Below are 57,671 nucleotides of genomic sequence, written 5' to 3' on the forward strand. Positions count from 1 at the left end.
AAAAATTAGCAGGAAGAGATGATGAAAAAATTATTATTAGCCCTATGTATCAGTGGATTAGCTTTAAATACATACGCTGCCAAGCCTGAGTGGGCGGGCCAAGGCGCAGATAAGCATCAAGCTAAAAAAGAGGCCAAGCAAGCGGCTAAAAACTACAAAAACAAAGATAAGGATACCGAAGAAGAGCAATCCATCGTAAGTGATACGAAGTCTATTCTGGATGATCTCTTTTCTGACAAAGAGAAAGAGACCATCAAAGATTATTACAATGAAAATGCCAAATCAGGAACAGGTAAATACAAAGGCAAGATGAAGGAGCTGCCTAAAGGTTTGCAGAAAAAGTTAGAACGTGGCGGTGAACTCCCTCCAGGTTGGCAAAAGAAAGTAGCCCGTGGAGAAGTGTTAGATAAAGACTTACGAGATAATGCTGAATATCTGCCTGACGATCTTCTTTCTCGTTTACCCAAAGGTGATGCGGCGACTGAGATTATCAAACTCAAAGATAAAGTCATTAAAGTGGGCAAAGGTGAAGGCACAGTAGTCGACATCATCGATATTGCTGATATCCTAACGGGCGGCAGTGCTAAGTAAACACTGTTCGACCTGAGTGATATGAGTAGATAAAGAATGACCCCAGCGATCAATGCAGCTAAAAAAGCCAAAGTAGCCTATCAAGTTCATGAATATGAACACGATCCCAGTGCTGAATCCTACGGCGAAGAAGCTGCGCAAGCGCTGGGTTTAGATCCTGCCCAAGTCTTCAAAACCCTCCTAGTCGCGATCGGTGGTGACAACAAAAAACTCGCTGTTGGCGTTGTACCTGTGTCTGGTCAGCTAGATCTGAAAGCTATTGCTGCAGCGCTAAAAGCAAAGAAAGTCACTATGGCAAACCCGCAAGATGCAGAACGCGCAACGGGTTATGTTGTGGGGGGCATCAGCCCACTAGGCCAAAAGAAACGATTACCGCTTATTTTGGACGCAAGTGCTAGCAACTTTAAAACCATCTGTATGAGTGCGGGCCGCCGTGGTTTAGAGATCGAGATGTCAGCAGAGGATCTGCTCAAACTAACGTCAGGAAAAATGGCGGCCATTGGGCGTTAATCGGAATTTTTATTCACGAAATAAGCGTTCATTCGATTCACGTACCGCTTTGATATCGGCGCAATACTCTGCAGTAGGGCGGAGTAGTAGGCGCTTAATACCGATCTCTTCGCCAGATTCTAAGCAGTAGCCATATTCACCGTTGCGAATGCGCGCTAGGGCTGAGTCGAATTTTGGTAGTAGCTTACTTTCCCGATCGACAATTCTGAGCGAGAGGCGAGATTCTTCCTCATATTGAGCGCGATCAGCATCGTCATTCATCTCTGGGCGCTCATTCAATTGAGCTTGGGCGTTTTGGATGTGAGCGATGGTTTCCTGTTTTTGCTGCTCTAAGTATTGCTTGAAAAACTCCAATTGACTGTCATTCATGTAGTCCTCAGAACTGGCATTCAAGAGTTCTTCTTTTGTTATTGTCATGCTTTCCTCAAAACTTGGTCAAAATGATATAATGTAATGTTATAGCATTTATTTTTGTGGCCGTGGAAATTTTTATGATGTTCAGAATCTATGGCTAAGTTATCGGAATCGCTAGCTCCAGTGAATTTCCATGGTATGGTGGTCTGACTATCAGTTGTGGATGTTTGAACCATCATGAATAAGGATGTGCAGACCCTTAAAGTTTTTATATATACCTTAATCGCTTTGATTGCTTTTGCCGGTAATTCTGTTTTATGCCGCTTAGCATTGGGAGATGAAACTATTGATGCTGCAAGTTTTACTTCTATTCGATTGCTGTCAGGCATTGTTGTTTTACTGGCTATATTCATCTTTATGAATAGAGGAAAAGCCAATGCAGCAAAGGGCAGTTGGAAAGGTGCGTTTTTTCTCTTTGCCTACGCTATCACTTTCTCTTATGGCTATATCACTCTAGAAACAGGCATAGGAGCCTTGGTTTTATTTGGCTCGGTTCAGATATCTATCATTCTAATTAACATGCTTAAAGGCAATAAACTCCATTTAATGGAGTGGATAGGAACGATCGTTGCGTTTGCTGGGTTTGTCTATTTGATCTTCCCTAGTTTAGCGACACCTTCGGCTGTTGGGTTTGGCCTGATGACAATGGCTGGCGTGGCTTGGGGCTTCTATACCTTAGCAGGGAAGGGCTCTAACAATCCTTTGGGGGATACGACCTATAACTTTTTACGCACACTGCCTTTTGTATTGATTTTGGTTTTATTGAGCTTTGATGATGCGTCTTTATCTACAGAAGGCATTTGGTTGGCGATTCTGTCTGGTGGCTTAGCCTCGGGGATTGGTTATGCTATTTGGTATCAGGCTTTAGGCTCGTTATCAGCGATTCAAGCTGCGGTTGTACAGTTGCTAGTCCCAGTGATTGCAGCAGCAGGTGGTGTTGCCTTTGCGGGTGAAGAGGTTACCTGGCGTTTAGTTATCGCCTCAGTTGTAGTTCTGGGTGGGATCATGATCGTGATTACAGGTAAACAGATTTTAGAACGTGTGAAACAGTAATGCAGAACATAGTGTTATTGCTTTAATAGGACTTGCTGACTAACTGGTTCCTGCCGTTTTCTTTAGCTTGATATAAAAGCTTATCGGCTCGTTTATAAAGATCGCTGACTTGGGTTTTATCGGAGAGGTTTTGTGTGCAGGATAATCCCATTGATACGGTGATAAATTGATTAGCGCTGTTCTCTTTATGAGGGATTTTTAGCTTTTCGATTTTTTGTCGAATACGATTCGCAAAAATATCAGCGGCTTCTTTGCTTTCTTGAGTGAAGACAACCGCAAACTCCTCCCCGCCAACGCGGAAGCAATAATCCTCCCCTTGACGAATATTATCTTTAAGCGCCTGGCTTACTTTTTTTAGAACATCGTCACCTTTTAGATGGCCATATGTGTCGTTATAGGCTTTGAAATGGTCAACATCGAGGATAAGCAGGCAAAAGTAAGTTTGCTGCCTTTTAGCGCGCTCTAGGACTGCTTGAGATAAGTATTGGAAGTTACGGCGATTGAATAGGTCGGTTAGGGCATCGGTAACCGCGAGTTTTTCAATTTTTTCTTCTAGCGTGCGAGCCTCAGTTATATCGATATGTACTCCGTTCATGCGAATGGCATTGCCATTTTTATCTCTAAGGAATACCCGACCAACATCATGTATCCAGCGCCATTTGCCATCACCGCATATCATGCGAAATTTAGCGTCATAAATTTCGGTTTCACCATTCAGGTGTTTTTCGATCAATTCAACCGTAGGTTCTAAATCATCAGGGTGAACGATAGAGGACCAGCGCTCAAGACCATCGATTACCTCAGAGAAGAGCGAATCATCCTCTCTGAACTCATCATCTTTATATCTCTTCTGAGTAACCCAGGTTTTATTAGCAATGATTCTGCCTTCTTGTGGATAGAAATCCCAACAGCCAATGTTGGCACCATTTACGGCATCATCTAAGCATTTTATGGTTTCTTGGTTTTGCGCTAATTGGTTTTTTAACTCTTGTTGTGCGGTTACATCGGAAAGGGTACTTAAGATATTTTCACCATGTTTAACTAATCGCATTTCGAAATACAGATCGTCTTTTTGATAGTGAAAGTAGATTGGTTGATCGGTTGAGGCATTAGAGCATTGCTGAAATAGTTCTCGTAGCTGTTTAGCTTGCTCTTGATTGAATAGATTGAAAATCGATGAACCTTTTAAAGCACTTTCAGATAAACCACGAAGCTCTATCTCTTTGCGATTTAAGAAGAGATAACGGCCCTCATCTGAGGTTAGCTCTGCAATACCTTGTGGCTGTTGATTGAGTATTTCTAAAAGATCCATAGCGTCTCAGGTACAAAATTGCGACTACAAGTTCCAATTTATTATAGGCAGAATTTGTATACCAGCTCGATTATTTTGGGCCTAAATAATTTTTTACCCATTGCTTAGGTGTGACACCAAAGTGCTTTTTAAAGACTTTGGCCAAGGAGGACGCATTTTCATAGCCTACTTGGTTGGCGACGAGCCCCACGGGGCGATTATTTTTAAGTAAACCTTTCGCTAGCGCCATTCTTAGCCCAGTCACATACTCCATAGGCGCTTGACCTACTGTATCTTTGAAGAGCGCGGCAAACTTCGAGCGAGACATAGCTGCGTTCTCGGCCATCTCTTCAACCGTCCATTCATATTCAGGCTTCTCTTTGATCTGTTGCATCAGCTTGCTGAGTAGAGGATGGGAGTCGGCCGCAATTAAACCTAACTCGACCGTGCCGTTATCAATCACGTAGCGAAGTACCTGCACCATAAATACATCACATAAGCGATCGATCATCAGTTGCTTGCCATGCTGTTCTGCAAATGCCTCTTCGAAGATTTGATGAGCTGTATTCGAAATAGAACCGGCTTCCTCTATATGGATGCAAAGAAACTTAGGTAGATAGTTGGCTAAGAGTTTTTGGTGGGCAGGAGGTAACTTAACAGTCGCACAGACTAGTTTCGCATCTTCAGATGGGGCTATCGTGAGTTTGTGATTAGTTCCGCTGGGGAAAAAAATCACATCGCCGGTATGCAGCTCGATCCTGTGATCTTCATCTGTCGTGAGTGTTAACGATCCTGATTCCAGAAAATGTAAGTAGCCCGATTCCTTATCGTCATCAAATCCGGTAATACCGCAGAGGCTACCACTGAAAAAAACCTCGGCATTGATCTCTAGGTTTTGCAGTAATTTGCTCAGTGTATCCATAAAACCTCCTTTTTGGACGATTGGCTCTTTTTGCTGGATTTAGAGCGGCCTTTCCCTCGGTAGTTCCCCGTAATCTATATCTCAAGAACAGCGCAACATATTTACCAATATGTCTGAGTGTTCATTAAACCATTAACCGAGGAAAAAGAAATGAAATTTACAAAGACTTTGAAACTAGCAACAGCTGCCGGCGCACTTCTTCTTAGCAGCATGAGCTTTGCGGCATCTGTAAACATTGGCACTAACGATGTTGCTATTCATGGTTACGACCCAGTTGCTTACTTTACTAATGATAAAGCGGTTGAGGGTTCTGCAAAATTTACAGCGACTCATGATGGTGCAATCTACCGTTTCGCAAGTGCTAAAAACCGTGATCTGTTTAACGCCAATGCCGACAAATACGCACCTCAATATGGTGGTTACTGCGCGATGGGTGTGGCTTTAAACAAAAAGCTAGATGTTGATCCACAAGCATTCCATATCGAAAACGGCAAGCTGTATCTGAACTTGAACAAAGACGTGCAGAAAAAATGGCTTACTGATGTACCGGGCAACCTAAAAACAGCAGATCGTATTTGGGCAGGTATTGAAGATCTATCTGTAGCAGCTGCAAACGCCGAAGACTAATTCTCATGCCTGAGTCGAGACTTACGTTTTCAGAAAATGGACATGAGTACTCGCAACCTTTAGCGCTGATCTGGTTCAGCGCTAAATGGTGCGGTCCCTGCCAACAGATGATTCCTGTCGTTAATAGTTTGGCAGAGCGATATGCCGGTGAACTTAAAGTTCTAAAAGTGGATGTAGATCAACAGCAGGAGTTAGCTGCGAAATTCGCGATTAGAGCAGTTCCCACGTTAGTACTCTTGGCAAAAGATAGGGCGCTGGATCAGCAGGTGGGGTCGGTGCCATTAAAGCAACTTGATGAGTGGGTTGCACAACATTTATCAATTCAGAAAGAACTGGAGAAGTGAAATGGATAATAAACAACGTATTGCTACAGCAGCGTTAGCCGTTGCTCTGACTTCTATTGCAACTGTACCTGCAGCTCATGCTGGTGGAAAAGAAAAATGTTACGGCGTTGCGCTAGCTGGACAGAATGATTGTGGCAATTTGGCAGGTACTCACTCTTGTGCGGGTCAATCCAAAGTGGATAACGACCCAGGTGAGTGGAAGTTGGTCGCGAAAGGTACTTGTAAAGATATGGGTGGCCTACTGAAAGCTGAAGCTAAGAAGCGTTATCAGGAAGCTCAGCAGAAGTCATAAGGTTTAATCAGGAGAAAGAAGATGTCCAGTTTAAGCACAGCTAATAATAGCGATGAACGAGGTTTATCAAAGATTGGAGTCGGGTTGCGTCATCCTCACTATAAGGAGGCGTTACTAGGGACATCTTCCATTGATTTTGTGGAGATACACGCGGAGAACTTCTTTGCTGAAGGTGGAATGCTACCTGAGTTGTTGAGTGATATAGCCCTTCAATATCCAATTAGTCTGCATTCGACTTCAATGGGTTTAGGTTCTGCCGTGGGTATTAACGGAGATTATCTGCAACGTTTAAAGCAACTGTCACAGCAGATTAACCCCATATTGATCTCTGACCACGCTTGCTTCACTTGGAGCAATATCAATGGAAAATCTGTGCATGCTGGGGATCTTCTACCTCTTGAATTTACTCAACAGAGCTTGCAGGTAATGGTTGATAACGTGAATCAGGTCCAGCAGTTATTAGGGCGTCAGATTTTAGTTGAGAACTTATCTGCTTATGTGGAATTCAACTTTTCTGATATGAGTGAAACCGAGTTTCTATCTCAACTGGAAGATAAAACGGGATGTGGCTTATTGGTGGATCTCAACAATTTGCTAGTAAATGCGCGCAATTTTAATGATCAAAAGCCATTAACTGTAGCCCGAAAGTGGTTACGAGAAATCCCTGCTAATGCTGTGGGCGAGATCCATCTGGCAGGTTTTACCAAGGTGAAAGAGGGTGAATTGATCATTGATGATCACAGTCAGCCAGTATCACCTGAATGTTGGTTGCTCTATCGCGATGCGGTTGCCTTGTTTGGTGCAGTTACCACCCTAATCGAATGGGATAACAATTTGCCTTCTTGGAGCACACTGCTTGATCAAGCTGCAAAAGCGAGATCTATCTCCACGGAAGTTCACTATGACACTGGGAGGCTCTCTTATGCTGTCTGATTCAACATTGCTCGTTCGTCGTCAAGCTGCATTGATGACGTTAATTTTTTCGAAAGATGAAAGCGATACAGCGACTGACCGAATAAGTCAGGGGTTAAAAATTTATCAGAATAATCTCCTGATGACTGCGGCAAGAGCGATCTCTTTGAAGTATCCAGTACTGGAGAAAATGGTGGGTAATGAGACGATTATCGCTTTTACCGATCAGTTACTTAAAAAAGAGTTACCTAATACAGGGGATTGGGCTGATTGGGGTGTGATGTTGCCCGCGCTCATCTCAGAAAGTCCTCTGGCTGATGATCATGCCTATCTGTCTGAAATCGCCCGTTTGGAGTGGTTTGTACATCAGGCCGCGAGAGGAAAGGCTACTCATTTAGAAGTGGAGACGCTTTCAAGCTTAACTGAAAGTGATTTGGACGCCGTCTCACTTCATCTATCGCCGACTTTACAGGTCATGGAAAGCCATTTTCCTGTGTATGAATTATGGAATTTACATCAGGTACCAGAGGGCTCTGAGTTCGATGAGGGTGAGCTTTATCGCTTGCTGGTGGGAAATTCGGCTCCTCATTATTCAATGGTATTTCAACAGGATTATCACGCGCGTATTAAAACGCTAACGGTTCAAGAATATGCGTGGTTTAAAGATGTTCTGGCAGGCATGAGTGTTGAGCGTTTATTAGGTAAGCACCAAGAGATTGATTTTGTTAGCTGGATTGAACAGGCGATAAGCCAGCAATGGTTGGTTGCCATCAAGTAAATCGAAATTCAGTTATTAAAGGTTTTTGAGAGGTTTGAGAGATGATTTCTATCGTTAGTAAGTTTTATAAAGGTTATTTAGCTGGGGAAGGTAAATTGGCTAAAACTCATGATCTTGTGTCGTTAATTGCTCGTTTTTACGTAGCGCAGGTGTTCTTTAATGCCGGTCTGACCAAAATTCAGGATTGGGATACAACGTTATTTCTATTTGAAGAGGAGTATCAGGTTCCGTTTTTACCTTTTGAGCTGGCGGCTTATTTAGGCACTTTGGGCGAGCTGATCTTACCTGTTTTGCTAGTCACTGGTATTTTGACGCGCTTTTCTGCTCTTGGCCTATTTTTTGTGAATGTAGTCGCTGTGATTAGTTTGGTCGAAATTGCACCAGCGGCACTGTATCTACATTACATCTGGGGACTCGTGCTTGCGCAAATCATTATATACGGTGGTGGTGTGCTTTCTGTCGATCACGTTTCCAACAAGTTTCTACTTAACCGCCACAAGGCTGAAATGGAGCCTAGCCTATAGGCTTTATCTGTAGGTACTTTTAGAGAGGAAGTGACTGAACAATCAGTCACTTCTTTGCTGAAAAATTTCACTTTTTATTGAGGTTAATATGAAGCAGATCACTACATCCATCGTTGCCGGATTTGGCGCTGCTGTTGCTATAGGTTTGTTAGCCCTGCTGGAAACATCATTTAAAGACATTGCGTTTTTAATGGCGCCTTTTGGGGCAACTGCTGTGCTGGTATTTGGGGTACCGCATAGCCCGTTGGCCCAGCCGAAAAATGTGATTTTAGGACATTTGATTACTGCCTTTATCGGCATTTTCTTTAGCCAGTTTCTTGAAGTGAATCCGCTAACTCTTGCTATTGCGACAGGACTTGGTGTGAGTGCTATGTTGTTGAGTAAAACAACACATCCGCCGGCGGGTGCTAATCCAATCTTAATTATGTTATCCAGTCAGGGGTGGGCCTTTCTAGTAACACCAGTTTTGATTGGCTCGATTATGATTGTGCTCGTGGGAAAGATTTTTCAGCAGACGCAGACAAGATTGCAGCCTGCTGAATAATGGCTAACTACAAGGCTGTTTAACTTGTTTGGTTAGCATGGTTTCAAAGACATCGGGTGTGACGGGTTTACTAAAATAGTAACCTTGGGCCATATCGCAGTGTTTATTCTGTAGTAAATTCATCTGCTCTTGAGTTTCTACCCCTTCCGCAATAACTCTTAAACCAAGACCGTGAGCCATATCGATGGTGGCGTAAACTAGCTCTAAATCGGCAGGGTCGACAGAGATATCACTGATAAAACTACGATCGATTTTGAGGGTGTCAAATGGATAACTTCTCAAATAACTGAGGGAGGAATATCCAGTACCGAAATCATCCATAGATATGCTGACGCCTTGCTCATTGAGTTTTGCAATCGCTTCATCAATATCCGCGTGTTGTGCCATTAATACACCTTCGGTAATTTCTAGCTCTAGGTTAGAGCCGAGAATTTGATGTGTTGTCATCTGTTCAGTGATGTAGTCGATCAATTGAGGGTCTCTAAACTGACGCGGTGATAGGTTGATAGCAATATGGAATTGCGGCAGCAATGTTTTGATCCAGTGAGTGCTCTGATGCATCGCTTCCTTAAGTACAAACTTACCGATGTTTACGATTAAACCGGTATTTTCAGCAACAGGAATAAACTCAGAAGGCGGTATATTTCCTAATGTTGGCGAGTTCCAACGTAATAAGGCTTCTGCACCGACAATTTGTTGTGTATCTAGGTCGATTACGGGCTGATATAGGACATGCAGCTCTTTACGCTGAAGAGCATTGTGTAATTGCTCTTCTAATAACAAACGGCGCTCAGCCCCTATATTCATCTCTTCGGTGAAGTAGTGATAGCTATTACGGCCTTGCGCTTTAGAGTGATACATTGCCGAATCGGCATTACGTAGAAGCTCAGCAGGGTCCGTTCCATCGTTCGGATAAATAGATATGCCAACACTCATAGTCAGCATAATCTCCCTGCCATCCACATTCAGCGCTTTACGGAATTGGGATACTAGGTTTTGTGCAATTGGCTGAGCTTGTTCGGCATTCTCTAAATGGTTGAGTAGGACAATAAATTCATCGCCACCCAAACGGCCAACAGTGTCTATCTCTCGTACCGATTGCTCTAATCGCTTAGCTGCTTCAACCAGAATTTTATCACCCGTGGCATGTCCGAGCGTATCGTTAACTTTTTTAAAGTCGTCCATATCGAGGAAGAGGACAGCTACAGAGTGCTTCTTTCTTCTCGCTTCAAGGAGCATAGTTTCCAAACGGTTAAGAGAAAGGAAGCGATTAGGCAGGTTAGTTAAGCTATCAAAGTGCGCTTGGTGAAGAATCTTCTCTTCTTGCGCTTTCTGTTGTGTAATATCCTGTTTTACCGCTAAGTAATATTTAGTTTTGCCTTCTGAATCGTGCACGGGCGCAATATGGGCTTCCTCCCAGAATATCTCTCCATTTTTGCGCTGATTTTGGAACTCACCACGCCATGCTTTGCCTTGAATTAGGTGCTGCCATAATTCTGCGTAACGACCAACCGGTGTGCGACCGGACTTTAATATTCTGGAGTTCTGGCCAAGAATCTCTTCTTTATCGTAGCCAGTGACCTTCTCAAAAGTAGAGTTTACGTACTCTATCTGACCATCCAGTGTTGTTATTACAACTGAAACGGGGCTCTGCTCTATGGCTTGAGATAGGGTTAGAATATGTTCTTGGGCTTTGCGCTCTTCAGTGATATCTCGGCTAATGCCTACTAAGCCTTGTAGTTGGCCATCTGTATCCCAGAAAGGCATTTTAAGGGTGTTTAAGAGTATTCGATCGCCCGATTGGTTATCACTCCACTGCTCCTGACTATTAGAGGCAAGGTGGTCGATAACGTTTTGTTCTTCTTGCTCATTTTTAACCGCTTGTGCTTCTACAAATAACTCATAATCAGTACGGCCGGTAATTTCTGCTTCGCTTTTACCTGTAAAGTCTTGGAAAGCGGTATTACAGCCGAGGTATTTACCTTGCGTATCTTTAATAAAAATATGATCAGGTAATGCGTCGATTAAACCTTTCAGAAGACCCCGTTCACGGTTTAGGTTTTGCCGGCTGATCAACACTTCTCGTTCAGCGTCTCGTCGGTCCTGTTGTCTTCGAAGAATTAGGCCGAGGAGCATGGTGCCGATGGGGTAGAACGTCAGAATGGTGGGTGCTATCGCAGCGATGATCTTGAAACGCAAATCAGCAGGCATGAACAGAATCAAACCTAGTACAACGACTTGTACCACAAGGCCCAGCAGATACAAACGCCACCAGTTCAGGGGTTGTTGATATTTATCACTTAGATACCGCCAAGTTAAGCCGATGGCAGCCGAGAAAATAATCACTGATGAGCCAACATAAATTCCTGCCCCTCCCTGAAAAATTCGCAGACTTACCGCCATTACTACGGCGATACAGGTAGGTACAATTCCAAAAAATAGACCGCATAAGCTGATTAACACCCAACGAGCATCAAAAAATACCCCAGGTTCTAATTCCCAAGGAGTCAGCATGACCGCCATAGCAAGCAGGCCGACTAATACGCCAGAAATACTGTCTCGAAGTAGGTGATTACGAATGTTTTGCAGGCCAAGCGAGTCATAAACGATCCCCATTGCGAGCAGTAGGGCGACGTTATTGATTAGGCCTGTAAAACTAGAAGTGTCCATGAATACTAATGTTCTCTCAATACCTGATGACTCAAAAACAAGGCTATCTAAAATAGTTGATTTAAAGCCATAAAAAAAACATGTGAATAAGAATAATCATATAAATAATAAAGTGTTAGGGTGAAGATCAATAAAATGATTATCCATTCCAATCCCTACGACTCAAAAACCTGATGTGTCTAGTAACAGGCTCCCTCGGTTTTGTATTCCCACTCGAGTAAACATGATTTAAAACGCATTGGTACATTTTCGGAGTGGTCGTAATTTCAGTATAGAAAGGAAATCAGACTCTGCAGCTTGAATTGAAGATAGCTTTATGAAAAATAAAGAAATATTAGGAAGGAGAAGGGCGGCTGGAGCACCTTAGTAGAAGATAGGTCATTCCAGCCGTGGAAATATTACTTAAAGTTAGCGCCAAACATCTCGCCAATCGCTTGGCTAAGCGCTTCACTGCGCTCTTCGTTACGGAATTGCATCAGGATCAGTGCACGTAACGCTGGCATAAACATCAAGTCCGATAGCACACGAGAGAAGCCTGCTTGGCCTGCTTTACCTATTGCGAGCTTTTCTAAGAATAAGTGCAGTGTTGCTGGTTCTTGAAGTGCTTCGTGGCAGCGAGTTGCAATCGAGACGATCACTTCTGCTTCTAGGGCATAATCACTCTGTAAGATCTTATTGATGATCTCTTGTTTTCTAGGTGTATTGCGCGCATTTGAGATGCCACGGGTAATAGCTGCAATGTGATTGGCGTTCGCTGTCCCACGTTCTAGAGTTTGTTCGGCACGTAAGCTCAGGGCTTCAAATAGCTGGTGGTCCGGCTCGATGCTTTCTATGCAGGTACATAGCACTTCGAATGGCACATCGGGTAGAAGCGGGATGGCTTTAGTTAACAGTTTACTGTTGTTACTTTTCTCGTGGCGAACAACCAGATCAGCGATACCTTGATAACCGAGGGATTGCCAGTTATCAAAACCGATTTGCCCTGCAAAATACTGTTCTGCATGTTCATAGTATTGTGAAGCAGGTTCGCTTGAGGCTAGCGTAGAATAGGCATGGAACAGAGCCATTTTTTCCTGGTCAGGTTTGAAAGAAAAAGGATTATCTTTCAAAGCATCCTCTGGCATCTCACCCGTTTTCTCATGTTGTAGGATGCCACCAGCGTTTTTAAGTAGACGGCTAAGTAGATCATCACGTACAGCTTGGATCAGAAAGCCTTGCTCATCTAAAGGTAGCTTTAAAAACCAAGCCGCGCCTTGTTCTTTGTTTTTAGGATTCCAGACCATTAAGGCTATCCATGCGTGCTGTAAATATGGATAAGGATAAGGTGTCTGCTGGTTCTCTATCTTTTCAAACTGTTCAGTCGAAAGTTTTTGTACACGACGGCCCATATCGAAAAAACGGACCTGACCGCCACTTTGGCGAAGAAGTTGAGATAGTGAAGAGATATCAGACATGATGGGCACCTTAGGAATCAGGCCCGCAATTTTAGCAGTTCTGGAGTGGGTATCAATATAGACCAGAAGTGCTCATTCTTTAGATAGAATTAATACAGTGAGTTAGATAATGTAAAACTGATTTTTACCCATTTTTTTGGCTTGATACATCGCTTTATCCGCCAAAGTAATCGCCTCCTCTGCGTTTATATCTTCTAAAGCGTAGATATAAAGGCCGATGCTGGCCGATAGATTAGCAGTGCTGCTCTCAATGGGTATGTCTTCATTGATAATGGTTAGTATCTTTTGAATCACTGCAATGGCTTGGGTTGAGGATTCAATTTCAGACAGAATTAGTAAGAATTCATCGCCGCCTAATCGACCTAACATATCTGAGCCGCGGATTACTTTAGATATGCGATTGGATATGTCCTGCAAACATTGATCGCCGATATCATGGCCGTAGGTATCATTAATCGGCTTAAAATCATCCAGATCAATAAAGATGATGGCAACCTTATGTTGTTTACGTTTAGCCGCAGCGAGCACAATATCAAGTTGATGGAGTAAAAACCTACGGTTAGGAAGGCCAGTTAAATTGTCATGACAGGCTAAATGACGAAGTTCTTGATTGGCTATTCGGATCAGTTTGTTCTGTTTCGAAGTCGTGGCCATGACATAGACAGCAAATAAGAAACCTCCCAGTATGATCAATACCATTCTAACGATGAGTTTGGAGAGTAAGACTTCCATTTTGTGAGATGAATCTTGCCAGATCTCTTCATTTTGAGCTTGTTGTAAACTAATAAAACGATCTAGAAGTCCTGCAATGGTCGTTTTGTCTTTCAGTACTTTACCTAGCTCAGATCTAAAATCTTGAACTCGATTGTTGTTGAGTAGTTCAGAAAACGTTCTCAACTCAGGCGCTCTGTTAGCAGCTTCTTTGTCTAGTTTTGTAATGATGATCTGCTCGGGGTGATCCAAGTCTGTATTCAACAAAGTTAAACGTGATTTGTGGTATTCACTTCCCTGACTGTAAAACGTATTGAACAGCTGTTTCCGCTCTTCTGGCGTTTCAAGTAAGGTCATCTGCCAAAGCAAGATAGCTCTTTCTCTGACGGCTGCGCGCATCGCCATAGCGGCGCGTAGTTGAATGTCGTTATTGCTGCTGGCAGTGGTTAATTCGGCGCGTAAACTGGCATATTGCTGGTAGGAAAAAACCGAAGTGTAGATAAACGCTAGAAAGATAGCGCTGAAGCCAATTAGGTAGAAAAAGAATCTAAAGCCTGATTCCCGCTGTTCCATGTCTTTTCGCCAGTCATGTGGTGAATAACAATTAACAGTCTAGTTGATTTTGATTTATTCGGGATTGAGGGAAAGAAATAGAGATTGGGTGAGTAAGCGGAGCATACTCACCCAACAATTGATCGTTTATTGTTTACATTCACCCGCGACAACGAAGCTAACTTCAGGCTTCGCACAAGCAGAACAGCTGTTGGAATAAGTTTTGGTTGTACCATCTGAGTGATGTCCGCAGGCTGGTGTGTAATCCATGGTACACATCTGCGGTCGAGGATCTTCGCAAACCAAAGCTCCCTCTGGCATAGATGGCTGGGATTGACAGCCGGCTAACATCAGTGCAGCAATGCTCATCAAAATTAACTTTTTCATACTGAGTCTCCTGATTGGGCATTGTCTGAAGCAGATTTCCTTTTAACTTTTTCACGTAAAGTTTGCATCGCTACAAATAGAGCAGGAATAAAGAATATACCGATGACTGTTGCTAGAAGCATACCGCCAAACACAACAAACCCTATGGATATTCGGCTAGCAGCACCTGCCCCAGAAGCCGTTAGCAAAGGCATTACACCTAAGATAAAGGAGAAAGCGGTCATCAATACAGCACGATAGCGTAAGTTAGCTGCTTCATTAGCCGCCTCGATAATACCTTTGCCTTCTTCACGCAATTGCTTAGCAAATTCCACAATCAAGATAGCAGACTTACTCGCAAGACCAATCAGCATAACCATGCCGATCTGGGCATACAGGTTGTTGGTCAAACCTGGGATCAGCCATAGCGGCAGAATCGCACCTAAAATGGCGACAGTAATAGATAGCATCACCGCAACCGGAATAGTCCAGCTTTCGTATTGAGCGACTAAGAATAGGTAAGCGAATAGGATAGCTAGCGAGATGATGATGATTACAAAACCGCCGGCTTCTTGCTCTTGTTGAGTACTACCTGTCCATTCAAGAACATAACCATCAGGCAAAGTTTCTTTGGCTAGTTGTTCCATCAACTTAATACCGTCACCTGTCGCCATGCCGGGAGCGAGGGTTGCAGTCAACGAAGCTGAACGTGATTGGTTGTAGCGCGTTAAAGATTGTGGGCCCAGTACCGGTTTTACTTCGACAAGTGCGCTTATCGGCACTAAATGGCCTTGGTTGCTCTTAACATTAAGGCTATTTAGATCGTCAATATTGTCACGGAATTCAGCATCAGCTTGTAGCATAACCCGGTAGTTGCGCCCGAAAATATTGAAATCGTTTACATACTGAGTACCAAGCTGAGATTGCAATGTGCTGAATAAGTCACTCATCGAAACGCCCAAAGAGAGCGCTTTATCACGATCTACTACCAGCTCCAGTTGTGGAACATTAGCAGAGTAGGTGGAGTAAACTCGGTCAAACTCGGCCTTTTGGTTCGCTGCGAAGATGAGCGAATTTGTAGCGCGAGCAAGTTCCTGAGGCGATCCATTTTTAAGATCCAACAGAATTGCCTCTAGACCTGCGGCATTACCCAAACCCGGAATTGGTGGAGTAGGGAAGGCCATAATATTTGCGCCTGGGATCGTCGCTAATTTCTGATTGAGTTCTCTTAGAATTTTGTACCAAGCCATTTCCGGTGCAGTACGTTCATCCCAGTGGGTAAGCACTGGAATTGCTAGTGCAGCATTTGGTGCCGCGCCACCTAAGATACTAAAGCCTTTAATGCCAATACGGTTTTCTACACCCGGTTGTTCTTCGAGGATTTTGTCAATCTGGGCGACTATCTCGTCGGTACGGTTGAGTGATGCACCATCAGGAAGCTGAACGTTAACAAAAAAGGCACCATTGTCTTCATAAGGCAAGAAGCTGGTCGGGGTTGTGGTGAACATATGGTAAACACCGCCGCCCATTGCTGCCATCAAACCCATACTTAACAGTAAGCGCTTGTTCAAAAAGTTAACTTTGTTCACGTAGCCTCGACGGGTCCAGTCGATTAGCTGATCGAACTTTTTGAACAAGCCAGTCGGTTCAGTCGCCGGTTTTAACAGAAGGGAGCAAAGCGCAGGGGATAAGGTCAGTGCATTTAGGGATGAGAAACACACCGCAACCGAGATGGTTACTGCAAACTCTGTATATAGCTTACCTGTTATACCTGGCATAAAGGCAACCGGAACAAATACTGCTAAGAGTACAAGAGTGGTCGCAATGACGGGCCCGATGACCTCTTTCATTGAGACAGCAGTTGCTTCTTTAGCTGATAAGCCTTCTTGCATATGGCGTTTAACGTTTTCAACCACAACAATGGCATCATCAACCACGATACCTATTGCCAGAATTAAGGCGAAAAGGGAGATGGTATTGATGCTAAAACCAAGTATCGAAAGCACGGCAAAGGTGGCAATCAACGATACAGGAATTGTGGCTGAGGGTATGAGTGTTGCGCGCCAATCGGCAAGGAACAGGAATGTTACCAGTACTACAAGACCAAAGGTAATAAATAGAGTCTCGACTACTTCTTGTAGTGATGCTTTTACTGAAAGCGTTGTGTCATAGAGAATTGCGTATTCCATATCATCAGGAAAACGCTCACTTAGACGCTCTAGTTCAGCGTATACATTGTCAGCCACCTCAAGTGCGTTCGCTCCTGGGCTTTGATAGATCGCAACAGTGGCTGCAGGGTTGCCATTCATAATTGAGGACGCACTGTAGCTTTGCGAGCCAAGTTCTACTCGGGCTACATCACGAAGGCGAACAGAAGCACCGTTTTCGCCTGTGCGAAGGATGATGTTTTCAAACTCTTCAACTGATTCTAAGCGGCCTTTAGCGCGCAGGTTATATTGGAACTGCTGATTTTGCGTAAGAGGTGGCTGTCCAATAATACCTACAGACGCTTGGATATTTTGTTGTGAGATGGCGTTGCTGACATCCTTAGGTGAGAGCCCTAATGCCTTGAGGCGGTTAGGGTCTAACCACACTCGCATACCGTAATCCATCGGGCTGAACTGTGATGCCGAGCCAACACCATTAATTCGCGCCAAAGCATCTTGCACATAAAGTGTGGCGTAGTTACTTAAAAACAGCTCGTCATATGTGTTTTCAGGAGAGTAGAGGTTAATCACCAGCAACATGTTAGTTGCTTGTTTCTTAGTCGTGACCCCTTGTCGAACAACTTCTTGCGGTAAAGACGCTTCGGCTAAAGCCACACGGTTTTGTACATTGATGGCCGCTTGGTCTGGGTCCGTACCTACAGCAAACGTGATATCCAGCGTGTAACTACCATCATTAGCTGAGGTGGAGGACATATACAGCATGTTGTCCACGCCATTAACTTGGGCCTCAATAGGGGTCGCTACTGCTTGCTCCACCACTTCTGCGTTAGCCCCAGGATACTTCGCTTTGACTTGTACCTTTGGCGGCGTGATATCAGGGAACTGAGCTACGGGTAGGCCGTATATCGCCAAAGCACCGGCAATCATCAACACAATGGAGATGACCAGAGCAAACTTAGGCCGATTGATAAAGAAGATCGAGAACATGGCTTACTCCGCTACTGCATTAACTTGAATGCCTGGTTTAACCTTCTGCAGTCCTTCGGTGATGATTAGATCACCTTCATCTAGGCCGTTAAGTACTTGCCATTGACCTTCTACTTGGGGTCCCATCTCGACTCGAGTAACACTTACCTTATCTTGTTGATCTACTTCGAGTACAAAATAACCATCACGGTCATGTTGTACGGCAGATTGCGGTATTTGGATACCTATCTCTGGTTGTTTGCGCTTAATCTCTACGTGAACAAACTCACCTGGCAATAACAAGTATTTGGGGTTTGCGAAGCTTGCACGTAGGGTGATTGTATCTGTATTAGGGTCGACTTCAGGTGAAATAAAGTCGAAGCGGCCTTGCTGCTCATACACACTACCATCGGACAAAATTAGACGAGGTGCGACCGGGGGATTATCCAAATCGATCCCTTTGCGGCGCGCATCCAGCATCAGCTTTTCACTCACTGCCATCTCGACATAGACTTCATCGATTTTTACTACTGTAGCTAGCACACCACTTTCAGGGCTTATCAGATCGCCTACTGAAAAGTTCGCTTTACCGATACGGCCACCAAACGGAGCTTTGATCTCTGTATAACTCAGGTTTAGTTCTGCTTTCTTTAATCCCGCTTCTGCTTTTAAAACTTGCGCACGGGATTGATCACGGTCTGCTACAGCCTGATCGAACTGGGATTGCGAAGCCGCCTTGCGTTTTCGCAGTTGGCTTACGCGATTGAGATTAGTTTGCGCGTTTTTTAACCCCGCTCTAGCGGAGGCTAGATCTGCTTCAGCTTGTTTCAGCGCGATTTCATAGTTTGCTTTTTCTACTTTAAAAAGCACTTGATCGGCTTCAACATCACGACCTTCAGTAAATAGGCGATCTTCTAGAAATCCAGATACACGGGCCAATAAGTTAACGCGTTGAGTTGCCTCAATCCGTCCAACCAGTTTAAAGGTTGGGGTCAAATCCGACGTTTGAACCTCGTGTACTAATACCGCAGGTAAAGGTTTCTCGTTGGCATTAACGGTCAGTGAAGTGGCAGCCAAAGCAGTTAGAAGAGTGGCTAAAATGATCTGTTTCAAAACAAGCTCCTTTGAGAAACGTTAATCCTAGGTATAAATCGGATTAAATTAGATGCGCTTTAATTAGATAGCAGCTTTTTATGAATATAACTAACTATATCTATAAATACTGAATAGATTAAATACCTACTTACCCATACATTCCCTTAACGAATAACGGGTGCCTAAGCACCCGTTATTGTCATAGCTGCTTACTGCAGCCAGCTGTCGAGTTCGTTTATATCTTCAGGGTTTAGGGTGCCTAACTGCTGTTTGAAGGTGATGAGGTTCTGTACAAAGTCGAAACGGGCATTTGCGTAATCGCGTTGCGCTGCATAAAGCTGCTGCTCGGCTTGCAATACATCTACAACATTACGCGTACCTACTTTGTAACCCTCTTCAGTCGCTTCTAAAGCGGTTTGGCTAGATTTAATACTTTGGTTTAGCGCTTGAACGCTTAAAGCGCCGGTACGTAAATTACGTAAAAGGCTTCGAGTCGTTTGAGTCACTTCGCGAAGTGTATCTTCACGGTTAAACTGGTTTTCAATTAAGCGCTGTTCCAGCTCGCGGCTGCGTGAACTCACTGAGCCGCCGGAGTAGATTGGTACTGACAGAGTTAGGCCGATTGAAGATGTATCAGTACTGTCATCGTTGATCGCAGTACCATTATCGTAATCATAACTAGCTGTCAGGTTCAGCGTTGGATAGTGACCTGCACGACCAGCCTTTGCTGCTTGGCGTGCTGCTTCAGATGAGCGATCTGCAAGTTGAAGCGCCAAGTTGCCTTGCCAAGCTTTTTCTAACCAAGGTTGGGCTTGAACAGGGACCGGTTCTTCAATTGGGTACTCTTCAGACAATTGACCAACGGTATCAAATCCTTGGCCTGTTAAGCGCTCTAAGGCTTCGTAACTATTTTCTAAATTACCTTCAGCGGCAATACGGGCTACACGAGCATTGTCGTATGAAGCCTGAGCCTCTTGTACATCGGTATTGGCGATTAAGCCGACATCATATTGAGCATTAACTTGATCTAAGCGGCGTTTAATTGCGCGTTCTTGAGCTTCAGATGTTTGTAGGTCGCTTTTCGCCCTTAGCACACCAAGGTAAGCTTCTACAGTACGGTTGATCAGTGTTTGCTGTTCCAGTTCAAACTGTAGTGCGGCTTGTTCTGAGATCACTTGGCCCTGTTTGAAGGTAAACCAAGCAGCCGCATTAAATACCGGTTGGCTTAGGGATAGGGTATAGCCGTGGTTGTTATAATCAGCTGTATCGGAATCAATCGTTGTTGTGTTGGCGCTCAAGTTCACATTAGGCAATAAGCTAGAGCGGTTTTGGATTTCGATCTCTTTGCCAGCGTTAAATGAAGCTTGCGCTGCTTTTAACTGTGGATCATTAGCCAAAGCGAGTTGGTAGATATCTGCTAATTCACCTGCAGAAACGCTGCTGACAGCTAGAGAAAGGCATGAAACCTGAAAAAGCTGCTTTATATTCATAAACTTAAATATCCTTAAACTTGTTCTGGCTGAACTTCCTTGAAAGTTCGCTTACCTAAGTAACTATATACGGTAGGAATGACAAAAAGGGTCAATAACGTTCCGAATGTCATACCGCCAACAATAACCCAGCCAATCTGATGGCGCGATTCAGCACCTGCGCCCATAGCAATTGCTAAAGGTACAGCACCTAATACTGTTGCGCCTGTCGTCATCAGTATAGGGCGTAAACGCAAAGATGCCGCTTCTATGATTGCGCTGCGTAGGTCTCGCCCTTGATCTTGTAGCTGATTTGCAAACTCAACGATCAGAATACCATGTTTAGTGACTAGTCCAACAAGGGTAATCAGACCTATTTGGCTGTATACGCTGAGAGAGCCTCCACTGAAATGTAGCGCAAAAAGTGCACCAAACACCGCAGGTGGAACCGATAGCATAATAATCATCGGATTTTTAAAGCTTTCAAACTGAGCAGCTAGTACTAGGAATACGACAATCAATGCCAGTGCAAATGTCACCTGCATGCTGCTGCTAGACTTCTTGAATTCTCGCGAAGGCCCGGTGTAATCATAGGTTGCCTGTGGCGCGATCTCTTGCAGACTTTGCTCAAGGAAGTTGAGCGCTTCACCTAGGCTGTAACCAGGAGCAAGCTGGGTTTGTATTTTTACCGCCTTCACTTTATCAAAGTGATTAAGTTCACGTGGTGCAACGCTTTCACGTAGTTCTACAAGGTTTGAGAACTGAACCATTTCGCCGTTTTGATTACGCATGTATAGATCGGTTAGGTCGCTTGGGTCACGGCGCTGTTGATCATCAACCTTTACGATAACTTCGTACTGTTCACCGGCGCGTTTAAAGCGAGTTACTTCGCGGCCAGCCATGTAACTTTCTAGGGTTCGACCCAGATCAGCGACATCGACGGACATCTCAGATAACTTATCGCGTTTCACATCGATCTGGAATTCCGGCTTATTCAGCTTAAGGTCGGAATCCGGTTGGGCAAAGCCTTTATTACTGTGGATTTTCGCCATTAACTGATCGGTGATCACTTTCAGGTCGTCATAAGTACCATTGGTTTTAACGATAAATTCGACCGGGCGTGAAATAAAGCTTTGACCCAAAGACGGTAAGTTGAGAGAGAAACTCATAATACCTGGAATACCGCCATAGAGCTTTGGTGTTTGCTCTTGGCCAATCGCTTGCTGTTTACGATCACGATCTTCCCAGCGTTCTAAACCTTGGAATACCATAGCATTGGTTTCAGATGGGAAACCGACCACCGCAAAATAGCGAACTGTTTCTGGGGTTTGGCTGATCGTTGCTTCGATTTGGCGTGTGTAACGATCAATATAATCGACGGATGCACCATCTGGAGCGATAGCAAAGTTCAGAATCGTGCCTCTATCTTCATAAGGTGCCAGTTCCTGAGGTAACTGGGTATAAAAGTAAGCTGCGCCACCAAAACTCGCCGCCATAATGACGATTGCGAGTAGGCGAGAGCTTAGCAGTTTATTTAGCAATGCCTGATAGCGATTGGTAATGCTTTGAAGGAAGCTTTCTATCAGATTAAAAATCGCACTGTGTCGCGTTTCATGTTTTAGCAATCTCGACGACATCATCGGCGATAGGGTCAAAGCCACAAAGGTTGAAACAACCACCGCGCCAGCAAGTGTCAGGGCGAATTCTGTAAATAACTTGCCTGTTCGCCCTTCAGAAAAGGCAACAGGTGCAAATACGGCAACCAGCACCACTGTTGTTGCTAACACTGCGAAACCGATCTCTTTTGCACCCTTAAAGGCCGCTTGAATAGGCGTTTCACCCGCTTCAACATGTCGATAGATGTTTTCCAGCATTACGATGGCATCATCCACAACCAAACCGATCGCTAAGACCAGTGCGAGTAGGGTCAATGTATTAATACTGAAATCCATCCAGTACATCATCGCAAATGCACCCACCAACGAGAGTGGGATAGTAACCACCGGAATCAGGGTTGCTCGGATATTGCGAAGGAAGAAAAATAGTACCAGAACAACCAAAATACCCGCTTGGATCAGCGTGGTATATACCGATTGAATGGACTCATCGATAAAGATCGAGGAGTCATAAGCCACCTCTACATTCATCCCTTCTGGCAATGTCGGACGGAGTTTGTCTAATTTGTCGCGAATACCTGAAGATACATCTAGAGGATTTGCTGTGGATTGTTTTACCACACCCAGCGCAACCGCACTTTCTCCTTTATAACGGGTGATACGTCTAACGTTTTCCGGTGCGATTTCAACCCGTGCTACATCTTGAATTCGAACAGGGTAGCCATTTTCATTACGAATAATTAGCTGTTTAAAGGCTTCTATATCGTTAACGTCTGTTCTTGCAAGTAGAGTGAACTCACGTTCTTTACTTTCGATACGACCCGCAGGAATCTCAATGTTTTGACGGCTAAGTGTTTCTTCGATATCTCTAGGAATAACCTTGAATGCAGCCATGCGAGCAGGATTTAGCCAAATACGCATCGCATATTTTCGTTCACCGAAGATCATGACATTAGCTACACCTGAGACGGTTTGTAGCTGATCTTTTACCTGCTGATCGGCGATATCTGATACTTCCATGATGTTATGGCGATCAGAGTTGAAGGCAAGCCAGATAATAGGTTGGGCATCGGCTTCTGTCTTCGCAACTACCGGTGGGTCAACATCATCTGGTAGTTGGCCAATTACGCGACTTACGCGATCTCGAACATCCGCAGCGGCAGAATCAGGATCGCGATCGATTTTGAAAGTGATACTAATCTGCGAATTTTCTGTTCGGCTAATCGAGTTCATAAAGTCGATCCCCTCAATACCGGAGAGGGAGTCTTCTATGATTTGAGTAACCTGGGTTTCGATAATCGATGCACTTGCGCCGGGGTAGGTAGTTTCAACCGTAATTACCGGTAGATCGATTTTTGGGTACTCTCGAACGGTTAATCGATCATAAGCAAGTAGACCTACCAGTAGGACCAGTATGCTCATTACCGTCGCTAGTACGGGGCGTTTAATACTGATTTCAGACAGAATCATAATTATTTATCCTGTCCTGCTGTTTTATTTTCTTGAGCCTGTGCTTCTTCTTGGGCCGGTTCAGCTTTAGCTGGCTGTGTGCCATCGGTAAAGATCGGTGTCACAGGCATGCCCGGGAACAGTTTAATTTGCCCAGCAGTAATCAAAACTGAACCTTCTTCAAGGCCAGCTGTGATTTGCACAATACCCGGGCGGCGTTGTCCCAAAGTAACTGGAGCCATCGCCACTTTACCTTCTTGAACGGTCATCACGAAAAAGCCGCCATCTTTTGGAATGATGGCTTGCTCAGGGATTACCACGGTTGTTTGTTGGTCAACTAGTAGGTCTACTTGCGCAAAAAGGCCTGGACGTAATTTGCCTTCATTATTTGGAATTTGCGCACGTACCTGAATATTGTGAGCGCTGCTGTCAGAGCTTGGGGAAACCGCGTATACCTCGCCTGCGATTTGTTCACCCGGTAAGGCATCGACTTTGATGTTAAGTTGACGGCCTGGTTGTAGCTCGGACAGATAAATCTCAGGCACACGGAAATCTAACTTCATTGTGCTTAAATCAGTAAGCTCGACCAGGTCTTCACCCTGATTGACATAATCGCCAGGGCTTACCAAACGCAAGCCGGTAAAACCGGTAAAGGGAGCGTTTAAGGTCATTTTATCTAAACGCGCTTGCGCTAAGGCTTCCTGAGCTTGGTCGACACGAAGTTGGGCTAAGCTGCTGTCACGTTCTTGTACCGAACCCACTTTTTTCTTCAACAGGCTACGAGCACGGTCATAATCTGTTCGGCTTAACTGGACACGTGCTTGTGCCTCTTTTAGTTCAGCTACATAGATGGAGCTATCTAGCTTAAATAGCGGGGTTCCTTGTTCTACTTGCTGACCCTCTCTAAATAGAATCTTTTCTATACGACCGCCTTGTTCAGGGCGAAGCATAATAGATTCATTGGCTTGGAGTGTTCCAATGGCAGAGATCTTCTTATCCAGTGTTTGAGTTTTGACTGTCACTACCTCAGCAGGCATACCCTGAGCGTTGACTTGAAAAGCAGCCACACAAAGCATAAATACAGCCAGATAATTTTTCTTAAACATAGAAAGTCCGATCTTAGTCTTTAGAAGTAGGGAAAGCCTATTCTAAAGATCTGTTTTCAGTTAACAATGTAATAATGTGTAAAGAATTGAAAAGTAAAATTCGAGATTCGTGATGTATAGCGTTCAATTGCGTTTGATTGCTTTTAGCGCGTATGATCCTGAGCAAGCTAAACAGATTTAATTGGTGTTGCTAAATGATCTCACTCGAGTTTTTAATCACCTCTCTTATCGTAGTACTTATTCCCGGAACAGGTGTTTTATACACTGTGGCTACCGGGTTATTTATAGGTAAACGTGCAAGCTTGTTTGCGGCATTAGGATGTACGATCGGTATTGTGCCATCGCTTTTAGCAAGTATTTTAGGATTGGCAGCAATCTTTCATGCTAGCGCTATTGCCTTTCAGATCGTTAAGTTTGTTGGCGTAGCCTATCTTCTGTATTTGGCTTGGTCGATGTGGCGTTCATCGTCATCTCTTGCATTAGATCAGAAAGAGAAAGAAGCTAAATATAGTGTTATTGCTATAAAAGGTTTTTTAATCAATATCTTAAATCCTAAGCTGTCGATCTTCTTTCTCGCCTTTTTACCACAATTTGTCTCACCTGAAGTTGGTTCGCCACTGATGAGCATGTTTGTGCTGGGTCTTATCTTTATGCTGATGACCTTTGCGGTTTTTGTGATTTATGGCTTTTTGGCAGGGCGCTTTAGCGAATTTGTTGTGGGCTCTGAAACAATCAGCCAGATGATGCAAAAGTTATTTGCAGGGAGCTTTGCTCTTTTAGGGGTTAAATTGGCGTTTAGTGATAGGGGCTAACCGCTTTTAATTAAGCGTTCAGCTGATTTAAGCAGCGAGCGCTTAGGATATATTTATATCACTTATAGTTAAATGTTGAGTGATAAGAGTTGTTTGGTTTAAACAGCTCGCTGTATTTCTGATGATCATTATCCAAGCTCTTTTTCTTCTCAAGGCAGCTTATTATTCTCCATCATAAGCTCTGAAAAGATTTCCCCCGTACTGTTGAAATCATAATTAAGCGTGACTTTGCATAGGCCTTCTAGACTGCAAAGTCATGTAAATACTAAAAGGCCATATATGGATGCTCTTATGCGTTCTGCATTTAGCTAGCATTAACCCTACAAATTTAACTTATTGAGGATTTGTTTATTTTTAACTTGAACAAGTGTTCAATAGTGGTTATTGTTTTGGATGTGAACAGTTGTTCAAATATGGCTGGCTTGATCTGTTTTTGTGGGGAAGGCGTTCTTGCATAGGCTAAATCGATTAGTAAATGGAGAAATGATGAGTAAATTCAAATTACACACGATGGAATCGGCCCCTCAAGGGACTAAAGCACTGTTTGAAAACTCGTTGAAGAATTTTGGCATGATTCCAAATTTACATGCCGTGTTAGGTGAAGAGCCAGTTGTACTGGAAGCCTATCAGCAGTTACATACCTTATTTCAACAAACAGACTTCAATGCAGCTGAGCTAACGGTAGTTTGGCAGACGATTAATGTCGAACACGGCTGTGAGTATTGTGTGCCAGCACATAGCTTGATTGCAGACATGATGAAAGTGGATCCCGCTGTCAATGAGGCGTTAAGAAACAAAACAGCTCTACCTACACAAAAGTTGCAAGTATTGCATGACACAACTTTGGCTATTGTTCGTGAGCGAGGACGTATCTCTGATGAGCAGCTTGATGCTTTCTTCTCGGCAGGTTATGAACAGAAGCATCTGCTTGGAATAATTCTGGGATTGTCGCAAAAGGTAATGAGTAACTATGTAAATTACATAGCTCAGACTCCTTTGGATGAGAAATTCCAAACTTACGCCTAGCTACTAATAAAAAAGGCGAGCACTATTAAGTGTTCGCCTTTTCAGTAAATGGGGAATTAGTTAGATTGTGTAGATCTAAACTGTAGCCCGAAGAAAACGGCTGCTGTTGCTGCCAACAGTGCAGAAAATGCCATTAAGCCTTCTGCCATAGTGATACCGAACAGTAGCTCAGGGGTATAGCCGCAAGGTTCCCAAGGAGCAAAAACCGATGGGATCCATTGATCAAGTGCAAACCAGTTAGGCAAACCGCTGTCCATACTGCAGCTATCCACTATCCAGTTGCGCTCTACTGCTAGGGTCTTCCATGAGCGTTCTACGAGACCGATTCCGACAACGAGTGTTAGCAAGTGGCTTAGTTTACTCAGGCATCCATGTTTACGTGTAAACAGACCGAATATTGCTACGATAATCAGAGCGAAAAGCCAGATGCGAATATGGATACATAAGACGCAAGGGTAGTAGTCCAAAGCGTATTGATAATAGAGGGCTACTGCCTCCATGCTGATGCCGATGAAAATTAAGCTTAACCAGAAAAAAGCAGAACGGCTAAGGCAAGTTAATTTGTCCAACATTAACGAGTCTCCCAAACAGTGAACAAATATCTGAGTCACTTAAGATGATAAGGTTCAAGTTCTTACTAAGAAAAGTACAGATATCAATATATTTTCATTAGGCAGAAAAAAACCGAGCGCAGAGGCTCGGTTTTTTAGATCAAAAATTCGTTTAAGCTTCTAGTGCTTTACGGATACGACCCAATGCGTCTTCTAGCACTTCCATGCTAGTTGCGAAAGATAGGCGCATATTACCCGGCGCACCAAATGCAGAACCTGGTACCAGAGCAACGCCCGCTTCGTTTAGAAGGAACTCAGCCAATTCGATATCGTTAGCAAAACGATCATCGTTATCGATCACTTCTTGGAAGCTTGGGAATGCATAGAACGTGCCATCAGCAGGGATGCAGCTAACACCGTTGATGCTGTTTAGTGTGTTAACAACATATTCGTGGCGTGCTTTAAATGCTACAACCATCTCTGCTACGCACTCTTGAGAGCCTTCAAGTGCTGCTTGTGCTGCAACTTGTGCAATCGAAGTCGGGTTAGACGTGCTCTGTGATTGGATCTTCTTCATTGCGCCAATCAATGCAAGCGGGCCAGCTGCATAGCCGATACGCCAACCTGTCATAGAGTATGCTTTGGATACACCATTTAGAACGATTGTACGCTCGTAAAGCTCTGGGCATGCGTTAAGGATGTTTACGAATGGCTCATCGTTAAAACGGATGTGCTCATACATATCATCAGTCGCAACCAGTACTTGCGGGTGTTTAAGTAGTACTTCAGCTAGCGCTTTCAATTCGTCCAGTGTGTAAGCAACACCTGTAGGGTTTGAAGGGCTGTTTAGTACGACTAAACGTGTCTTATCTGTAATTGCAGCTTCTAGTTGCTCAGCAGTCATCTTGAAGCGCTGTTCCTGAGTTGTAGTAACAATCACAGGGACAGCATCCGCCATTTTTACCATGTCTGGGTAAGATACCCAGTACGGAGCTGGTACGATGACTTCATCACCTGCATTTAGCAGGGCTAAAGATAGGTTAAAGAAGCTTTGCTTACCGCCACAAGAAACAAGAATCTGGTTAGCAGCATATTCAAGACCGTTATCGTTCTTGAATTTGTTAATAATGGCTGTCTTTAATGCCGGTGTACCATCTACAGCGGTGTATTTTGTGAAACCTTCATTCAACGCCTGGATGGCAGCCTGTTTGATATGATCCGGAGTATCAAAATCGGGCTCGCCAGCGCCCAGGCCAATAATGTTCTTACCTGCCGCGCGCAGTTCAGCTGCACGGTTAGTAACCGCCAGCGTTGGAGAAGGTTTGATGTTGTTGACGCGGTCTGAAAGTTGAACGTTCAAGCCTAAGTTCCTCGATAAGAATATCTGCATTGCAGATACCGACATTAATCAGCAGAAATCCCGCTTTAAATATTGTGTTAGCTAGGAGTTTCCAAACCCGCATATGATACAGCAAACAATAGCCCGCATGAATCCTGTTTGAGCGAAAAAATACCTTTTCAGATCAATAAATTGATTAAAGGAAACTTTTTTCTCTTAAGAGCGGTCTTTTTAATACGTATTTATGCAAGTAAAAGTAGCAGCTGCTGAGATATAATGCTCAGCTTTGCTCGAAATTGGGTCGCAGAATGAAAGAACGATTTAAAGTCCACTCGAAGTTTACGCCCGCAGGCGATCAGCCGCAGGCCATTAAAGAGTTAGTTGATGGCATTGATATTGGTTTAGCCTCACAAACTCTTTTGGGTGTAACGGGCTCAGGTAAAACGTTCACTATTGCGAATGTGATTGCTCAAGTTCAGCGTCCTACTATTATCATGGCCCATAACAAAACCTTGGCTGCCCAGTTATACGGGGAGTTTAAGGAGTTCTTTCCGGATAATTCGGTTGAGTATTTCGTCTCTTATTACGATTACTACCAGCCAGAAGCCTATGTGCCTTCTTCTGATACCTTCATCGAGAAAGATGCATCGATAAATGACCATATCGAGCAGATGCGTCTGTCCGCAACTAAAGCGTTGTTGGAGAGAGATGATGCCATCATTGTTGCAACGGTTTCTGCGATTTATGGTTTGGGTGACCCAAAATCATATCTAGGCATGATGCTGCATGTGGATCGCGGTGAAATTATCGATCAACGTGCCATTCTGCGTCGCCTAGCAGAGCTGCAATACACACGTAATGATGTTGAACTTCACCGTGGTAATTATCGAGTACGTGGTGATGTTATTGATATTTTTCCTGCAGAATCGGAGAAAGAAGCGGTTCGCATTGAGTTATTCGATGAAGAGATCGAAGAGATTAGTTACTTCGATCCGTTAACAGGCGAAGTTTTACGCCGTGTTCCACGCGCTACCATCTATCCAAAGAGCCATTATGTTACGCCTCGAGAAACGCTTTTGGCAGCTGTGGATAAGATTAAAGATGAGCTTCGTGAGCGTCTTGAGCAGTTACGTGAGAATAATAAGTTAGTTGAAGCTCAGCGTTTAGAACAGCGCACTCTCTATGATATGGAGATGATCATGGAGTTGGGTTATTGCTCTGGTATCGAAAACTACTCCCGTTACCTTTCTGGGCGTGAGCCTGGGGCTGCGCCGCCGACCTTGTTTGATTACCTGCCAGATAATGCCTTGCTGGTTTTGGATGAATCTCATGTAACAGTCCCACAGATTGGCGCAATGTATCGTGGTGACCGCTCACGTAAAGAAACGTTGGTGGAGTTTGGCTTCCGTCTTCCTTCTGCATTGGACAATCGACCGATGAAGTTTGAAGAGTGGGAACGCGAGTCTCCGCAGATGATTTTTGTCTCAGCGACACCAAGTAAGTATGAGGCAGAAAATCAGCAGCAGGTGGTGGAACAGGTAGTTCGACCAACAGGCCTAGTCGATCCTGTCGTAGAAGTCCGTCCAGCATCAACTCAAGTAGATGATCTTCTGTCTGAAATACGGTTAACGGTCGCTAAGAAAGAGCGTGTAGTCGTTACCGTGTTAACCAAACGCATGGCTGAAGATCTTACAGAGTACCTAGATGAACATGGTGTTCGGGTACGTTATCTGCATTCGGATATAGATACGGTTGAACGTGTCGAAATTATCCGTGACCTCCGTATAGGAGAGTTTGATGTACTTGTCGGCATTAACTTGCTTCGGGAAGGGATAGATATGCCAGAGGTCTCTCTGGTTGCTATTTTGGATGCGGATAAAGAGGGTTTCTTGCGTTCAGAAACATCGATGATTCAGACAATTGGCCGCGCCGCGCGTAATGTTAACGGCAGGGCTATTCTGTATGCCGATAAGATTACTGGTTCGATGCAGCGATCAATGGATGAAACTGAGCGTCGCCGTCAAAAGCAGATAACCTTTAACGAAGAAAACGGTATTGTTCCGCAAAGTATCAGTAAATCCGTTGCTGATATTATGGAAGGGGCGAGTACTGTGCCTGGTCGTAAAGCTTCTCGTACAGCTAAGAAAGTCGCGGAGCAGGCTGCTGAGTATCAAGTGGATGATGCTGCACAGTTATCACCAAAAGAGCTCTCTAAAGCGATAACTAAGATCGAAGATAAAATGTATGAGGCGGCGAAGAACCTCGAATTTGAGTTGGCTGCTAAGTATAGAGACGAGTTGCAAACACTGAAACAACACACTTTTGTTAATTAAACTTGATGCAGGATTGAAGTTTTATCATTTGGATAAAGCTTGGCTACACTGATTACTAAACCGACAGCTGGTTGGTAAAACAAGCTATTAGTTTATAAATGGAGTTAGGTTGATGATTAAGTGGCTGCTGCCAATCGTTGTTGCTGTTGTTTTTTCGCCAAGTGCAATGTCTGCAGGCAAAGCAGGGCACGTACTGTTAAGTGTGGGTAACAATACCGCTCAGCTTCCGAAGAGCGATGTTAGGCAGTTGAAGCGGAAATCTGAAATTTACTCTCTTGATAGTATTGCTACTGGACCTAAAGGTCGCTTACAGATTCGTTTTACGGATGGATCGCGTCTATCCCTTCGCCCTGATACCCTTTTTAATGTTGAAGAATACCGTTTCAGCAAAAGCAAACCAGAAGATGGAAAATCGGTTTATCGCCTTTTAAAAGGAGGTTTGCGAACTTTGACGGGTGCAATTAGCGATAACAACAAAGAGAGTTATGAGGTCCACACGCCGATAGCGACCATAGGCGTGAGAGGAACTCACTACACACTGTTTTATTGTGATAAAACTTGCCAGGAAACAATGCGGGCGCAAATGGGCCTCTATGGATATGTCTTAGAAGGTGAAATCGTTGTAGGTAACAAATCGATTAGGGCTCCCATTCAGATGGGACGCTATTTCTTTCTTGGTGGAGATGGTAGTAACCTGAAAATCCGCCAAACCCCCTTCAAATTGTTTGAATTACTCCAAGATATGGGGCCTGATTTAATGTCAGGAGCAGGAAATAATCAGATTCCAGCATTAAATGCTAATGAAAAGCTAAATTTGAATCTGGATGTTACGCCAAATCAGGGTGGAGCTAATACCCCGTCACCAAATCGCGGTCCAAATACTTACCCTTAATTGATCTATATACTAAATTCCTATGAATAGTGTTGGCATGAGATAGCACTATTCCCAAAACATTGATAATGTTTGAATTTTTATATCCTCTTAAGCTGGGAGAGTGTTAAGAGTGAGTAAGTTACCTAAGTATTTGGCTGCAGGTCTTTACTGCCTTTCCTCATTAGTTATGGCCGACACGGTCATTGATCTGAAAAATTTAGTTGATCAGGGAAAATATGAGCAGGCCTACCAGTTGGCTATATCTAACCTGGAGAGCCTGGAAGGTGATCCAGGGTTTGATATGCAATATGGGGTTGCAGCCATTGATAGTAAGCGTGTAAGTGAAGGTGTTTTTGCGCTTGAACGAGTTATTTTTTTAGAACCTAATAACTCTTTAGCTAAGCTGGAATTAGCGCGAGGTTATTACCTTTTAAATCAGTTTGATAAAGCTAAGCAACTCTTTCTACAAGTTAAAAAAATCAATCCACCTCAGACGGTTGCCAATCGTATTGATCAATACCTCTCCCTGATCGATAAGAAAACTACTGTTCCTCCAACTAAGTTCACAAGCTTTGTCGAAGTTTGGGCAGGGTATGATAGTAATTTGAACGCTGGCCCTGATGATCAAACGAATGTGGTTATATTAAGTAGTGATGCATTAGGTAAGGACGATCAGTTTAATCAGGTTCGTCTAGGGGGCTTTATTGAACATGCTTATAGCTCAGATAATGCTCTTTTATTTGGGGCGCATGCTGATATGCGTTATTACCACACAGAAGATGAGCAGGATTATAAGAATATAACTTTGAGTGGCGGTCATCTTTGGAAAATGGATGACCAACAGTTCCAAATTAATTTCTCATTACAAAAATATCTTTTAGATAGTGAACAATATAGGGATATGTATAGTGTAAATGGCCAATGGAGCAAACAGGTTAGCCGCAATTCAATTGCTAAAATCTTTATTGGCGCTAATTCACTCGTCTACGATGACTCAGATTGGAAAGATGCTTTACAGCTAAATGCAGGCGTTAATTACCTCTATGCTGGAACAGGATCATGGAATCCACTTTATTTTGTGGGTGGCTTTATTGGTAATGAAACACCTGATGAGTCCAATATTCTGTCGGATGGGCAAGTAGATCGAGTTTTTTGGGGTGGCAATGTTGGGGTTCAACTAAGTCCTCTTAAAAGCTTAAAGGTTACGCCTTCAATCACTTACCAAGACAGTGAATATGCAGGTAATGATTGGATTTATGGTGTGAAGCGCCATGATAAATATATGTCAGCTAATCTAAACCTAGAGTGGGTTGTAGGTCCTTCTTGGACAGTGTTGGGGAACTACAGTTTTACAAAATCTGATTCAAATATAGAGCTTTATGAGTATGACCGTCAGCAGGTTATGCTTGGTTTGCGCTATAACTTCCATTGAGGTGATCATTTATGAAGCTCTTTATATTTACCTCTTTATTGCTTGTAGTCAGCAGTTTTTCACACTCTGCTGAGAGTGTTGGCAAAGTAATACTAAGTTTTGGTCAGAATGTGGCGGTTTCCACGGCAGGTGATGAACGTGCTTTAAAACGTCAGGCCGATGTGTTTGCCAATGATCTATTGAAAACCAGTGCTAAAGGGCGGTTACAGATACGTTTTACCGATGGGTCTCGACTGTCATTAAAACCGAATACAGAATTTAAAATTGATGATTACCGCTTTGATGAAGCTAACCCTGAAGATGGTAAGGCGATTTACAAACTGCTAAAAGGTGGTATGCGCACTATATCGGGTAAGATAGGTAAGGTAGATAAAGAAGATTACAAACTGGACGCTGTGGTTGCCACCATCGGTATTCGAGGTACTGACTTCAGTGTGGAAAAAGTAGGGGAGCGGGTTTCAGGCTCTGTAAGCCAAGGCAAGATTAATGTTTCGGCTAAACAAGGTGGAAGTCGTGATATCGCATCGGGCCGCTCTTTTAGCCTAGTTGGTCCTCGTGGCTCTGTTAATGTATTTAAAACTCCAGCAGCAACCGAGACTTCTGAAGAAACTACCGAGTCATCCGAATCGGAAGAGTCCTTGGAAGAAGAGACTGCACAGCAAGAAGAGTCATCTTCAACTGAAACAGACGAAAGTACGACTACTGATGAGTCTTCTTCGCAAGAATCCACATCTGAAACTACTGAGCAAACTTCTGTAAGTGCCGAGAGTGAGGACTCCTCAACAACATTAGATCTAAATACTACAACTACAACGACGAGTGATAGTACTGGTAGCACCGTTCCAGCTTCAGATCCTCAAGCAGAAACTAATAACAACCAAGAGGTTGTATTAGCTTCTCCAAACCCAACGGGTAATGGCGAAGCTGCGCCTATGGGTAGTTTGGTTGCCGTAGCTTTCACCGAAAAAGATCCAGTAAAAGGTTTAAATGGTAGTTCCGGACGAGTCATTGTTGATGGTCAATCAGCTATTACAGTTGATAAAACCATAGGCACAGGAGATGTGGTTACAGGTTTAGTTTATCTAGATTCCAGCAACTCGACGGACAATAACTGTTCTCCTTGTAGTTTTACCAGTCCTTCAACTGCCACCAGCTTGTCAGAGAACAATACTAAAACAATTGGTGGTACTAATGTCACTTGGGGGCGTTGGGGTACAGGTTACACGGTGTTAGAAAATGGTTCTGAGGTTGAAACAGATGGTAGCTTCCAGTTTATGTATGCTGATGGCCTAACACCTGCTGCTAATGTCTTGGCTAAAACAGGTGATTATGTTTATCGTTTGGAGTCTACCGCAGGCGCCTATACCAAACCAGAAATTGAAACAGGTGCTACCGGTTCCTTAAATGATTTCGTCTATGGTGGAGGCACAGGCGGGCATCTCTATAGTGGTACCTATTTTCGTGTGGATTTTGATAGTGAACAGTTGCTAGAGATAGGTATTGAAGCCAATGTCGCTGGTCGTGACTATGCATTGCGTGAAGATGCAAATGCCAATATGAGTTTGAACAATGTGCTGAGCGGTGGAGATGTCAAACTTACAGGGGTTTGTACCGGCGGTGACTGCGGAGCTAGCACAGATATGTCTGGTCGTATGACTATTGATTTTGTTGGTGCGGGTGCCGAGGGTGCAGTGACCAGTTACGGCGCTTCTGGTGAAAATGCTGGAACGGGGACCACAGGGACTATTTCGGGCACGATTCTACTAGAAGCTATGCCATCCCCTTAATAGGGGGTGGTTATTAGAGGTTAATAATATCGCCGTGGTGCAAACGATCGATCTGCCAGCTTGGTAAGATTTGGCGACACTGCTGCATAATCGTATCTTCGAATCCCGGCTTAAGATGGGTAATCATTACCCGAGCGGGATGGCTCAGTAGTTCCAGCTGGCTTGCAAGATGACTTGGTGTCAGATGGCCGCTCAATCGAGCGAGTTCATCAACTTCATCGGTAAAGGATACATCGATGATAAGTAGGTCAGGTTTTTTAGTGTTTAGAATGGGCCAGAGTGCGTTATTGATACCTGTATCACCACTAAAGGCAAATGAGGCTTGGCCGTCTGATACTAAATAACCAACGGTTGGTGATGGGTGCTCGGCAGGGATTACTTCTATGGTTTTACCTTGAAGGGATAGCTGATCACCGACGTTTACCGAATGCAGATTGATGATCGGTTTATTTTCAGGCAAACAGGTGTAATCTGGCCAAATTGTCCAATTAAAGATGTGAGTTTTTAAAGCCTCGACAACCTCTGGAAGCGCATAGATATCGATAGGTGTTTTATGCTGATCATAAATAGTTGCCAGCATTAATGGCAGGCCAATGATATGGTCTAGATGAGCATGGGTGATAACGATATCTTTAATAGCGAGCATCTGATCCATCTTTAAAAGCTCAACACCGGTGCCGGCGTCGATTAACAAGGAATCGTCTACTAAAAAAGTTGTTGTTTTTAAACCATGGCCGATACCGCCACTGCAACCAAGAATTTCGAGCTTCACTTCCCACCTCTGGTGCGGCTATCTTTAATTAGAAAACTATAATACTGACATTATGGTAGTAGAGCATGACAAAAGCGATAGAAAAGGATACACAGCAGTTTTATTCTCGTTTAACTAAAGTGCTGAGTAAGATCCATCAGGCTAAAAGCTTTGAAGAAGCTTACCCTCTGGTCGAAAAGACATTACTCGCTTTGTTTAATGCTCAGCGTATCACCGTATACCAACGAAATCGCTCGAGCAAGGATATTGTTTCTCGTTTTAAAACGGGTGAAGATTTAACCGAAATTCGTGTGCCTATTACTGCGTCATCTATCGCAGGTTTTGTGGCGCTAAGTAAAAAAGCGATAACAATCAAGGATGTACGAGATTCGGATGAGCTGGAAAAAATACATCCATCCTTACGTTTCAATGCTTCCTTTGAAAAGGATATCGAATTTACCAGTCGCTCTATGCTGGTGCTTCCTATTCTTTACCAAGATGTATTACTCGGTGTTATCCAAATAATAAATCGGCAAGATGGAAAATCCTTTTCAGCGATCGATCTAAAAAGGGGGCGGCAATTTGCTGAGCTGCTTGGGCAAAAATTCCGTTATGATTTTGGTTGTACTGAAACACCGTTTGAATACCTTTTAGAGCAGAATCTAATTGAGCGGAAGGTTTTTGATCAGCTTGAGAAGAAAGCTGATGCTAGAACGCCACTCACTCGATTATTAAGGGATAATGCCAGACTAACCAGCCAGCAGGTTGGTCAGTCATTAGAGTGCTTTTATCAAGTCCCTTTTATTGCTTACAACCCAGAAAAGTACTTTCTTCATCCCTTATGTGAAAAGGTAAATAAGGCTTATCTACGTAATAGCAATCTTGTTCTGCTATCTGAACAGAATAGTGACACGGTCCTAATTTTAATTGATGATCCTAATGATACTAAGCGACTGATTGAAATTAAAAATGTCGTAGGCCAAAGAGATGCTCACATATGCGTTGGTTTACTGGATGATATTCATCAGTACCTAGGGGTAGTGTCCGGAGGCGGTCAAAAGGACAGCGCAAATCTCAGCACTATTCTTGATGAGCTAGATGATAGTGCTGAAATGGATATTGACGACACGGTTGCTGAAAACGATGAAGTCTCAGAGGAAGATTCAACCGTTGTTCGCTTGGTTAACCGAGTATTGCTCGATGCGAAGCGCCTGAGAGCATCGGATATTCATATTGAACCGGGCAAAGGCAGAACACCGACCAACGTACGTATGCGTATAGATGGTGTTTGCCAAGATATTATTCAGATACCCGCGACCCATGCTAAAGCCACTGTATCGCGCATCAAGATTATGTCGCGCCTAGATATAGCCGAAAAACGTCTACCTCAAGATGGTAAATTTGCGGTGCGTTTGCAAGGTCACCCATTGGAAGTCCGCGTAGCGACCATTCCTACTGTAAACGGTGAAGGCGTGGTCATGCGTTTGTTGCAAAGTGGTGAACCAGTTGCTTTTGACCAACTTAATTTTGTTAAGCCAATTCAAGATGGCGTCAAAGAGCTACTAGAAAATCCACACGGTATTTTGTTGGTGGTTGGTCCTACAGGTTCAGGTAAAACGACCACTCTGCATGCATTGCTGGCCACCTTAAACACGCCGGAGAAGAAAATCTGGACAGCAGAAGATCCTGTTGAGATTACACAGCCCGGCTTGCAACAAGTGCAGGTTCAACCTAAAACCGGTTTTACCTTCGCAGCAGCGCTACGTGCGTTTTTACGAGCAGATCCCGATATTATTCTTATTGGTGAGATGCGAGATCAGGAAACGGCGCATGCGGCTGTAGAGGCATCGCTGACCGGTCATCTAGTGTTATCAACACTGCATACAAACTCTGCTCCTGAAACCATTACGCGTTTGCTGGATTTAGGCATAGATCCAGTTAGCTTTTCGGATGCACTCTTAGGAGTGTTGGCGCAGCGTTTGGTAAGAACACTCTGCCCAAGTTGTCGTAAGGCTTACAAAGCTTCAAATGATGAGATTGCTTTCTTGCTGCGTCGTTATGGTGAGCAAGCGGGTGAACTTATTATGGGAGATAAGGTTAAGCTCTATAAAGCGGTAGGTTGTGAGGAATGTAATCATACCGGTTATCGAGGGCGTACAGGCATTCACGAACTATTAATATCGACCCCTGAAATGAAAGAAAAAATCTATCAAGGGTCAACAATAGGTGAGATACGTGAACAAGCGATTTCGGATGGTATGCGTAGCTTGTTGCAGGATGGAATTCAGAAAGTGCTTAAGGGCGACATCGATTTTGATCAATTGCGCAGAGTGACGGCAGAATAAACGATGAAACAACGTTGGATACGTACTGTTTTAGGCTTGATACTCACTTTAGTGATGTTGATACCTGTGATTCAGGGCGATCGTCTTGAGCTGTTAGAGCGTTTTGAATATGACCTCTATGACCTGCGCTTAAGGCAGTTTTTATCCGAAGAAAAAGATCCGCGCATTGTAATAGTCGATGTGGATGAGAAAAGCTTGGCAGCGGAGGGGCGCTGGCCTTGGAATCGAGCAAAGTTGGCATTGATGTTGGATCAGCTTTTCGACCAATACGGGGTCGCTATTGTTGGCTTTGATATGGTTTTCTCAGAGGCTGATCAAAGTGTCGATTTATCTGCACTTAAACAACTGGCATCAGAATCGGAAGGGAAAACGCTAGATCAGCTTATAGAAAAATTAAATTCTGACGCAATTTTCTCGAAAGCGATTGCCGATCGTCCTGTCGTATTAGGCTATCTGTTTGACCGAAGTTTGAAAAAATTACAGATAGGCCATCCCGGTAGTCCGGTGATTAGTGATGATGAGCGTTTAGATCGGTTACCCATTCCTGAAGCGAGTGGAATAATCTCCAGCCTTACTGAACTCCATAGCGTCAGTGTTTGGAACGGCTTCTTTGATAACCCGATGGTAGATTCCGATGGTGTGTATCGCCGTGTGCCCGTGATCCAGCGCTATGAAGAGAATTATTATCCCTCTCTGGCCCTTTCAATGCTTTTGGCTTTGTTTGGAGAAGAATCTGTGACGTCGGTTATTGAATCGGATGTCACTGGCAAGCAAGATGCATTAGTAGCTGTGGATGCTGCTGGGGTGCGTATTCCAGTAGATCAACATGGTGCGGTATTAGTACCTTATCGAGGCCCTCAAGGTAGTTTTCCTTATATATCTGCAACCGATGTGATTCGTGGTACGGCCGATGCAGAACAGTTGGAAGGCGCGATCATCCTTGTCGGCACCAGCGCTGCTGGCCTGTTGGATCTACGAGTAACGCCGATGAGTAACCGATACTCGGGTGTCGAAGTTCATGCAAATATTCTGTCGGGCATGCTAGACGAACGCATTCAGCATCAGCCTGATTACACCTTAGGGGTTGAGTTGATTCAGTTGATTGTGAGTGGCTTGTTGCTGTCGTTGATTATTCCTCGAGTTTCGGTTTTAACCTCGACCTTATTCACATTGGTGTGGGTTGCTCTGTTGGTGGGTGCAAATTTATATGCATGGCAACAGATGTTCTGGGTGATCCCATTGGGTTACACCTTAATTCTGGTATCAGTGCTTTATCTTTTTCAGCAAACCACAGGTTACTTTTTCGAAGCGCGTAATATCGCTCAATTGGCAACTCAATTCGGTCAATATATACCGCCAGAAGTAGTGGAGGAATTGAGCGAACAAGATCAAAGCGTACAGTTGAGCGGTGAAAACCGCGAGATGAGTGTGTTCTTCTCGGATGTTCGTGGTTTTACAAGTTTGTCTGAGCAGCTTAACCCACAACAGTTAACCCGTTTGATGAATATTTACCTTACCGGTATGACTCAAATTATCCATGAACAACGTGGGACTGTGGATAAATATATAGGTGATGCGGTGATGGCCTTCTGGGGCGCGCCCCTTAAAGATGAGAACCATGCCCGTAATGCATTAATCTCGGCGATGAAAATGCTGGATGCCTTACCGGAACTAAATAAGCAACTAGAAAAAGAGGGCTTACCGACCGTAGAGGTGGGGATGGGAATTAATAGTGGCCCTATGAATGTGGGTAACATGGGATCGAGTTTCCGTATGGCTTATACCGTGATGGGGGATGCAGTAAACCTTGCCTCAAGGTTGGAAGGGCTGACCAAATATTATGGAACACCACTTTTAGTTAGTGGGGAAGTAGTATCTCTGGTGCCGGAGTATAGTTATCGGAAGTTAGATCGCGTACAGGTGAAAGGTCGTAGTGAGCCTGTAGATATTTATGAGCCCATCTGTTTGCGCGAGGCGTGCACATCTCAACAGCAGTCTAGTATCGAACTCTTTTCTTCAGCGATAGCGGCTTATGTTCAAAAAGAGTGGGCTTTAGCAGAAGAGCGATTTGGGAAATTCCTATTAGATCACCCCGATGACATTATGACGCGAATCTATCTTCACCGTATTGCCGAATTCAAAGATGTTCCGCCAGCTGCTGACTGGCGTGGCGTTTATAGCCACACCAGCAAATAAGCGATTATTTTAAGCCGGGTAGGGATGTTGGATCAAACTCATCGATCTGACGCGGGGTCATATGCGATTGTGCATATTCCAGATAAGTACCGCTTTCGACAAACAGTTTGAACAGATCGGCATCCAGATGATTATCTTCCACCATCCGACCCAAGATAGTCATCGCTTGTGATAGCAGCATGCCTTTCTTGTACGGGCGATCTGGTGAAGTTAGGGCTTCAAAAATATCAGCGATACACATAATCCGCGCACGTGTTGATAGATCTTCTGCTGTGATCCCTCTAGGATAACCGCTGCCATCCATATGCTCATGGTGATTACAGGCAATCTCTGGCACTTCGGATAGTTGTTTGGGATATTTCAGGGATTCCAGCATGTCGATCGACACTTTAATATGATCGCGCATCACTTGGCGTTCGTCATCGGTCAATGTACCTTTACTGATACATAAGTTATCCACTTCATCCTTGGAGAGTAGATGACGTGCGTTGCCTTCACTATCAATCCAGCTAATCTCACTGATACTGACCACACGTGCTTTGTCTTCAGGGGCCATAAATTCAGAGCCAGTATTAGATTTACGAATAAAATCGAAATCGATATCTAGCTGCTGCAGTTGAGCAGTTAGCTTTTGCTCAGCAGATGCATATTCTTCATTTGATAGTTGCATCTGTTGTTGCAGCAACTCAATTTGCAGATGTTGTTTGTATTCTCGAAAACGGGATTCAACCAGATCTATCCGATCAAACATTGTGTGTAGCTTTGTTGCTTTATCAATGATGTATTCAGGCGTGGTAATCTTGCCGCAATCGTGAAGCCATGCTGCGATCCGCAACTCGTACATCTCTAGGTCATTAAAGCTAAGATCAGCAAACGTTCCATCAGTTGCGTTGTTAACTGCTGAAGCAATTAACATGGCTATTTCTGGTACTTGTTCACAATGCTTACCTGTCACAGGCGATTTGTGGTCGATTGCACGGCCAATTAGTTTAATGAATGATTCGAATAACATTCGTTGAGCATCAATTAAGCGGCGTTTCGTTAATACTGCTGCTGCAAGCGATGCTAAAGATTCAACCAAATGCTGTTGGGTATCTGGGAAGGCAATAATGTTGCCCTCGTTATCCATAGCATTAAGTAACTGCAATACACCGATTATTTCCCCTTCATGGTCTTGTAAAGGCACACATAAAAAGGATTTTGAACGGTAATTTAGTTGTTTATCGAACTTACGAGTACCTGAAAAATCATAGTCGTCGCAGTCATATACATCGGGGATGTTGATGGTTTCCCTCTGAACGAAGGTTTGAACCACAACCAGTTTGGAGGCTTGTTGTTGAGCATTGTGGATCTCTACAGCAGGGAGGTCGCGAGGCTTTTGATGAATGCCTAAAGAACGGTTATGAAGAACAGAAAATTTTAGTTCGTTTTCATTCTCTTCATTGAGTGTATATAGCGTTCCCCCATCCGCATTGGTTAGGTACATACACCCCAAAATAATACGATCTAACAGTTTTGAGTGATCTTTCTCAGATGTTAAAGCGCCTGTTAGATCGGCTAATTGTTTAACGACTTCCTGAGTGTCTAGGTAACTCATAGAGGTTCCAATATAAAATCCAAAATGCATCTAAATGGTTTTAGAATGCGACATAGTGTTAAAAGATTGGTTATCTATTTGATCATCTTAGCACTAAATAGAAGTAAGACCTTTCATTAAGAACAGTAAATTACTTTTAAATCAGTCCAATAGTGACTTTATTTCTATATCGGGTACATACTTAGATAAATGGTTCAAACGTACCATCTTGTTATGACGCTATGACTAAACTTGGTATGTAGCTAGCTTGAGTCGTATAGAGCTTTTTTAAAGGTTTCTTAGTAGCAAGTAGGATCAATTATGTATTCAGATAAATCACCATTGCAGATACGCCAGATGATTCGTCGAGGAGAGTTCCAAGATAACACCTCCGGAGTGGCGGCGGGTTTTGTGCAAGGTAATTTGGTTATTTTGCCTAAAGATTATGCCGGTGATTTTTTACAGTTTTGTCAGTTAAACCCTAAGCCTTGCCCCCTGATTGGTATGTCCGAGAATCCAGGTGAATTCATGCTGCCGAGTTTAGGAGAAGATCTAAATATTTGTACTGATATTCCCAAATATCGAGTCTATCGGGATGGTGAGTTAATCGAAGAGCTGCCAGATGTATCTGGATTGTGGCGAGATGATCTGGTCACCTTTGTTCTAGGTTGCTCCTTTTCATTCGAAGAAGCGCTTCTGGCGGATGGTTTAGAGATCCGAAATATCTCTGAAGGGGGTAATGTGCCTATGTATCGAACCAATATCCCTTGTAAGCCCGCTGGATGTTTTAGTGGCGATACGGTTGTCAGTATGCGGCCAATGAAGGCGGCAGATGCGATACGAGCTATTCAGATCTGTAGCCGTTTCCCTTCTGTCCATGGCGCGCCTCTACATTTGGGTGATCCTGCAGAGATCGGTATTGAAGATATTCGCAACCCTGATTTTGGCGATGCAGTCACAATTAAGAAGGGTGAACTGCCTGTTTTTTGGGCATGTGGTGTAACGCCTCAAGTGGCAATAGAACAGGCCAAACCCTCGTTCTGCATTACTCACAGCCCAGGCCATATGATCGTGACAGACCTACCCAATAGCCGCCTTGCCATCTTCTGATCAAGGCGTGATTGAAGGTTTTGATTTAAGGAATACTGAATGAGTTTAAAGCTAAATTGTGATCTAGGTGAAAGCTTCGGTTCATGGAAAATGGGACTGGATGAGGCTGTGATGCCGCATATTGATCAGGCAAACATCGCTTGTGGTTTTCATGCCGGTGATCCGTTGGTTATGCAGAAAACATTGGCACTCGCCAAACAAAACGGCGTCATGATTGGTGCGCACCCGGGATATCCTGATCTTGTTGGCTTTGGTCGACGTAGTCTAAAAGTGAGCTCTGATGAACTGACATCGATGCTGCTTTATCAGATCTCTGCATTAGATGGGATGGCAGCCAGTATAGAGCTAGAGCTTACTTATGTTAAACCTCATGGTGCGATGTATAACGACATGATGGCGGATACTTCAATTCTACAAGATGTTATGCGTGCTATAGCGGCTTACCACAAACCATTAAGGTTGATGTTACAAAGCACTCCACAAGCGGAACAACATCAAGAGGAAGCAAAAAAGATAGGCATCGAACTGTGGTTTGAGATATTTGCTGATCGTTGTTATGCCGATGATGGCAAGCTTTTGTCACGTTCACTGCCAGGAGCAGTGCATAGCAAAGAGAAAATGTTGGCTCAAGTACGTCAGCTCAAAGAGAGTAGCACCGTCACAACGGTAAATGGCCATCAACTTCAACTACAGGCCGATACGCTGTGTGTACATGGGGATAATATGGAGGGTGTTAATGCAATCCAAGAGATCCGAGAGTTAATCCAGTCATGAGAATAGAAGTCGCAGGGGAGAATGCGCTGATCATCTATTTTGGTGATAAAGCCAGTCCAGAAACCTCTGCCAAAGTACAGCACGCTGTTTCTGTGTTAGAGATAGAATTAGCCGATAGGCTCATCGATCTCGTTCCTTCCTATGCGTCTTTGTTAGTGATCTACGATCTGTTTAGTTGTGACCATCTGGAGATTAAAAAACACCTTCGTGAGTTACTCACTCAGCTCGATCAAGCTGAACAGCAGGTGGGAGATCTAGTTTCTTTACCTGTTTATTACAGTCCGGAATCGGGCCCTGACCTAGAGATGTTGGCTCAAAATGCGAATTTGGAAGTGGATGAAGTGATCCAGATCCACAGCCAACAAGAGTACCGAGTTTATGCCATAGGTTTTGCCCCTGGGTTTGCCTATTTAGGAGAGGTCGATCCCAGAATCGCAGCGCCGCGTTTATCCACACCCAGACAAAAAGTACCTAAAGGCGCCGTAGCTATCGCTGATCGGCAGACTGCCGTGTATCCAGCTGAATCCCCAGGCGGCTGGAATTTGATCGGTTTGTGTCCAACTGAAATGTTTACCCCAGACAAAACGCCGAATATGCCGGTTAAGGTTGGGGATAGAGTGACGTTTAAGCCAATTACCCGAGACGAATATCTCGCGTTAGGCGGACAGTTATGAGGGAAATGGGTTTTAAAGTATTACAGCCAGGCCTGTTAACACTTATTCAAGATGCAGGCCGTTTTGGTCATCATCGGATTGGTTTAACGACCGGTGGGCCTCTAGATGCGCAGGCCTTTAAATGGGCTAATCGTTTATTAGGCAATGACTTAAATAGCTCTCTTTTGGAAGTTAGTGTTGGCGGATTAGTGCTGGAATCCCATGTCGATACCTACATGGTTTTAACTGGGGCAGATATCCCGTTTAAGGTTAATGGGTTGGAAAGGGAGTGTTGGCATGCACAGAAAATTCAACAAGGAGATCGAATCGAGTTAGGGTTCGCAACCAAAGGTGCGAGAGCATATTTAGCCGTGAGTGGTGGGTTTCAGATACAACCTAGCTTCTCCAGCAGCGCGACAGTTATGAGAGAAGGTATCGGCGGTATAGATGGCGGTAAGCTTCAACAAGATGATTTTCTATACTGTACAGAAGTAAACGAGGCTAGAGCCTATCGCCTAGCTGAGCATCATCGACCGCAATACGATGAACATGCCAGCTTGCGGGTTATCTGCGGTTATCAACAGCATCTTTTTAGCGAACATGATAAGCGGATATTTTTTAGTAGCGAGTATGAAGTTACTGATCGAGCGGATCGCATGGGTTACCGGTTATCAGGCCCTGAAGTTAAAGCGTCGGTAGATGGGATTTTATCGGAAGGGATCTGCCATGGTGCTATACAGATCCCCGCAGACGGGCAACCTATCGTTTTGCTGAATGATCGACAAACCATCGGAGGCTACCCGAAAATTGGTTCTATGCTCTCGTTAGATACCGCAAAAATGGCGCAAATGATGCCAGGTGCCAAAGTCTCGTTTGAGCAGATCACGATTGATGATGCGCACAATATTCAATCACTAACGCAGAAAAAATTTGAACGAACCGAGCCAGATAAAGTGAATTAGCAATCCACAAGTATCAGTTGTATAGGTGCCGTTATGCCAAATGAAGCCACGATAAGTAAGCAAATTGAAGACCTATTGGTTGCTAGAAATTTACGTGGCATGCAAACGATCCAACCGCAGTTGGAATCTGGCTATTACCTGCGTGCAGCTCGAATGCTTAATCGATGCAGAGGGCATGTATTGATTGGAACGGGCTTCCCCGTTGTGGATACTTTTGAAACGGATGGGCCAGTCGGGGCTATCGCGCTGTATAAAGTCTTAGAAGCAATTGGTGCAACACCCGTTATAGTATGCGGTCCACCAGTATCTCAGGCTCTTATGCCTGATTATAGAGTTCATGAAATTCGTGTGGGCGAGCATAAAGAGCGCAAATTGGAAGCGTTCCAAGCGTTGTATCAATACAACCCCGAAGCTGTCATCTCTATTGAACGCCCAGGTCAGGCTGAAGATGGTCGCTATTACAATATGCGCGGTGAAAACATCAGCGCTCGTACTGCGTGCTTTGACACCTTTATCCTGAATGCTAAATGCCCAACCATCGGCATAGGTGATGGTGGTAATGAAATAGGTATGGGTAATGTCAAAGATGCGCTTAAAAATCTCGATATAAAGACATCCGTTACCGAAGTGGATGAGCTACTCATTACAGATGTATCTAATTGGGGAGCCTACGGCATTATTGCCTTTCTAAGTTTTTGGAACCATCGAGATTTTTTTGCCGATATACAGCCCCTGGAGATACTTCGTTATCTTTCCAAATTAGGCAGCGTCGATGGTGTGACAAGAGAAAATGAGTTAACAGAAGATGGTTTGCCAGCATCCGAAGGACAAAGCGTGATTAATGAGTTAAGGCAAATTATTGGTTTGGTAAAAGAATAAGTGGAGGGATATCTCTATGAGCATTGCATACCTTAATGGTGATTTCCTACCGTTGTCAGAAGCACGTATCTCGCCCTTAGACCGTGGTTTCCTCTTCGGTGATGGTATCTACGAAGTCATACCTTACTATCAGGGACAATCGGTTGGTTTAGGTTTACATATCCAACGTATGTTAAATGGCTTGGCAGAGATCGAAATCGATTGCTCGCTCACCGCTGAGCAATGGCGTAATTTACTGAATGATCTGATCGATAAAAACAATGATCAAGCCGATAACTTAGGGGTATACGTGCATGTTTCCCGAGGTACGGACGATAAGCGCTACCATGCATATCCTACAGGTGTAGAGCCGACCATATTTGCATACACTTTCGCGATCAAAGATCCAGAACCGGTCGATCGAGAAAAAGTAACTCAATACAGTTTGGTTAGTACAGAAGATTTAAGGTGGCAACGCTGCCATATTAAATCGACGGCCCTGTTAGGAAACGTAATCCACTTTCAACAAGGCTACTCTGCAGGTAGCGATGAAACGCTGTTGTATAACGCAGATCATCAGCTAACCGAAGGCAGTGCGTGTAACGTCTTCATCGTTAAAGATGGTGTTGTACTGACGCCTAAGTTAGATAATCAGATCCTGCCGGGGATTACTCGCCGGATTATTGTAGATAGCTTAAAAGCAGATGGAACGATTCCCGTTGAAGAGCGAACTATCTCAATGAAAGAGGTTCGTTCTGCAGATGAATTATGGATCACTAGCTCTTCTAAAGAGATTGCTCCGGTTACACAACTTGATGGACAACCTGTAGGTAATGGTAAAGTAGGTGAAATTTGGGAAAAGGCATTCGCCATTTATACCGCAGCAAAATTTTCATATTAATACGTAATCAATTTTTCAAAGGTTATTTAAATGTCTCTGATTAAAAAAATCAGCGAGCTTTTCACATCTAATAAAACAGAACCAGAAGCGACGAGCAGTTGTATCGAGGTGGAATACAACGGCTATATCATCAAGCCTATGCCTATATCAGAAGATGCGGGGTATAGAGTCAATGGTGTGATCGAAAAGGGCGAACAGTCTCATCGCTTTATCCGTGCAGATGTTTTGATGGAAGAAGCTCAATGCGCGGATGAAATGGTGCGTAAAGCCAAGTGTATGATCGATCAGCAAGGCGATACGATTTTTAGATAGTTAACCTGCAGGAGCTATTTAACTTCTAGTGTCGCGTTAAATGCCATCGAGCGACGTTCCCCTTCACCAATAAAGGGTTCAGCGCCATGGAGTAACCAACCTGGGAAAAGGTAAAAATCACCCACCTCAGGCTTTACACTTAAAAGTGATTTAGAAAAACGCTGCTTATTACCTTCGATAAAATTCAGATATCCCGCTTTGCGTCCCGAGATATAGTTTCTTTCTTCTTGACCAGGGTCGATCTTTTCAGGGACTTTTAGGAATAACACTCCTGAAATATCACCAGAATGGAAATGCACTGGGCTAGGTGTGTTTTGATATTGGCTCACGATCCAAAAGACTTCATAGATTGCTCTATCTAACTGACTACCTTCTGCTTCCTTCACATAATCGTTAATTAATGAGCCGACAGTTTCCGCAAGAGAAGGTATTCCACCAAAAACAACATCTTCAGGAAGCATAAATTCTGAGCTTTCGGTTTTGGAAATATGCCGGTCAGCAAATAGATTAATCTTTTCGATTAGTTCTACAGGTAGTTTAGTTTTAGCAATAAATGGCCCAAAAGGCGACAGAAGCTCAATTCCAGCATTAGATGAGCTGGGAGATGAGTTTTCTGGATCGGCTTCATACTTCCTTAAGCGGCGAGCTATTTGTTGTTCTGTCATAAGATATTAGCCTTTTGGGAATGTTGTTACATAATATCTTTGCTTGCAGATAAATCTAGCTGTTCTACGTAGTACTACGTATGTCATCTAAGTAATCTATCTAGTACTTATGCGCATTTATCCCAATATCGGGGTATGGCATGCTGTGTAAGACTATAAGAGCTAGCATGGTTATAGTTTTAGGCGTGTTAGCTGTGGTCGTAGTTGGGGTGGACAGGAGATTGTTTCAGGTGCGGCCACACTTATATGACGGTTAGAAATCGCGTTTTATAGAGAGAGGATGATAATAAAAATGTTCAAAATGACTTTTCCTAAGCAGTTAATTACTGCAGCTGCATGTACTGCAGTACTGGCTACGCCAGCAATGGCTGCTGACAAGGTTTACAAACTGAAGCTGGCAGAAACTTGGCCTACTAACTTCCCAGTTTTTGGTGATGCGACTAAAAACATGGCTAAGCTAGCTGAAGAGATGTCCAACGGCCGTCTTAAAATTCAAATCGACTCTAAGAACAAGCACAAAGCACCACTAGGTGTTTTCGATATGGTTCGCTCTGGTCAGTATGACATGGGTCACTCCGCGTCATACTACTGGAAGGGTAAAGTACCAAATACGCTTTACTTCACAACTATGCCATTTGGTATGACTGCACCTGAACAGTACGGTTGGTTCTACTACGGTGGTGGTCAGGAACTAATGGATGAGGTTTACGGCAAGTTCAACCTAATGTCCTTCCCTGGTGGTAACACAGGTAACCAGATGGGCGGTTGGTTCCAGAAAGAGATCAATTCTCTGGAAGACCTACAAGGTCTGAAAATGCGTATCCCTGGCTTCGCGGGTGAAGTACTAGCTAAGCTAGGTGCGAAACCAACTAACATTCCAGCGGGTGAGCTTTACACTGCACTTGAGCGTCGTACGATCGATGCATTGGAGTGGGTAGGTCCTTCTCTTGACCTACGTATGGGTTTCCACAAGATCGCTCCTTACTACTACACTGGCTGGCATGAGCCTGCGACTGAACTTCAGTTCTTGATAAACAAGAAGAAGTTTGAGCGTCTACCAGCAGATCTTCAGCAGATCCTTAAAACAGCAATGCGTACTGCGGCGTACGATATGTACATCCAGTCTTACCACTCTTCTGCTGAAAACTGGGCAAGCATGAAAACTGAATTCCCGAACATTCAGGTTAAATCTTTCCCAGCTGAAGTAATCAGCGCAATGCGTAAAGCTAACGATGAGCTACTTGCTGAAAAAGCAGCTGCTGATCCACTAGCTAAGAAAATTCTTGAGTCTCAGTCTGCGTACATGGAAAAAGCACGTGCATGGACAGATATCTCTGACAAAGCTTACCTAAACAGCTTGTCTAAGTAATCGAGTCGTAAGAACCCCCTCGTTGGTGCTCTGGACATTGTCCCGATCCGGGGCACCAACTTCTTAATCTTCTAGGAGAAATCATGTTTCTAGTGAGACTGGAGCAGGTGATCAACAGCTTTTCAGATTTGATGGGCAAGATCTCTGCAGTTCTATTTGTAATCATGCTGTTCAATGTCTTTATCGACGTTGTAATGCGCTATGTCTTTAATGATGTCTCCATCGGGATGCAAGAATTAGAGTGGCACCTATATGCAGCAGTATTTCTATTAGGTGTGTCCTACACGTTACGGGTCGGCGGCCACGTACGTGTTGACCTGATCTACGAACGTTTATCAGGCAAAACTAAAGCAATGATCGATATGTTGGGTTGTGTATTTCTACTCTTCCCGTTCTGTGCCCTAGTTGGTTGGTACGGTATCGATTTTGCGCGTGAATCATTTGAATTAGGTGAGACCTCGGGCGATCCGGGTGGTCTTCCTTATCGTTGGATTATCAAATCCGTTATCCCTTTTGCTTTCTTTGCCATGTTAATTAGCGGTATCGGTTTGTTCCTTAAATCTTTAAACATCTTCTTGGGCAACACCAAAGAAGATCATTACCAACCACCACAGCACTAAGGGGCGTTTAGTAATGATTGGTATTATTATGTTTGTTGTGGCGCTGTTGATGCTGCTTGTCGGCTTCCCAGTTGCCTTTACCTTTGGTGGTGTAGCGTTGTTCTTCGGTGTATTTGCTGAAGGCGCTGAAATGTTTGCTTTCATGCCGTTCCGTATTCAGAGCATTATGGAAAACACGGTATTGATGGCAGTTCCTCTATTTATTTTCATGGGTATCGTTTTACAGAAAACTCAGTTGGCTGAGCAGTTGCTTGAGTCCATGGGTAAACTGTTTGGCGGTGTTCGCGGCGGTTTGGCAATCTCTACTGTATTGGTAGGTGCATTGCTAGCGGCTTCTACCGGTGTAGTAGGTGCATCTGTTGTAGCAATGGGTCTGATCTCGCTACCGGTAATGTTGAAGTACAAATACGACAAGTCACTTGCCTGCGGTACGATCTGTGCGTCGGGTACGCTAGGTCAGATTATCCCGCCATCGATCATCCTGATTATCTTGGGTGACGTTCTGGGTATCCCAGTTGGTGATCTGTTTAAAGCAGCGGTAGGCCCAGGTCTAATGTTGATCGGTATCTACGTTGTTTACATCCTAATCTACAGCTTTGTTAAGCCTGAAGCGGCGCCAGCATTGCCTCTAGATGACGATGTTGAATCTAAGCGCGAGCAATATATAAAAGCGCTTAAAGCGATCATTCCACCACTAGCACTGATCTTGATTGTATTGGGTTCTATCTTCGCAGGTATTGCGACACCAACTGAATCTTCTGCACTAGGTGGCGTAGGCGCGATTGTATTGGCAGCTATGTACCGTCAGTTCAGCTGGAAGATGGTTCTAGAATCTGCAACTGAAACGGTAAAAGTGACAGCGATGGTATTTGCGATCCTGTTGGGTGCGACTGCCTTCTCTATGGCGTTCACTTACACAGGTGGTGACTACATTGTTGAGGAAGTTCTATCTGATCTACCAGGTGGTGCTCAGGGCTTCTTGATCCTATCTATGATTGCGATCTTGATCCTAGGTTTCTTCATCGACTTCGTAGAGATCAGTTTCATCATCGTACCGATCTTGGCACCGGTTGCTGATGCACTAGGTATTGCGCCGGTATGGTTTGCGATTCTAATCGCTATGAACCTGCAAACAAGTTTCTTAACTCCGCCATTTGGCTTCAGTCTGTTCTATCTCAAAGGGGTGGCCCCACCGAGCGTACAGACAATGGATATCTACAAGGGTGTAATGCCATTTATCCTGATGCAGGTAGCGGTTGTTATCTCGATCCTAGTATTCCCAGGATTCTACGGTTTGGCGTAAGACGGTTGAGTGACCGTTATCACTCTTCTCTCTGGGCGGGCCACCGCCCAATTAATGGTTCATTCCCATTTGCCCCGTTTATCGGGGCGTTTTTTTGTCAGAAGTTGAGTCGTTTTATTTTAGTAAACCGCTAACTTCTGACAGCGCTTTGCAAAGCCCTTGCTGCGTGATCAACTTAGCATGGGCTTTATCTTTCACTAAGATAGATCCCACAAAAGCTAGGGCGTTCAGCGAAATGCCTTCAAAGGCTTCCTGCTTGCGTGGCACGACCATCATCCACTCATGAGTAAGTAGCAGATTGTGTGGTGGCACGGTTTTATCCCCCGAGCTTTCTAGTGACAGGGTTGTACGCAGTCGATCATACAAATGCTGTAATTGAGTTACTGAATCTTCAGGTGTGTCCCCGTTGAAGAGATCATTCGGCAGGGCGAGTGCCGCATGTTCGAAGGGGAGGGAATCTAACTTTCGTGGAACTTCATCATGAAGGTGCTCAAGCTGCGGGCTGAAAGGAATTAGATCAGCTGCGTTTTTATCTAGCTGAATTAACTGCAGATGCTTGTGAGCTTGGCTAGCACCGGCTTCGGCTGAACTATTATAAAAAGCGAGCGCAGGGCCTTGGGTTAAGCATTGATATAAGGCGCTAAAATCATCGAGCGAAAGCAAAATGTTTTGTTGCTCAAAGTGATTGGTTACTAACAGCAGGTGCTGCTCTAAGACGTTAAACTTGTTTAGTAGTAACTTATGATTGTCACCCACAGGGCCAACATAAAGACTCGGTTCGTGGGGAAGGAAAGGGTCATTATTTGATGTCGCTGAGTTGGCTTTGGCCTTCTCTTTTAAGCTGGATAATTGCCTTAGTTGGAACTGTAGCTCGCCTTCTTGAACCTTATGCGATGAGGTGGTCAGGCTCTTTAACTCGCCGCGGCGAGATGCCGATGTGTAAAGTACTTCAGCCTTTGACCATAGTGAGAAATCCATGGAGTGTTATACCCCGCATCCTTTATACTGGAACCTTAACTATCAGCCGAAATGATCAGGAAAGCTAGTACCAATGAAACGGGTTACAGCCTCTTTAAAAACCAAAATCCTACTGCTTTCCATTTTGCCACTCGTGATGGTGACTGTGGCTGTTACCATGATCAGCTTGACCCAAGCCAAGCATCTCTCTGAGCAAGAGATTCACACCTTCGAAGAAAACTTACTGCGCTCTAAACGCCAAGAGCTACAAAACTACGTAGAGCTGGCGATGAACTCGATTGAGCATATAGTCAAAGATGCTCAGCCGGGGGATAAAGTTGCTGAAGAAAAAGTTAAAAACATTCTCGATGGCCTGACCTACGGCGAAGATGGCTACTTCTTTGTCTATGACCGTCAGGGTGTTAACTTGGTCCATCCGATTCAACATGAATTGATCGGTCAAAACCTGATGGATCTTAAAGATGAAAACGGCAAGATGGTGATCCGTGATCTCATCCAAGTAGCGAAAAAAGGCGGTGGTTTTTACCGCTATGTTTGGAAAAAGCCCTCCAAGGGCGATCTAGAAGATAAGCTTAGTTATGTGGTCGAGATCCCCAAGTTTAACTGGATGATGGGCACCGGTTTATATATCGATGATATTGCCAAAGAGGTTGCCTCAATCCGGCTTAAAGTAACCCGAAATATTCGTAATACCTTCTTTACCGTCGTAGTGATTTTGGCAGGAACCATCATCGTAATTGCCTTAGTGGGTATCGCGATCAACATGCATGCCTCCCAACTTGCTGATAAACGCTTGCGTGAACTTGCCCACAGTTACGTGCAGTTCCAAGTGAGCCAACGTCGTAACTTTGCTCGAGAGCTTCACGATGGCATTAACCAGTTAATGGTATCGGTTAAGTTCAGGTTGGAGCTTGCGAGAGATAAGTTACTCAAACAGGATGAATCGGCCGCTAACGACCTCAACAAAGGCTGCGATGTCCTGAATATGGCGATCCAAGAGGTACGACGTATCTCCCACGATCTACGTCCTATACAGCTTGATGATCTAGGCTTAGAGTCAGCACTGCACAGTATGATCGCTGAGTTTTCTGAGCGTACCGGCATACAGACTAATATACGTTTAGAACTGCCAGAACAACGACTACCTGATGATATCGAAATCACTATGTACCGTATCGCCCAAGAAGCGCTGACCAATATTGAAAAACACGCAGAGGCTACTCAAGTAGGGCTGCGCATTTGGTCGCGAGAAGGGTATATTTGGGTCGAAGTAACGGACGATGGCAAAGGGTTCTCTCCAGGGAAGACAGCTTCAGGCATCGGCTTACTGAATATGCGAGAACGTACCGAACTGTTAAGTGGACGTTTTGGTGTGAAAAGTAAAATAGGGGCAGGTACGCGGATTCGTGCAGGGTTTACAATTCTTTAACTTGAATACAGTGGATAATATGAAAATACGTGTCGTGTTAGTAGATGATCATCCATTAGTGTTAGATGGCATTAGTGCACGTTTAGAAGGTGAAGAATCACTGGAAGTAGTCGGCATGGCCAACGACGGTAAGCAGGCGCTTAAGCTCGCTGCCGAAGTGAAGCCAGACGTCGTGCTTATGGATGTCTCCATGCCTGTGATGAATGGTTTTGAAGCAACCGAACGATTCCGTGAAGAACAGCCTGACATCAAAGTGCTGATCCTCAGCATGCACGATGACCGTGAATACATCGTTAAATTGATCAAATGCGGCGCTGCTGGTTATGTCTTGAAGGACGTTTCTTCAGAAGAACTTATCTCAGCTATCGAAACCATCTACCGAGGCGGCACTTACTTTAGCTCCGGCGCATCTCAAGCACTGTTCAGCCAGTTTGAACAAGCGGTCTCTGTCGCAGTTGAAGAGGAACAAGAGCCATTAACGGGCCGTGAGAAAGATGTACTGAAGCTGGTGGCCGAAGGCAACAGCAATAAAGAGATCGCACGCGAGTTAGATATCTCTGTTCGTACAGTAGAAACCCACCGCCAAAATATCAAAAACAAACTCGATATCCACACCGCTGCAGGTCTAACGCGTTACGCGATAGAGAACAATTTGGTGGATTAAGTAGTAAATCACAATCTTTACTTAAACGACTTAGCTGGCTGCCTAGAGCTTATGGCCCGCTAATTTCTAACAGGGAAATGTCTCTAGGTATAGCTATAGCTCAGTTGGTTAGAGCGTTACCTTGATATGGTGGAAGTCGCCGGCTCGAGCCGAGCGTAGCGAGACCACATCGGAGCCTGCGTCGATAGCCCCGAAGGGGAAGGAGCGGAGCTATGTATAATCTGCTTGGTCTTACTCACCGGTTCGAAAGGGCTATTATCCCTTTATTTACTTTTTGCTGCTTGATCAAAGCAAGTGGCTGCGTATAATACGCCAACACCTGATCGCAACTTATCGCGATACAGATATAGGACTATAGCTCAGTTGGTTAGAGCGCTACCTTGACATGGTAGAGGTCGGCAGTTCGAATCTGCCTAGTCCTACCAGAATTCCTAATAAAATCAGTCAATTACGTTTATATGTGATTGGCTTTTTTTATGTCTGAAAGCTTTGTCTTGCATATGTCTTGCAAACCGGTAACTTATAGTAAGAGTTAATGAATAACTTTTCTATATTGAATTGCTTAATCGGATAGCAGTGACAAGGAGTATTGATACTAGAAATTATTTTACTATTTCTAGTATCAAAGAAGTGTATAGCATGAGTAGCGATTTAAGCCCCACCCTAAGACAGTGGTTCATTCTTTCTAGAATACCGCGCTACCCCAACAGTGTGAAAACCTCTGCCATCAAGGATTATCTTAACAGCCATGGGCATGACGTTAGTTCTAGAATGGTACAAAGAGATTTAGACGCCTTATCTTCTATTTCTTTATTTCCTCTTTGCAGTGAATCTGAGGGAAGATCAAATAAATGGTTTTGGCCAGCATCTAGCAAAGTCATTTCGTTTCCCTTCATGGATACGTCCGTAGCTCTTTCATTTAAATTGGCTAGGGAATATCTAGTAAATCTCCTACCTGTTGAAATTTTATCTGACCTAGAACCATTTTTTTCCCAGGCTAACGATACACTCAAAGCCAGCGGCTTTTTGGAAAGCGACTGGAGCGAGAAGGTAGCTGTAATCCACAGTGGACCGAACTTTCAACCTGACCCTGTAGAAGATGATATCAAGCAGCATATCTACTCAGCGCTCTTCCTAAACAAGCAGTTATTGGCGACTTATTCGTCCAAGAATAAAGATCCAAGAGATTACGTTATCCATCCACTTGGTTTAGTTTTGAAGTCTAAAGCTACTTACTTGGTTGGAACGATCAATTCCTACAGTGACGTTCGGCAATTTTCCATTAAGAGATTTAGTCAAGTAGAAGTCCTATCTGAAGATCTTGTGCCTCCCGATGATTTTTCCTTGAATAATTACGTGCACGAACAGAGGGAATTTCAATACCCGTCTTCTCAACATTCCCAAGTAATAAAGTTAAAAGCGAGCCAGAGCCTTTTGACATTCTTTACCGAGAATAAGGTCGCTGAAAATCAGACGATAAAGGAAATAAGTGATGGTTTATATCAACTCGAAGCGCGTACGGTGATTACCGAAGAGCTTAGCTGGTGGTTACTTAGTAGAGCTGATTTGGTCGAAGTTTTGGAGCCGGAGAGTTTACGTAATCAGATATTTGAACGCATAAGTAAGGCTATTGAAAACTATAAAGATTGCGTCATTGATTGACGCATACGCGAGCTATTCTCTTAGACGTTAGCCTCTAAGTTGCTAAAAGAAATGGGGCTTGCAAACTTGTTCCAAAAGCTGATCAGAGGCTAATGCAAATGAGTAAAGTAGAAATACTTAAACAATTTGGATTGAAACATATAGGTAAATGGGAAAAAAGTAATGAATATAAGTCGACAAAGCATTTATCTCATATACACGGAATAAATTTTGTAGTGCCCAATGAACTCAGACATGAACGTGATGTTGTGTATGCTTTTGAAGTAGAAGGGCAAGTTTTGTATGTCGGAGAGACTACGGTTGGAATCGCTTCAAGGTTTGGAGATTATCGGTATGGGAATTCAAACCCTCTAGATACAGATAATAGAATTAAGTGCAAAATCACAGAAACTCTCGAATCATCAAAGCAGGTAAATATTTGGTTTATGAAGCCAAAGGCGAGGTATCAGTTACCTAATTATGAATATATTGATGTTCCTGCAAGTAAGCCTTTGGAAGAAGTTCTAATAAACCAGATTCGACCTGTTCTTAATGTCAAAAACATCAACTCTACCCAGTAATATGGTTGAGTGGGATTTCGCTCCTTAAGAAATAAAAAAAGGAAATGTATGAATAACAATACGGATATCGATTGGAAGCTGCTCATCAGCAATGCTATGGATAATTTAACTGCTGAGGGGTATTCCAAGAAACTATATAGGCGTGGCTTTGAATTGGATCTTAGCTCTGATCTTTTGGACGAAATTTTAGGGCTATTGCCAGAAGGTTATGATGCCGCCCAAGAATACAAAAAGTACGATCTAGCGATTGTTGATATGGCTACTAGGGAGGTGGTTGTTGTCATCGAGTGCAAGTGCCAGATCTTTCATGAGAAAAAGCAAATAGAATCACAAATCGCGGACTTGAAGAAAAGGGATGGGGCTGCTCCGCATGTGTTCGGCATTATGTGGACAGCATTTATCAACAGTGTAGAGCTTAATAGCCCCTACATTGATCCCAAATATTTCAATAGATCAAAAAAAGGGATGCAAAGGAAAGAGACGCAATGTTCAGTTATTGAAAAAATTGAGCAGATGGTTGGTAAGGTATGCAAGCAAGTTTTCTATGATGATCCTCTAACGTATAGGGGCTATAACATTTCGATTTTAGGAACTTTGGTTGGCAATGAGTAAGAAAAAATACTTTCTAAAATACAGTGAAGTATTACATCAGTTAATTAACAGGGAAGATTACGACAATCCTGCAATTAAAGATCTGATCAGATACTCACTTAGACAAGCGATAAATCACGCAACAGATCTACCTGGTTACGACAACAAGCTAGGTGCATCCCTCATCAGTGAAAAGGCTCTTGAACAGATTGAAAATGGGGATTTGGACAATTTAGTTGGAGAACATGTTGTACCGGTTAGTGAGGTCAACCGAATTCTGCATCGAGGAAATCGATCTCTAGAAACTATCAAAAATCACATTCTTTCTTTTTCCACAAGAGCAGTCATAACTAAACAAGAAGATGATGTGTTACGAGAGCTTGGGTTGTCCAAGCAGATGCCTAAAAGTTGGGATGGTGAGTCAAGTTTGGATAGATATGAAGTTGCTAACATAAGATGTGTCAATAAACTGTACAAAGACGTTATTAAGACTCGCAAAGGCTAACTATTTGTTTTGTAATACGGGAATTATGATTTTTCAAAAGTTGTAGATAGAGCTTCGCTCTGTACTTATGCAATCTATTTTTACCTTTACTGCGGCACCCAAAATTAGAGATACCTCTCATCATGGTTGAACAACATAAAAAACAGCTCGAAAAACAGTTATGGAATATTGCCAATGCCTTACGTGGAAACATGAGTGCAGATGAATTTCGTGATTATATTTTAGGATTCATCTTTTATAAGTATTTGTCTGAGCGCATGGATATATACGCAGATGAACTTTTAAAGGAAGACGGCATTAAGTTTGATG

54 protein-coding genes and 1 tRNA gene (2 of these 55 running past the window's edge) are annotated in these 57,671 nt (G+C 43.8%); 37 read left to right on the forward strand and 18 right to left on the reverse strand.

Annotated features, from left to right (window positions below; translation table 11 throughout):
- The 3 genes in view from ACMXYT_RS04350 to ybaK are tightly spaced (at most 36 nt apart) and all read left to right on the forward strand, a layout consistent with a single transcriptional unit that may run on beyond the window.
- Window positions 1–22, forward strand: partial view of a YSC84-related protein gene (locus tag ACMXYT_RS04350; protein ID WP_415900392.1) — the 3' end only. 518 nt of this gene lie to the left of the window's left edge; only the last 22 of its 540 coding nucleotides appear in the window; its start codon lies off the left edge, out of view; it ends in the stop codon at window positions 20–22.
- Complete coding sequence (locus ACMXYT_RS04355; protein WP_415900393.1) at window positions 22–591, forward strand: hypothetical protein; 570 nt, start codon at window positions 22–24, stop codon at window positions 589–591. Before ACMXYT_RS04350 ends, ACMXYT_RS04355 begins: the two co-directional genes overlap by 1 nt.
- 36 nt (window positions 592–627) lie before the next feature.
- Window positions 628–1,101 (forward strand): Cys-tRNA(Pro) deacylase, encoded by a 474-nt coding sequence (ybaK, locus tag ACMXYT_RS04360; RefSeq protein WP_415900394.1) that lies wholly within the window; start codon window positions 628–630, stop codon window positions 1,099–1,101.
- Between the two features lie 9 nt (window positions 1,102–1,110).
- Here the strand turns inward: ybaK and dksA are convergent, their stop codons facing one another.
- Window positions 1,111–1,518: an RNA polymerase-binding protein DksA gene (dksA, locus tag ACMXYT_RS04365; protein WP_415900396.1), complete on the reverse strand. Its 408-nt coding sequence runs from the start codon at window positions 1,516–1,518 to the stop codon at window positions 1,111–1,113.
- A gap of 174 nt (window positions 1,519–1,692) precedes the next feature.
- Here dksA and ACMXYT_RS04370 point away from each other — a divergent pair, with 174 nt between their 5' ends.
- Window positions 1,693–2,568 (forward strand): DMT family transporter, encoded by an 876-nt coding sequence (locus ACMXYT_RS04370; RefSeq protein WP_415900397.1) that lies wholly within the window; start codon window positions 1,693–1,695, stop codon window positions 2,566–2,568.
- A 22-nt stretch (window positions 2,569–2,590) separates the two neighbouring features.
- On the opposite strand, the gene ACMXYT_RS04375 is transcribed toward ACMXYT_RS04370, so the two are convergent.
- Both ACMXYT_RS04375 and ACMXYT_RS04380 read right to left on the reverse strand, forming a co-directional pair.
- Complete coding sequence (locus ACMXYT_RS04375) at window positions 2,591–3,880, reverse strand: diguanylate cyclase (protein WP_415900398.1); 1,290 nt, start codon at window positions 3,878–3,880, stop codon at window positions 2,591–2,593.
- Between the two features lie 70 nt (window positions 3,881–3,950).
- A complete protein-coding gene (locus tag ACMXYT_RS04380) occupies window positions 3,951–4,781 on the reverse strand; it encodes a cupin domain-containing protein (RefSeq protein ID WP_415900399.1) in 831 nt (276 codons plus the stop codon).
- A 150-nt stretch (window positions 4,782–4,931) separates the two neighbouring features.
- Between ACMXYT_RS04380 and ACMXYT_RS04385 the strand changes: the two genes are divergently transcribed.
- The 7 genes from ACMXYT_RS04385 (at window position 4,932) to ACMXYT_RS04415 (ending at window position 8,802) form a co-directional block, all read left to right on the forward strand.
- Entirely contained in the window at window positions 4,932–5,408 is a 477-nt protein-coding gene (locus ACMXYT_RS04385; protein ID WP_415881952.1) for a YHS domain-containing (seleno)protein, read from the forward strand.
- A gap of 5 nt (window positions 5,409–5,413) precedes the next feature.
- A complete protein-coding gene (locus ACMXYT_RS04390) occupies window positions 5,414–5,752 on the forward strand; it encodes a thioredoxin family protein (RefSeq protein WP_415900400.1) in 339 nt (112 codons plus the stop codon).
- Window position 5,753: 1 nt separating this feature from the next.
- On the forward strand, window positions 5,754–6,044 hold the full coding sequence (locus ACMXYT_RS04395; RefSeq protein ID WP_415891564.1) for a DUF2282 domain-containing protein: 291 nt from the start codon (window positions 5,754–5,756) through the stop codon (window positions 6,042–6,044).
- Window positions 6,045–6,065: 21 nt separating this feature from the next.
- Window positions 6,066–6,977: a DUF692 domain-containing protein gene (locus ACMXYT_RS04400; RefSeq protein WP_415900401.1), complete on the forward strand. Its 912-nt coding sequence runs from the start codon at window positions 6,066–6,068 to the stop codon at window positions 6,975–6,977.
- A complete protein-coding gene (locus tag ACMXYT_RS04405) occupies window positions 6,967–7,734 on the forward strand; it encodes a putative DNA-binding domain-containing protein (protein WP_415900402.1) in 768 nt (255 codons plus the stop codon). Before ACMXYT_RS04400 ends, ACMXYT_RS04405 begins: the two co-directional genes overlap by 11 nt.
- A gap of 41 nt (window positions 7,735–7,775) precedes the next feature.
- The gene (locus ACMXYT_RS04410; protein ID WP_415900403.1) at window positions 7,776–8,258 is read left to right on the forward strand and encodes a DoxX family protein; all 483 of its coding nucleotides are present in this window, start codon (window positions 7,776–7,778) and stop codon (window positions 8,256–8,258) included.
- A gap of 88 nt (window positions 8,259–8,346) precedes the next feature.
- On the forward strand, window positions 8,347–8,802 hold the full coding sequence (locus ACMXYT_RS04415; RefSeq protein ID WP_415881946.1) for an HPP family protein: 456 nt from the start codon (window positions 8,347–8,349) through the stop codon (window positions 8,800–8,802).
- 3 nt (window positions 8,803–8,805) lie between these two features.
- Here ACMXYT_RS04415 and ACMXYT_RS04420 read toward each other — a convergent pair whose 3' ends face one another.
- The 9 genes from ACMXYT_RS04420 to ACMXYT_RS04460 form a co-directional block, all read right to left on the reverse strand.
- Window positions 8,806–11,472, reverse strand: a complete 2,667-nt coding sequence (locus tag ACMXYT_RS04420; RefSeq protein ID WP_415911911.1) for an EAL domain-containing protein — start codon at window positions 11,470–11,472, stop codon at window positions 8,806–8,808.
- Window positions 11,473–11,870: 398 nt separating this feature from the next.
- The gene (locus ACMXYT_RS04425) at window positions 11,871–12,926 is read right to left on the reverse strand and encodes a DUF3549 family protein (protein WP_415911912.1); all 1,056 of its coding nucleotides are present in this window, start codon (window positions 12,924–12,926) and stop codon (window positions 11,871–11,873) included.
- Between the two features lie 102 nt (window positions 12,927–13,028).
- Window positions 13,029–14,210 carry a diguanylate cyclase domain-containing protein gene (locus ACMXYT_RS04430; protein WP_415900406.1) on the reverse strand — a complete coding sequence of 394 codons (1,182 nt, stop codon included), beginning with the start codon at window positions 14,208–14,210 and terminating at the stop codon, window positions 13,029–13,031.
- A 126-nt stretch (window positions 14,211–14,336) separates the two neighbouring features.
- Entirely contained in the window at window positions 14,337–14,576 is a 240-nt protein-coding gene (locus ACMXYT_RS04435; RefSeq protein ID WP_415900407.1) for a hypothetical protein, read from the reverse strand.
- Entirely contained in the window at window positions 14,573–17,710 is a 3,138-nt protein-coding gene (locus tag ACMXYT_RS04440; protein ID WP_415900408.1) for an efflux RND transporter permease subunit, read from the reverse strand. Before ACMXYT_RS04440 ends, ACMXYT_RS04435 begins: the two co-directional genes overlap by 4 nt.
- Window positions 17,711–17,713: 3 nt before the next feature.
- Window positions 17,714–18,802: an efflux RND transporter periplasmic adaptor subunit gene (locus tag ACMXYT_RS04445; protein ID WP_415900409.1), complete on the reverse strand. Its 1,089-nt coding sequence runs from the start codon at window positions 18,800–18,802 to the stop codon at window positions 17,714–17,716.
- A gap of 191 nt (window positions 18,803–18,993) precedes the next feature.
- Window positions 18,994–20,274, reverse strand: a complete 1,281-nt coding sequence (locus tag ACMXYT_RS04450) for a TolC family outer membrane protein (protein WP_415900410.1) — start codon at window positions 20,272–20,274, stop codon at window positions 18,994–18,996.
- A gap of 14 nt (window positions 20,275–20,288) precedes the next feature.
- Window positions 20,289–23,339, reverse strand: coding sequence for an efflux RND transporter permease subunit (locus ACMXYT_RS04455; protein WP_415900411.1), 3,051 nt, complete (start codon window positions 23,337–23,339; stop codon window positions 20,289–20,291).
- Between the two features lie 2 nt (window positions 23,340–23,341).
- The gene (locus tag ACMXYT_RS04460; protein WP_415900412.1) at window positions 23,342–24,424 is read right to left on the reverse strand and encodes an efflux RND transporter periplasmic adaptor subunit; all 1,083 of its coding nucleotides are present in this window, start codon (window positions 24,422–24,424) and stop codon (window positions 23,342–23,344) included.
- 194 nt (window positions 24,425–24,618) lie between these two features.
- On the opposite strand from ACMXYT_RS04460, the gene ACMXYT_RS04465 reads away from it, so the two are divergent.
- Together ACMXYT_RS04465 and ACMXYT_RS04470 are read left to right on the forward strand one after the other, a co-directional pair.
- A complete protein-coding gene (locus ACMXYT_RS04465) occupies window positions 24,619–25,236 on the forward strand; it encodes a LysE family translocator (RefSeq protein WP_415900413.1) in 618 nt (205 codons plus the stop codon).
- Between the two features lie 486 nt (window positions 25,237–25,722).
- Window positions 25,723–26,262, forward strand: a complete 540-nt coding sequence (locus ACMXYT_RS04470; RefSeq protein WP_415900414.1) for a carboxymuconolactone decarboxylase family protein — start codon at window positions 25,723–25,725, stop codon at window positions 26,260–26,262.
- A 56-nt stretch (window positions 26,263–26,318) separates the two neighbouring features.
- Here ACMXYT_RS04470 and ACMXYT_RS04475 read toward each other — a convergent pair whose 3' ends face one another.
- Window positions 26,319–26,834: a disulfide bond formation protein B gene (locus ACMXYT_RS04475; RefSeq protein ID WP_415900415.1), complete on the reverse strand. Its 516-nt coding sequence runs from the start codon at window positions 26,832–26,834 to the stop codon at window positions 26,319–26,321.
- A 151-nt stretch (window positions 26,835–26,985) separates the two neighbouring features.
- Window positions 26,986–28,173 (reverse strand): pyridoxal phosphate-dependent aminotransferase, encoded by a 1,188-nt coding sequence (locus tag ACMXYT_RS04480; protein WP_415900416.1) that lies wholly within the window; start codon window positions 28,171–28,173, stop codon window positions 26,986–26,988.
- A gap of 287 nt (window positions 28,174–28,460) precedes the next feature.
- Here ACMXYT_RS04480 and uvrB point away from each other — a divergent pair, with 287 nt between their 5' ends.
- From uvrB to ACMXYT_RS04500, 4 genes are all read left to right on the forward strand, one after another.
- Window positions 28,461–30,485 (forward strand): excinuclease ABC subunit UvrB, encoded by a 2,025-nt coding sequence (gene uvrB, locus ACMXYT_RS04485; RefSeq protein ID WP_415900417.1) that lies wholly within the window; start codon window positions 28,461–28,463, stop codon window positions 30,483–30,485.
- A 112-nt stretch (window positions 30,486–30,597) separates the two neighbouring features.
- Window positions 30,598–31,377 carry a FecR domain-containing protein gene (locus ACMXYT_RS04490; RefSeq protein WP_415900418.1) on the forward strand — a complete coding sequence of 260 codons (780 nt, stop codon included), beginning with the start codon at window positions 30,598–30,600 and terminating at the stop codon, window positions 31,375–31,377.
- 112 nt (window positions 31,378–31,489) lie between these two features.
- Window positions 31,490–32,791, forward strand: coding sequence for a surface lipoprotein assembly modifier (locus tag ACMXYT_RS04495; RefSeq protein ID WP_415900419.1), 1,302 nt, complete (start codon window positions 31,490–31,492; stop codon window positions 32,789–32,791).
- A gap of 11 nt (window positions 32,792–32,802) precedes the next feature.
- On the forward strand, window positions 32,803–34,578 hold the full coding sequence (locus ACMXYT_RS04500) for a FecR domain-containing protein (protein WP_415911913.1): 1,776 nt from the start codon (window positions 32,803–32,805) through the stop codon (window positions 34,576–34,578).
- A gap of 13 nt (window positions 34,579–34,591) precedes the next feature.
- Here ACMXYT_RS04500 and ACMXYT_RS04505 read toward each other — a convergent pair whose 3' ends face one another.
- Window positions 34,592–35,350, reverse strand: coding sequence for an MBL fold metallo-hydrolase (locus ACMXYT_RS04505; RefSeq protein WP_415900421.1), 759 nt, complete (start codon window positions 35,348–35,350; stop codon window positions 34,592–34,594).
- 65 nt (window positions 35,351–35,415) lie between these two features.
- Here ACMXYT_RS04505 and ACMXYT_RS04510 point away from each other — a divergent pair, with 65 nt between their 5' ends.
- The gene (locus ACMXYT_RS04510) at window positions 35,416–37,674 is read left to right on the forward strand and encodes a GspE/PulE family protein (protein ID WP_415900422.1); all 2,259 of its coding nucleotides are present in this window, start codon (window positions 35,416–35,418) and stop codon (window positions 37,672–37,674) included.
- Window positions 37,675–37,677: 3 nt separating this feature from the next.
- On the forward strand, window positions 37,678–39,870 hold the full coding sequence (locus tag ACMXYT_RS04515) for a CHASE2 domain-containing protein (RefSeq protein ID WP_415900423.1): 2,193 nt from the start codon (window positions 37,678–37,680) through the stop codon (window positions 39,868–39,870).
- A gap of 4 nt (window positions 39,871–39,874) precedes the next feature.
- On the opposite strand, the gene ACMXYT_RS04520 is transcribed toward ACMXYT_RS04515, so the two are convergent.
- Window positions 39,875–41,467 carry an HD domain-containing phosphohydrolase gene (locus ACMXYT_RS04520; RefSeq protein WP_415900424.1) on the reverse strand — a complete coding sequence of 531 codons (1,593 nt, stop codon included), beginning with the start codon at window positions 41,465–41,467 and terminating at the stop codon, window positions 39,875–39,877.
- 300 nt (window positions 41,468–41,767) lie between these two features.
- Here ACMXYT_RS04520 and ACMXYT_RS04525 point away from each other — a divergent pair, with 300 nt between their 5' ends.
- The 7 genes from ACMXYT_RS04525 to ACMXYT_RS04555 are packed head-to-tail and all read left to right on the forward strand — an operon-like array spanning window position 41,768 to window position 47,016.
- Window positions 41,768–42,556, forward strand: coding sequence for a putative hydro-lyase (locus tag ACMXYT_RS04525; protein WP_415911914.1), 789 nt, complete (start codon window positions 41,768–41,770; stop codon window positions 42,554–42,556).
- Window positions 42,557–42,595: 39 nt separating this feature from the next.
- Complete coding sequence (locus ACMXYT_RS04530) at window positions 42,596–43,330, forward strand: 5-oxoprolinase subunit PxpA (protein WP_415900426.1); 735 nt, start codon at window positions 42,596–42,598, stop codon at window positions 43,328–43,330.
- On the forward strand, window positions 43,327–44,004 hold the full coding sequence (gene pxpB / locus ACMXYT_RS04535) for a 5-oxoprolinase subunit PxpB (protein ID WP_415900427.1): 678 nt from the start codon (window positions 43,327–43,329) through the stop codon (window positions 44,002–44,004). Before ACMXYT_RS04530 ends, pxpB begins: the two co-directional genes overlap by 4 nt.
- Window positions 44,001–44,945 carry a biotin-dependent carboxyltransferase family protein gene (locus ACMXYT_RS04540; protein WP_415911915.1) on the forward strand — a complete coding sequence of 315 codons (945 nt, stop codon included), beginning with the start codon at window positions 44,001–44,003 and terminating at the stop codon, window positions 44,943–44,945. The genes pxpB and ACMXYT_RS04540 overlap by 4 nt, the downstream gene beginning before the upstream one ends.
- Before the next feature lie 33 nt (window positions 44,946–44,978).
- Window positions 44,979–45,824: a DUF4392 domain-containing protein gene (locus ACMXYT_RS04545; RefSeq protein ID WP_415900429.1), complete on the forward strand. Its 846-nt coding sequence runs from the start codon at window positions 44,979–44,981 to the stop codon at window positions 45,822–45,824.
- A gap of 16 nt (window positions 45,825–45,840) precedes the next feature.
- On the forward strand, window positions 45,841–46,704 hold the full coding sequence (locus tag ACMXYT_RS04550; protein WP_415900430.1) for an aminotransferase class IV: 864 nt from the start codon (window positions 45,841–45,843) through the stop codon (window positions 46,702–46,704).
- Window positions 46,705–46,734: 30 nt separating this feature from the next.
- Window positions 46,735–47,016, forward strand: a complete 282-nt coding sequence (locus ACMXYT_RS04555) for an HlyU family transcriptional regulator (RefSeq protein ID WP_415900431.1) — start codon at window positions 46,735–46,737, stop codon at window positions 47,014–47,016.
- A 14-nt stretch (window positions 47,017–47,030) separates the two neighbouring features.
- Here the strand turns inward: ACMXYT_RS04555 and ACMXYT_RS04560 are convergent, their stop codons facing one another.
- Window positions 47,031–47,681 (reverse strand): putative 2OG-Fe(II) oxygenase, encoded by a 651-nt coding sequence (locus tag ACMXYT_RS04560; RefSeq protein WP_415900432.1) that lies wholly within the window; start codon window positions 47,679–47,681, stop codon window positions 47,031–47,033.
- 292 nt (window positions 47,682–47,973) lie between these two features.
- On the opposite strand from ACMXYT_RS04560, the gene ACMXYT_RS04565 reads away from it, so the two are divergent.
- The 3 genes from ACMXYT_RS04565 (at window position 47,974) to ACMXYT_RS04575 (ending at window position 50,973) form a co-directional block, all read left to right on the forward strand.
- Window positions 47,974–49,050, forward strand: coding sequence for a TRAP transporter substrate-binding protein (locus ACMXYT_RS04565; RefSeq protein WP_415900433.1), 1,077 nt, complete (start codon window positions 47,974–47,976; stop codon window positions 49,048–49,050).
- Between the two features lie 83 nt (window positions 49,051–49,133).
- A complete protein-coding gene (locus ACMXYT_RS04570) occupies window positions 49,134–49,670 on the forward strand; it encodes a TRAP transporter small permease subunit (RefSeq protein ID WP_415883834.1) in 537 nt (178 codons plus the stop codon).
- A 13-nt stretch (window positions 49,671–49,683) separates the two neighbouring features.
- Entirely contained in the window at window positions 49,684–50,973 is a 1,290-nt protein-coding gene (locus ACMXYT_RS04575; protein ID WP_415900434.1) for a TRAP transporter large permease, read from the forward strand.
- A 114-nt stretch (window positions 50,974–51,087) separates the two neighbouring features.
- Here ACMXYT_RS04575 and ACMXYT_RS04580 read toward each other — a convergent pair whose 3' ends face one another.
- Entirely contained in the window at window positions 51,088–51,951 is an 864-nt protein-coding gene (locus ACMXYT_RS04580; RefSeq protein WP_415900435.1) for a DUF4922 domain-containing protein, read from the reverse strand.
- Window positions 51,952–52,024: 73 nt separating this feature from the next.
- Here ACMXYT_RS04580 and ACMXYT_RS04585 point away from each other — a divergent pair, with 73 nt between their 5' ends.
- The 8 genes from ACMXYT_RS04585 to ACMXYT_RS04620 form a co-directional block, all read left to right on the forward strand.
- On the forward strand, window positions 52,025–53,380 hold the full coding sequence (locus ACMXYT_RS04585; RefSeq protein WP_415900436.1) for a cache domain-containing protein: 1,356 nt from the start codon (window positions 52,025–52,027) through the stop codon (window positions 53,378–53,380).
- A 19-nt stretch (window positions 53,381–53,399) separates the two neighbouring features.
- Window positions 53,400–54,044 carry a response regulator gene (locus tag ACMXYT_RS04590; protein WP_415900437.1) on the forward strand — a complete coding sequence of 215 codons (645 nt, stop codon included), beginning with the start codon at window positions 53,400–53,402 and terminating at the stop codon, window positions 54,042–54,044.
- Window positions 54,045–54,392: 348 nt separating this feature from the next.
- Window positions 54,393–54,469: transfer RNA gene (locus tag ACMXYT_RS04595), tRNA-Val, on the forward strand.
- Between the two features lie 214 nt (window positions 54,470–54,683).
- Window positions 54,684–55,706: a helix-turn-helix transcriptional regulator gene (locus ACMXYT_RS04600; RefSeq protein WP_415911916.1), complete on the forward strand. Its 1,023-nt coding sequence runs from the start codon at window positions 54,684–54,686 to the stop codon at window positions 55,704–55,706.
- A 98-nt stretch (window positions 55,707–55,804) separates the two neighbouring features.
- On the forward strand, window positions 55,805–56,266 hold the full coding sequence (locus ACMXYT_RS04605; RefSeq protein ID WP_415911917.1) for a hypothetical protein: 462 nt from the start codon (window positions 55,805–55,807) through the stop codon (window positions 56,264–56,266).
- Window positions 56,267–56,314: 48 nt separating this feature from the next.
- A complete protein-coding gene (locus tag ACMXYT_RS04610; protein ID WP_415911918.1) occupies window positions 56,315–56,878 on the forward strand; it encodes a hypothetical protein in 564 nt (187 codons plus the stop codon).
- Entirely contained in the window at window positions 56,871–57,362 is a 492-nt protein-coding gene (locus tag ACMXYT_RS04615; RefSeq protein ID WP_415911919.1) for a hypothetical protein, read from the forward strand. Before ACMXYT_RS04610 ends, ACMXYT_RS04615 begins: the two co-directional genes overlap by 8 nt.
- Before the next feature lie 122 nt (window positions 57,363–57,484).
- A protein-coding gene (locus tag ACMXYT_RS04620) for a type I restriction-modification system subunit M (RefSeq protein WP_415911920.1) crosses the window boundary here: on the forward strand, window positions 57,485–57,671 show its 5' end (the start). Its footprint extends 1,385 nt past the window's final position; the window shows 187 of its 1,572 coding nt (coding positions 1–187); its start codon is at window positions 57,485–57,487; its stop codon lies beyond the right edge, outside the window.

This window comes from Neptuniibacter sp. QD37_11 (assembly GCF_047778105.1).
Classification (GTDB): domain Bacteria; phylum Pseudomonadota; class Gammaproteobacteria; order Pseudomonadales; family Balneatricaceae; genus Neptuniibacter.

Bases quoted from the DNA above. Each gene is read 5' to 3' on its own strand.
- ACMXYT_RS04355 (WP_415900393.1), top strand. From the start codon at position 22: ATGAAAAAATTATTATTAGCCCTATGTATCAGTGGATTAGCTTTAAAT.
- ybaK (WP_415900394.1), top strand. From the start codon at position 628: ATGACCCCAGCGATCAATGCAGCTAAAAAAGCCAAAGTAGCCTATCAA.
- dksA (WP_415900396.1), bottom strand. From the start codon at position 1,518: ATGACAATAACAAAAGAAGAACTCTTGAATGCCAGTTCTGAGGACTAC.
- ACMXYT_RS04370 (WP_415900397.1), top strand. From the start codon at position 1,693: ATGAATAAGGATGTGCAGACCCTTAAAGTTTTTATATATACCTTAATC.
- ACMXYT_RS04375 (WP_415900398.1), bottom strand. From the start codon at position 3,880: ATGGATCTTTTAGAAATACTCAATCAACAGCCACAAGGTATTGCAGAG.
- ACMXYT_RS04380 (WP_415900399.1), bottom strand. From the start codon at position 4,781: ATGGATACACTGAGCAAATTACTGCAAAACCTAGAGATCAATGCCGAG.
- ACMXYT_RS04385 (WP_415881952.1), top strand. From the start codon at position 4,932: ATGAAATTTACAAAGACTTTGAAACTAGCAACAGCTGCCGGCGCACTT.
- ACMXYT_RS04390 (WP_415900400.1), top strand. From the start codon at position 5,414: ATGCCTGAGTCGAGACTTACGTTTTCAGAAAATGGACATGAGTACTCG.
- ACMXYT_RS04395 (WP_415891564.1), top strand. From the start codon at position 5,754: ATGGATAATAAACAACGTATTGCTACAGCAGCGTTAGCCGTTGCTCTG.
- ACMXYT_RS04400 (WP_415900401.1), top strand. From the start codon at position 6,066: ATGTCCAGTTTAAGCACAGCTAATAATAGCGATGAACGAGGTTTATCA.
- ACMXYT_RS04405 (WP_415900402.1), top strand. From the start codon at position 6,967: ATGCTGTCTGATTCAACATTGCTCGTTCGTCGTCAAGCTGCATTGATG.
- ACMXYT_RS04410 (WP_415900403.1), top strand. From the start codon at position 7,776: ATGATTTCTATCGTTAGTAAGTTTTATAAAGGTTATTTAGCTGGGGAA.
- ACMXYT_RS04415 (WP_415881946.1), top strand. From the start codon at position 8,347: ATGAAGCAGATCACTACATCCATCGTTGCCGGATTTGGCGCTGCTGTT.
- ACMXYT_RS04420 (WP_415911911.1), bottom strand. From the start codon at position 11,472: ATGGACACTTCTAGTTTTACAGGCCTAATCAATAACGTCGCCCTACTG.
- ACMXYT_RS04425 (WP_415911912.1), bottom strand. From the start codon at position 12,926: ATGTCTGATATCTCTTCACTATCTCAACTTCTTCGCCAAAGTGGCGGT.
- ACMXYT_RS04430 (WP_415900406.1), bottom strand. From the start codon at position 14,210: ATGGAACAGCGGGAATCAGGCTTTAGATTCTTTTTCTACCTAATTGGC.
- ACMXYT_RS04435 (WP_415900407.1), bottom strand. From the start codon at position 14,576: ATGAAAAAGTTAATTTTGATGAGCATTGCTGCACTGATGTTAGCCGGC.
- ACMXYT_RS04440 (WP_415900408.1), bottom strand. From the start codon at position 17,710: ATGTTCTCGATCTTCTTTATCAATCGGCCTAAGTTTGCTCTGGTCATC.
- ACMXYT_RS04450 (WP_415900410.1), bottom strand. From the start codon at position 20,274: ATGAATATAAAGCAGCTTTTTCAGGTTTCATGCCTTTCTCTAGCTGTC.
- ACMXYT_RS04455 (WP_415900411.1), bottom strand. From the start codon at position 23,339: ATGATTCTGTCTGAAATCAGTATTAAACGCCCCGTACTAGCGACGGTA.
- ACMXYT_RS04460 (WP_415900412.1), bottom strand. From the start codon at position 24,424: ATGTTTAAGAAAAATTATCTGGCTGTATTTATGCTTTGTGTGGCTGCT.
- ACMXYT_RS04465 (WP_415900413.1), top strand. From the start codon at position 24,619: ATGATCTCACTCGAGTTTTTAATCACCTCTCTTATCGTAGTACTTATT.
- ACMXYT_RS04470 (WP_415900414.1), top strand. From the start codon at position 25,723: ATGAGTAAATTCAAATTACACACGATGGAATCGGCCCCTCAAGGGACT.
- ACMXYT_RS04475 (WP_415900415.1), bottom strand. From the start codon at position 26,834: ATGTTGGACAAATTAACTTGCCTTAGCCGTTCTGCTTTTTTCTGGTTA.
- uvrB (WP_415900417.1), top strand. From the start codon at position 28,461: ATGAAAGAACGATTTAAAGTCCACTCGAAGTTTACGCCCGCAGGCGAT.
- ACMXYT_RS04490 (WP_415900418.1), top strand. From the start codon at position 30,598: ATGATTAAGTGGCTGCTGCCAATCGTTGTTGCTGTTGTTTTTTCGCCA.
- ACMXYT_RS04500 (WP_415911913.1), top strand. From the start codon at position 32,803: ATGAAGCTCTTTATATTTACCTCTTTATTGCTTGTAGTCAGCAGTTTT.
- ACMXYT_RS04510 (WP_415900422.1), top strand. From the start codon at position 35,416: ATGACAAAAGCGATAGAAAAGGATACACAGCAGTTTTATTCTCGTTTA.
- ACMXYT_RS04515 (WP_415900423.1), top strand. From the start codon at position 37,678: ATGAAACAACGTTGGATACGTACTGTTTTAGGCTTGATACTCACTTTA.
- ACMXYT_RS04520 (WP_415900424.1), bottom strand. From the start codon at position 41,467: ATGAGTTACCTAGACACTCAGGAAGTCGTTAAACAATTAGCCGATCTA.
- ACMXYT_RS04525 (WP_415911914.1), top strand. From the start codon at position 41,768: ATGTATTCAGATAAATCACCATTGCAGATACGCCAGATGATTCGTCGA.
- ACMXYT_RS04530 (WP_415900426.1), top strand. From the start codon at position 42,596: ATGAGTTTAAAGCTAAATTGTGATCTAGGTGAAAGCTTCGGTTCATGG.
- pxpB (WP_415900427.1), top strand. From the start codon at position 43,327: ATGAGAATAGAAGTCGCAGGGGAGAATGCGCTGATCATCTATTTTGGT.
- ACMXYT_RS04540 (WP_415911915.1), top strand. From the start codon at position 44,001: ATGAGGGAAATGGGTTTTAAAGTATTACAGCCAGGCCTGTTAACACTT.
- ACMXYT_RS04545 (WP_415900429.1), top strand. From the start codon at position 44,979: ATGCCAAATGAAGCCACGATAAGTAAGCAAATTGAAGACCTATTGGTT.
- ACMXYT_RS04550 (WP_415900430.1), top strand. From the start codon at position 45,841: ATGAGCATTGCATACCTTAATGGTGATTTCCTACCGTTGTCAGAAGCA.
- ACMXYT_RS04555 (WP_415900431.1), top strand. From the start codon at position 46,735: ATGTCTCTGATTAAAAAAATCAGCGAGCTTTTCACATCTAATAAAACA.
- ACMXYT_RS04560 (WP_415900432.1), bottom strand. From the start codon at position 47,681: ATGACAGAACAACAAATAGCTCGCCGCTTAAGGAAGTATGAAGCCGAT.
- ACMXYT_RS04565 (WP_415900433.1), top strand. From the start codon at position 47,974: ATGTTCAAAATGACTTTTCCTAAGCAGTTAATTACTGCAGCTGCATGT.
- ACMXYT_RS04570 (WP_415883834.1), top strand. From the start codon at position 49,134: ATGTTTCTAGTGAGACTGGAGCAGGTGATCAACAGCTTTTCAGATTTG.
- ACMXYT_RS04575 (WP_415900434.1), top strand. From the start codon at position 49,684: ATGATTGGTATTATTATGTTTGTTGTGGCGCTGTTGATGCTGCTTGTC.
- ACMXYT_RS04580 (WP_415900435.1), bottom strand. From the start codon at position 51,951: ATGGATTTCTCACTATGGTCAAAGGCTGAAGTACTTTACACATCGGCA.
- ACMXYT_RS04585 (WP_415900436.1), top strand. From the start codon at position 52,025: ATGAAACGGGTTACAGCCTCTTTAAAAACCAAAATCCTACTGCTTTCC.
- ACMXYT_RS04590 (WP_415900437.1), top strand. From the start codon at position 53,400: ATGAAAATACGTGTCGTGTTAGTAGATGATCATCCATTAGTGTTAGAT.
- ACMXYT_RS04600 (WP_415911916.1), top strand. From the start codon at position 54,684: ATGAGTAGCGATTTAAGCCCCACCCTAAGACAGTGGTTCATTCTTTCT.
- ACMXYT_RS04605 (WP_415911917.1), top strand. From the start codon at position 55,805: ATGAGTAAAGTAGAAATACTTAAACAATTTGGATTGAAACATATAGGT.
- ACMXYT_RS04610 (WP_415911918.1), top strand. From the start codon at position 56,315: ATGAATAACAATACGGATATCGATTGGAAGCTGCTCATCAGCAATGCT.
- ACMXYT_RS04615 (WP_415911919.1), top strand. From the start codon at position 56,871: ATGAGTAAGAAAAAATACTTTCTAAAATACAGTGAAGTATTACATCAG.